Annotated in this window: 52 protein-coding genes (2 of these 52 running past the window's edge); 30 read left to right on the plus strand and 22 right to left on the minus strand. The window is 45.1% G+C overall.

The genetic code is table 11. The features are described 5' to 3' along the window. From ettA to AC2A4J_RS14495, 4 genes are all read right to left on the minus strand, one after another. A protein-coding gene (gene ettA / locus AC2A4J_RS14480; RefSeq protein ID WP_484176530.1) for an energy-dependent translational throttle protein EttA crosses the window boundary here: on the minus strand, positions 1–950 show its 5' portion. 712 nt of this gene lie to the left of the window's left edge; only the first 950 of its 1,662 coding nucleotides appear in the window; the start codon lies at positions 948–950; its stop codon lies off the left edge, out of view. 229 nt (positions 951–1,179) lie between these two features. Beyond that, the gene (locus AC2A4J_RS14485; RefSeq protein WP_484176531.1) at positions 1,180–2,676 is read right to left on the minus strand and encodes a methyl-accepting chemotaxis protein; all 1,497 of its coding nucleotides are present in this window, start codon (positions 2,674–2,676) and stop codon (positions 1,180–1,182) included. A 54-nt stretch (positions 2,677–2,730) separates the two neighbouring features. Further along, positions 2,731–3,447 (minus strand): hypothetical protein, encoded by a 717-nt coding sequence (locus AC2A4J_RS14490; protein WP_484176532.1) that lies wholly within the window; start codon positions 3,445–3,447, stop codon positions 2,731–2,733. Between the two features lie 261 nt (positions 3,448–3,708). Beyond that, on the minus strand, positions 3,709–4,620 hold the full coding sequence (locus tag AC2A4J_RS14495) for a DMT family transporter (protein ID WP_484176533.1): 912 nt from the start codon (positions 4,618–4,620) through the stop codon (positions 3,709–3,711). A 160-nt stretch (positions 4,621–4,780) separates the two neighbouring features. Between AC2A4J_RS14495 and nrdR the strand changes: the two genes are divergently transcribed. The 7 genes from nrdR to AC2A4J_RS14530 all read left to right on the plus strand — a co-directional run bounded on the left by nrdR (position 4,781) and on the right by AC2A4J_RS14530 (position 10,741). Further along, the gene (nrdR, locus tag AC2A4J_RS14500) at positions 4,781–5,278 is read left to right on the plus strand and encodes a transcriptional regulator NrdR (RefSeq protein ID WP_484176534.1); all 498 of its coding nucleotides are present in this window, start codon (positions 4,781–4,783) and stop codon (positions 5,276–5,278) included. An 11-nt stretch (positions 5,279–5,289) separates the two neighbouring features. Beyond that, complete coding sequence (ribD, locus tag AC2A4J_RS14505; RefSeq protein ID WP_484176535.1) at positions 5,290–6,444, plus strand: bifunctional diaminohydroxyphosphoribosylaminopyrimidine deaminase/5-amino-6-(5-phosphoribosylamino)uracil reductase RibD; 1,155 nt, start codon at positions 5,290–5,292, stop codon at positions 6,442–6,444. Positions 6,445–6,721: 277 nt separating this feature from the next. Further along, positions 6,722–7,246, plus strand: a complete 525-nt coding sequence (gene nusB / locus AC2A4J_RS14510; RefSeq protein ID WP_484176536.1) for a transcription antitermination factor NusB — start codon at positions 6,722–6,724, stop codon at positions 7,244–7,246. A 320-nt stretch (positions 7,247–7,566) separates the two neighbouring features. Further along, the gene (locus tag AC2A4J_RS14515; RefSeq protein ID WP_255826765.1) at positions 7,567–8,637 is read left to right on the plus strand and encodes a CNNM domain-containing protein; all 1,071 of its coding nucleotides are present in this window, start codon (positions 7,567–7,569) and stop codon (positions 8,635–8,637) included. Between the two features lie 102 nt (positions 8,638–8,739). Continuing rightward, a complete protein-coding gene (locus AC2A4J_RS14520) occupies positions 8,740–9,036 on the plus strand; it encodes a DUF6172 family protein (protein ID WP_255826763.1) in 297 nt (98 codons plus the stop codon). 213 nt (positions 9,037–9,249) lie between these two features. Next, positions 9,250–10,200: a thiamine-phosphate kinase gene (thiL, locus tag AC2A4J_RS14525; protein WP_484176537.1), complete on the plus strand. Its 951-nt coding sequence runs from the start codon at positions 9,250–9,252 to the stop codon at positions 10,198–10,200. A gap of 58 nt (positions 10,201–10,258) precedes the next feature. Next, entirely contained in the window at positions 10,259–10,741 is a 483-nt protein-coding gene (locus AC2A4J_RS14530) for a phosphatidylglycerophosphatase A family protein (RefSeq protein ID WP_255826759.1), read from the plus strand. Positions 10,742–10,874: 133 nt separating this feature from the next. On the opposite strand, the gene hydA is transcribed toward AC2A4J_RS14530, so the two are convergent. The 3 genes from hydA to AC2A4J_RS14545 all read right to left on the minus strand — a co-directional run bounded on the left by hydA (position 10,875) and on the right by AC2A4J_RS14545 (position 15,188). After that, entirely contained in the window at positions 10,875–12,317 is a 1,443-nt protein-coding gene (gene hydA, locus AC2A4J_RS14535; protein WP_484176538.1) for a dihydropyrimidinase, read from the minus strand. 60 nt (positions 12,318–12,377) lie between these two features. After that, positions 12,378–13,862 (minus strand): NCS1 family nucleobase:cation symporter-1, encoded by a 1,485-nt coding sequence (locus tag AC2A4J_RS14540; protein ID WP_484176539.1) that lies wholly within the window; start codon positions 13,860–13,862, stop codon positions 12,378–12,380. 84 nt (positions 13,863–13,946) lie between these two features. Beyond that, positions 13,947–15,188, minus strand: a complete 1,242-nt coding sequence (locus AC2A4J_RS14545; RefSeq protein ID WP_484176540.1) for an allantoate amidohydrolase — start codon at positions 15,186–15,188, stop codon at positions 13,947–13,949. 251 nt (positions 15,189–15,439) lie between these two features. Between AC2A4J_RS14545 and AC2A4J_RS14550 the strand changes: the two genes are divergently transcribed. From AC2A4J_RS14550 to AC2A4J_RS14585, 8 genes are all read left to right on the plus strand, one after another. Next, positions 15,440–16,087 carry a TetR family transcriptional regulator C-terminal domain-containing protein gene (locus AC2A4J_RS14550; protein WP_255826751.1) on the plus strand — a complete coding sequence of 216 codons (648 nt, stop codon included), beginning with the start codon at positions 15,440–15,442 and terminating at the stop codon, positions 16,085–16,087. Between the two features lie 271 nt (positions 16,088–16,358). Next, positions 16,359–17,489, plus strand: coding sequence for a 7,8-didemethyl-8-hydroxy-5-deazariboflavin synthase CofG (gene cofG / locus AC2A4J_RS14555; protein WP_484176541.1), 1,131 nt, complete (start codon positions 16,359–16,361; stop codon positions 17,487–17,489). Beyond that, a complete protein-coding gene (cofH, locus tag AC2A4J_RS14560; protein WP_484176542.1) occupies positions 17,486–18,691 on the plus strand; it encodes a 5-amino-6-(D-ribitylamino)uracil--L-tyrosine 4-hydroxyphenyl transferase CofH in 1,206 nt (401 codons plus the stop codon). Before cofG ends, cofH begins: the two co-directional genes overlap by 4 nt. Further along, positions 18,691–19,650: a 2-phospho-L-lactate transferase gene (gene cofD / locus AC2A4J_RS14565; protein WP_484176543.1), complete on the plus strand. Its 960-nt coding sequence runs from the start codon at positions 18,691–18,693 to the stop codon at positions 19,648–19,650. The genes cofH and cofD overlap by 1 nt, the downstream gene beginning before the upstream one ends. Next, positions 19,650–20,366, plus strand: coding sequence for a 2-phospho-L-lactate guanylyltransferase (gene cofC / locus AC2A4J_RS14570; protein WP_484176544.1), 717 nt, complete (start codon positions 19,650–19,652; stop codon positions 20,364–20,366). Before cofD ends, cofC begins: the two co-directional genes overlap by 1 nt. Continuing rightward, entirely contained in the window at positions 20,359–21,132 is a 774-nt protein-coding gene (cofE, locus tag AC2A4J_RS14575; RefSeq protein WP_484176545.1) for a coenzyme F420-0:L-glutamate ligase, read from the plus strand. Before cofC ends, cofE begins: the two co-directional genes overlap by 8 nt. Continuing rightward, positions 21,129–21,824, plus strand: coding sequence for an NADPH-dependent F420 reductase (npdG, locus tag AC2A4J_RS14580; RefSeq protein WP_484176546.1), 696 nt, complete (start codon positions 21,129–21,131; stop codon positions 21,822–21,824). The genes cofE and npdG overlap by 4 nt, the downstream gene beginning before the upstream one ends. 184 nt (positions 21,825–22,008) lie before the next feature. Next, the gene (locus tag AC2A4J_RS14585; protein WP_484176547.1) at positions 22,009–23,013 is read left to right on the plus strand and encodes a TIGR03842 family LLM class F420-dependent oxidoreductase; all 1,005 of its coding nucleotides are present in this window, start codon (positions 22,009–22,011) and stop codon (positions 23,011–23,013) included. 155 nt (positions 23,014–23,168) lie between these two features. On the opposite strand, the gene AC2A4J_RS14590 is transcribed toward AC2A4J_RS14585, so the two are convergent. Both AC2A4J_RS14590 and AC2A4J_RS14595 read right to left on the minus strand, forming a co-directional pair. After that, positions 23,169–23,975: an amino acid ABC transporter permease gene (locus AC2A4J_RS14590; protein WP_484176548.1), complete on the minus strand. Its 807-nt coding sequence runs from the start codon at positions 23,973–23,975 to the stop codon at positions 23,169–23,171. Positions 23,976–24,080: 105 nt separating this feature from the next. Continuing rightward, complete coding sequence (locus AC2A4J_RS14595) at positions 24,081–24,869, minus strand: transporter substrate-binding domain-containing protein (protein ID WP_484176549.1); 789 nt, start codon at positions 24,867–24,869, stop codon at positions 24,081–24,083. A 178-nt stretch (positions 24,870–25,047) separates the two neighbouring features. On the opposite strand from AC2A4J_RS14595, the gene AC2A4J_RS14600 reads away from it, so the two are divergent. The 8 genes from AC2A4J_RS14600 (at position 25,048) to AC2A4J_RS14635 (ending at position 34,500) form a co-directional block, all read left to right on the plus strand. Then, the gene (locus tag AC2A4J_RS14600) at positions 25,048–25,893 is read left to right on the plus strand and encodes a hypothetical protein (protein WP_484176550.1); all 846 of its coding nucleotides are present in this window, start codon (positions 25,048–25,050) and stop codon (positions 25,891–25,893) included. Between the two features lie 31 nt (positions 25,894–25,924). Beyond that, complete coding sequence (locus tag AC2A4J_RS14605; protein WP_484176551.1) at positions 25,925–26,443, plus strand: GNAT family N-acetyltransferase; 519 nt, start codon at positions 25,925–25,927, stop codon at positions 26,441–26,443. Between the two features lie 22 nt (positions 26,444–26,465). Beyond that, positions 26,466–27,017 carry a DJ-1 family glyoxalase III gene (locus tag AC2A4J_RS14610; protein WP_484176552.1) on the plus strand — a complete coding sequence of 184 codons (552 nt, stop codon included), beginning with the start codon at positions 26,466–26,468 and terminating at the stop codon, positions 27,015–27,017. Between the two features lie 262 nt (positions 27,018–27,279). Next, positions 27,280–28,410, plus strand: a complete 1,131-nt coding sequence (carA, locus tag AC2A4J_RS14615) for a glutamine-hydrolyzing carbamoyl-phosphate synthase small subunit (protein ID WP_484176553.1) — start codon at positions 27,280–27,282, stop codon at positions 28,408–28,410. Positions 28,411–28,433: 23 nt separating this feature from the next. Next, entirely contained in the window at positions 28,434–31,649 is a 3,216-nt protein-coding gene (gene carB / locus AC2A4J_RS14620) for a carbamoyl-phosphate synthase large subunit (protein WP_255826722.1), read from the plus strand. Beyond that, positions 31,649–32,125 (plus strand): transcription elongation factor GreA, encoded by a 477-nt coding sequence (gene greA, locus AC2A4J_RS14625; protein ID WP_255826720.1) that lies wholly within the window; start codon positions 31,649–31,651, stop codon positions 32,123–32,125. Before carB ends, greA begins: the two co-directional genes overlap by 1 nt. 121 nt (positions 32,126–32,246) lie before the next feature. Then, complete coding sequence (gene lplA, locus AC2A4J_RS14630) at positions 32,247–33,260, plus strand: lipoate--protein ligase (protein WP_484176554.1); 1,014 nt, start codon at positions 32,247–32,249, stop codon at positions 33,258–33,260. 103 nt (positions 33,261–33,363) lie between these two features. After that, entirely contained in the window at positions 33,364–34,500 is a 1,137-nt protein-coding gene (locus AC2A4J_RS14635) for a Fic family protein (RefSeq protein WP_484176555.1), read from the plus strand. Between the two features lie 23 nt (positions 34,501–34,523). Here AC2A4J_RS14635 and AC2A4J_RS14640 read toward each other — a convergent pair whose 3' ends face one another. The 10 genes from AC2A4J_RS14640 to dksA form a co-directional block, all read right to left on the minus strand. Next, positions 34,524–34,946, minus strand: coding sequence for a hypothetical protein (locus AC2A4J_RS14640; RefSeq protein ID WP_484176556.1), 423 nt, complete (start codon positions 34,944–34,946; stop codon positions 34,524–34,526). Then, entirely contained in the window at positions 34,930–35,793 is an 864-nt protein-coding gene (locus AC2A4J_RS14645; RefSeq protein ID WP_484176557.1) for a hypothetical protein, read from the minus strand. Before AC2A4J_RS14645 ends, AC2A4J_RS14640 begins: the two co-directional genes overlap by 17 nt. 340 nt (positions 35,794–36,133) lie before the next feature. After that, entirely contained in the window at positions 36,134–37,780 is a 1,647-nt protein-coding gene (gene pgi / locus AC2A4J_RS14650; protein ID WP_484176558.1) for a glucose-6-phosphate isomerase, read from the minus strand. Between the two features lie 27 nt (positions 37,781–37,807). Then, positions 37,808–38,659 carry a pantoate--beta-alanine ligase gene (gene panC / locus AC2A4J_RS14655; protein ID WP_114413659.1) on the minus strand — a complete coding sequence of 284 codons (852 nt, stop codon included), beginning with the start codon at positions 38,657–38,659 and terminating at the stop codon, positions 37,808–37,810. Next, complete coding sequence (gene panB / locus AC2A4J_RS14660; protein ID WP_114413660.1) at positions 38,656–39,483, minus strand: 3-methyl-2-oxobutanoate hydroxymethyltransferase; 828 nt, start codon at positions 39,481–39,483, stop codon at positions 38,656–38,658. Before panB ends, panC begins: the two co-directional genes overlap by 4 nt. A 3-nt stretch (positions 39,484–39,486) precedes the next feature. Then, positions 39,487–39,969 (minus strand): 2-amino-4-hydroxy-6-hydroxymethyldihydropteridine diphosphokinase, encoded by a 483-nt coding sequence (folK, locus tag AC2A4J_RS14665; RefSeq protein WP_255829314.1) that lies wholly within the window; start codon positions 39,967–39,969, stop codon positions 39,487–39,489. Between the two features lie 14 nt (positions 39,970–39,983). Continuing rightward, entirely contained in the window at positions 39,984–41,441 is a 1,458-nt protein-coding gene (gene pcnB / locus AC2A4J_RS14670; RefSeq protein WP_484176559.1) for a polynucleotide adenylyltransferase PcnB, read from the minus strand. Between the two features lie 559 nt (positions 41,442–42,000). Further along, positions 42,001–43,389: a sigma-54-dependent transcriptional regulator gene (locus AC2A4J_RS14675; RefSeq protein WP_484176560.1), complete on the minus strand. Its 1,389-nt coding sequence runs from the start codon at positions 43,387–43,389 to the stop codon at positions 42,001–42,003. Positions 43,390–43,514: 125 nt separating this feature from the next. Continuing rightward, the gene (gene gluQRS, locus AC2A4J_RS14680) at positions 43,515–44,414 is read right to left on the minus strand and encodes a tRNA glutamyl-Q(34) synthetase GluQRS (RefSeq protein ID WP_484176561.1); all 900 of its coding nucleotides are present in this window, start codon (positions 44,412–44,414) and stop codon (positions 43,515–43,517) included. Positions 44,415–44,447: 33 nt separating this feature from the next. Beyond that, the gene (gene dksA, locus AC2A4J_RS14685) at positions 44,448–44,882 is read right to left on the minus strand and encodes an RNA polymerase-binding protein DksA (protein WP_012071672.1); all 435 of its coding nucleotides are present in this window, start codon (positions 44,880–44,882) and stop codon (positions 44,448–44,450) included. Positions 44,883–45,050: 168 nt separating this feature from the next. On the opposite strand from dksA, the gene AC2A4J_RS14690 reads away from it, so the two are divergent. Beyond that, positions 45,051–46,226 carry an aminotransferase class I/II-fold pyridoxal phosphate-dependent enzyme gene (locus AC2A4J_RS14690; RefSeq protein WP_484176562.1) on the plus strand — a complete coding sequence of 392 codons (1,176 nt, stop codon included), beginning with the start codon at positions 45,051–45,053 and terminating at the stop codon, positions 46,224–46,226. Positions 46,227–46,268: 42 nt separating this feature from the next. Here AC2A4J_RS14690 and lptG read toward each other — a convergent pair whose 3' ends face one another. Together lptG and lptF are read right to left on the minus strand one after the other, a co-directional pair. After that, on the minus strand, positions 46,269–47,330 hold the full coding sequence (gene lptG, locus AC2A4J_RS14695) for an LPS export ABC transporter permease LptG (protein WP_255826696.1): 1,062 nt from the start codon (positions 47,328–47,330) through the stop codon (positions 46,269–46,271). Between the two features lie 5 nt (positions 47,331–47,335). Next, positions 47,336–48,451, minus strand: coding sequence for an LPS export ABC transporter permease LptF (gene lptF, locus AC2A4J_RS14700; RefSeq protein ID WP_255826694.1), 1,116 nt, complete (start codon positions 48,449–48,451; stop codon positions 47,336–47,338). A gap of 265 nt (positions 48,452–48,716) precedes the next feature. Here lptF and AC2A4J_RS14705 point away from each other — a divergent pair, with 265 nt between their 5' ends. From AC2A4J_RS14705 to AC2A4J_RS14720, 4 genes are all read left to right on the plus strand, one after another. Then, positions 48,717–50,177: a leucyl aminopeptidase gene (locus AC2A4J_RS14705; RefSeq protein ID WP_484176563.1), complete on the plus strand. Its 1,461-nt coding sequence runs from the start codon at positions 48,717–48,719 to the stop codon at positions 50,175–50,177. Positions 50,178–50,442: 265 nt separating this feature from the next. After that, positions 50,443–50,865: a hypothetical protein gene (locus tag AC2A4J_RS14710; protein ID WP_255826690.1), complete on the plus strand. Its 423-nt coding sequence runs from the start codon at positions 50,443–50,445 to the stop codon at positions 50,863–50,865. Between the two features lie 131 nt (positions 50,866–50,996). Further along, positions 50,997–53,780 (plus strand): valine--tRNA ligase, encoded by a 2,784-nt coding sequence (locus tag AC2A4J_RS14715; RefSeq protein WP_484176564.1) that lies wholly within the window; start codon positions 50,997–50,999, stop codon positions 53,778–53,780. Positions 53,781–53,870: 90 nt separating this feature from the next. Continuing rightward, positions 53,871–54,128, plus strand: a complete 258-nt coding sequence (locus AC2A4J_RS14720) for a cold-shock protein (RefSeq protein ID WP_484176565.1) — start codon at positions 53,871–53,873, stop codon at positions 54,126–54,128. A gap of 1 nt (position 54,129) precedes the next feature. Here the strand turns inward: AC2A4J_RS14720 and AC2A4J_RS14725 are convergent, their stop codons facing one another. Next, positions 54,130–54,552, minus strand: coding sequence for a CBS domain-containing protein (locus AC2A4J_RS14725; protein ID WP_255826684.1), 423 nt, complete (start codon positions 54,550–54,552; stop codon positions 54,130–54,132). 127 nt (positions 54,553–54,679) lie between these two features. On the opposite strand from AC2A4J_RS14725, the gene tadA reads away from it, so the two are divergent. Then, positions 54,680–55,168 carry a tRNA adenosine(34) deaminase TadA gene (gene tadA / locus AC2A4J_RS14730; protein WP_484176566.1) on the plus strand — a complete coding sequence of 163 codons (489 nt, stop codon included), beginning with the start codon at positions 54,680–54,682 and terminating at the stop codon, positions 55,166–55,168. 117 nt (positions 55,169–55,285) lie between these two features. Further along, positions 55,286–57,671, plus strand: the 5' portion of a protein-coding gene (purL, locus tag AC2A4J_RS14735; protein ID WP_255826680.1) for a phosphoribosylformylglycinamidine synthase. It continues 1,514 nt past the right edge of the window; only the first 2,386 of its 3,900 coding nucleotides appear in the window; the start codon lies at positions 55,286–55,288; the stop codon falls past the right edge of the window.

Raw genomic sequence — 57,671 nt, forward strand, 5'->3', positions numbered from 1 at the left:
GGTCCTGGTGGAATGTACAACTCGTTGGTTTCGTTACGATCTTGGAACTCTTGCGAGTTCATTTCTTCGAATCGAGCCAAACGGGCTTTGGATTTAGACTGACGACCTTTAGCGTTTTGACGAACCCACTCAAGCTCAGATTTAATGGCTTTTTGGTGAGAAGCTTGTTGCTTCGCTTCGGTTTGTAGACGCGCGTCTTTTTGTTCCAACCAAGAAGAGTAGTTACCTTCGTATGGAATACCGTGGCCACGGTCAAGTTCTAGAATCCAGCCGGCAGCGTTATCTAGGAAGTAACGGTCATGGGTAATCGCCACAACAGTGCCTGGGTAATCTTTCAAGAAGCGCTCTAGCCAAGCAACGGATTCCGCATCCAAATGGTTTGTTGGCTCGTCTAGTAGGATCATGTCTGGTTTATTAAGCAATAGACGACATAGAGCAACACGACGACGCTCACCACCAGAAAGATGTTCTACTTTCGCATCCCAATGAGGCAGACGTAGCGCATCAGCTGCGACTTCAAGGGCGCGCTCTAGGTTGTGGCCTTCTTTTGCTTCGATCAAGGCTTCAAGTTGGCCTTGTTCTTTTGCTAGCGCATCAAAGTCCGCATCGGGTTCAGCGTATTCAGCGTAAACCGCATCCAAACGCGCCATCGCTTCAATCACATCAGCGAACGCTTCTTCAACAATGCCGCGCACGTTTTTTTCTGGATCAAGATGAGGTTCTTGCTCCAAATAGCCGATTTTGATGCCCGGCATTGGACGTGCTTCACCATTATGCTCGGTATCAACACCCGCCATAATGCGAAGTAGAGTCGATTTACCAGAACCGTTAAGACCCAATACACCGATCTTAGCGCCAGGGAAGAATGAAAGAGAAATGTCTTTAAGAATCTCGCGTTTTGGGGGAACAACTTTCCCAACGCGGTTCATGCTGTATACAAACTGAGCCATAAAGAGTCAACTTATCCTATGATTGGAGATCCATGCACTATTCATGTCGTGCATAAATTTCGTTAAAACGCTCCACGGGGTTGCCAAAAGAACTCTAGCAAGTCGATGGAGAGCCAAATGCAATTAGTGGGGTAAGGATAGCACAGGGGATGATTGGGAAAAATACAGATGCGAGTAAGAACCGCTATTTATCGTGGCGGTTCTTACTGTGTTTTTTTACTAAGATGCGTTAAAGCTTAAAGTTAGATAAATCTCTGTTAATGCTGGAGCTAAGAGAGTCGAGCTGATCGCTCAGCTGTTCGATACTTGCTGCATTGTCGGTAATCACAACAGTGGCATTATTAATGATCAGCACTTTGTCGCTAACTTCGGATGCAACAGAACTTTGCTCTTCTGTGGCGGTTGCTACTTGGGCGTTCATATCATTGATGACGACAATGTCTTTAATAATATTGTCGAGTGCTGTGATGGCACCACCAGATTCATCAATGGTTTTTTGTAGCGTTGCGCTGGTGGATTGCATTAGTTTACTAGCGCCTTCAGAAGCGGACTGCAAATTGTTAATAATGCCTTCAATTTCAGTGGTTGAATCTTGAGTTCGTTGCGCTAATGAACGCACTTCATCGGCGACGACCGCGAAGCCGCGACCTTGTTCACCAGCACGTGCAGCTTCTATCGCGGCGTTTAGTGCCAGTAAGTTGGTTTGTTCTGCCACGCCTTTGATCACATCCAATACGGTGTTAATTTGCGCACTTTGGTCTTTCAATTCAATGATTTTGTCAGACGTTGAATTAATTTCTTGGCCTAAGTTGTGAATATCATTGATGGTATTTTTGACAATGGTGTTGCCTTTGATAGCCAGCTTGTTGCAGCGCTGGGTTTTATCGGCCGTTTCGTTTGCGTTTCTAGCGACTTCTTGAGTGGCTGACGACATTTCGTTGAGTGCAGTAGCAACTTGTTCAATCTCTAACAACTGTTGCTCCGTGGACTTAGTGTTTTCATTGGCATTGGACTTTATGCTTTGAGAGCAATTTGATAGCTCGTTATTTGAATTAACAATTTTTTGTACCAAGGTATGAAGATTGGAAATGAAAGTATCAAACCCATGGGCAAGCACACCCACTTCATCTTTACTCTGAATGTTTAGACGTCTTGTTAAGTCACCGCCACCTTGTGCGATTTCAGCCATGGCGCTAGCAACCACTTTGATTGGGTTTACGACATAGCGTGTTAAAACGAACCAGTTGGTTACTTGTAGTACCAGCAACAAAATTACACCTATTAACAAAAACATAATTTGTATGGATGAAAGCAATTCTGCATTACTGTCCATTCGGTAGGTCACTTCAAGATGACCAATGACGCTTTTGTCACTCCAAACGATATCTATTGTATCGACACGTAAGTCCTTGGAGTCTGCTTTGGTGCTTTGATCATCTTTCGCTGTACCGAGTAGCTTATCTCTTTGATCATACGCTTTGATGCTGTCAACAAAAGGGAGATTCATAAATGAAGACATGATGCGTTCAATCAGACCCGAATCGTAAGAAAATATCGGTTCTTGCAGCGCAATAGATAAGGTGTTGTTTAACCCTTTTATTTGTTTGTTTAATGCTTCCTCAAAATGATTTTTTGCCAACATATAACTGCTGGAAAAAATAATCACCATCACGAGAAGTGAGGCAGTAGAAAGGAAAAGCATGGATTTTTGTTTGATTGAATTCATTTCTATCTCGTATCGTTGCTTTGGGAGTAAGGAATATGTCGTTAAATTGTTGGTTTAAAGGTTGTCTAAATCTAACCAAAATTCTTTGCGATCAAAGGGTGTATCTGGATGCATTGTGGCATTTTTGATACGAATTACTGTGCGCTGCTTTAAGTTGGCTTGCTCTAACACATCTTTAATCATCGGGTGGTTGAAGAAGAGTTTGTCATAGCTGCCATCAGCGATAGCCATTTCAAAGCCTTTGTAAATTTTGTCGTGCAGCGATTTATTGGACTTTTCGACATAGAAATATTGCGCGAATGGATAAATCAGCATGAGATGTTTTTCAATGGCTAAGTTCAGCTCTGGACGAGATTTTACTTCTACCCAAGGTTCATGAAGCGCTCTGGGGAAGTAGTCGAAACGGCCGCCTTCTAGCATCAAAAATAAGTTAGGGTATTTCATCGTAGTGACCGTCGGGATGTCGGCTAATTTCATTACCTTTGTGTCACCCCAAAGTTTGCCTAAGCCAGCATCGAGTTTCTTTAAATCTTCTAAAGAATGTATTTGGTTGAATTTTTCCTGATCACTGGCGCGAATAATAAAGATTCTGTGTCCGAGTAGTCCTTTCAATGCCGGAATTCGGATTGGGAGCATTTTATCTTCGTAAGTAGAGGTGGAGCCTCCCCACATTATATCGAGTTTTTTTGATTCGACGGCGCCAATGGCTCGAGCTGTGTTTAGCTCTTGTTCGTTTTGAGCAAAGGTGGTGTCAGGGTCAACCTTACTCATAACGAGCTTTAAGACACTGAACATGAGCTCTTCTTTTTCACCTACCACTTTGTTAATTCTGAAGGGTTCAGCGCTTATTGAATGAAGGGAATGAAGCATCAGAGCTATCACTCCGATATATCTCAATATAATCACGTGATCTTATTTCCTTATTATTTTTTACATAAAATTACACTTTGTTTAATCTTATGTCTTATAGCTTTTCTATTACAAGCTAAATTTCATTTTAATTATGAAAGAGATAAAAAGGAGAAGAGAGCTTTAGTTACTGACTAAAATGAGAAGAGCCGCACCAGTGACAACAAAAGTCGCCCCGATCCAGGCGCCAAATGCAGGGCGTTGGCCGGTGGTGATCCACAAGCCCGGTAAAATTAGTACGGGAACAACGGCTGATAGCGTAGTGACAATACCGACATTAGCGTTACCGACGCCCCAAACTAAGACGCTCATACCGATTACCATACCAATGGTGGCGAGAGTAGCGATGCCCATGAAATCAACACGAGTTAGTTGACCAAATGGAATCGCGTCAGCAGGTTGTTTGTGTCGATAGTACAAACCATATGCAAGAGCAAGAGCGAAAGCCGCTGTGCCAACACGCAATGCGGAGACGGCAATCGGATCGGCACCATCAATTAAAGCGGGTTTGCTAAGCAAGGCACCACTGGCCTGACCAAGCGCTGCGCCAAGAGCAAGCAAAATTCCAATGCTTAATTTGCCTTTAGTTTGCTCCCAAGCGTGAAGACTGACTCTACGGCCAAATAGAATAGCGATCACTACACCCATAAGCACTAAACCGCAGGCAAAGAGTTGATTAAAAGAAAGGTTTTCCCCTAAAAATAGCCAACCCAATAGAATCGACATGGGTGCATTGGTAGCGAACAGAACCCCTGTGCGTCGAGGCCCGAGACGATGCACCGCGGTAAACAACATGGTATCGCCAATGAAAATCCCCAACAGCCCAGACAGCATGACGATCTCAGCGTGTTGCCACAAAGTTGCATTGAAGCGTTGAGTGATTAAGCAAATGGCTAACAGAATCGAACTGGCAATCACAATACGAAAGGTATTAAAACGCATGGTACCAAAGCGTTGGATCAAGTTTGGCGCCATCAGGCTCGAAATAGTCCAACACAAGGCGGCAATTAAGCCCGATAATTCTGCGAACGGCATATAAATCCTTATAAAATCATTCACTCTTATATAGAAGAATGATGCAAGCGCACACAGTCGCTTTGTAGCTATATTATGGCGGGGTTGGTATGATTTCACCCATCACGCGATGGCCTAGTCTAAGGCATTCTTACACCAAATTAGCGATATTGGAAGCACTATGCGATGCCCTTTTTGTGGAACTCAAGATACTAAAGTAGTGGATTCTCGATTGGTTTCTGAAGGCGCACAAGTGCGTCGCCGTCGTACCTGTAGTCATTGCCAAGAGCGTTTTACCACCTTTGAAGTGGCTGAATTGCAAATGCCAAAACTGATCAAAAGTGATGGCAGTCGAGAGGCATTCGATGAAGACAAGTTACGCAACGGGATAATTAAAGCCATTGAAAAACGTCCTGTTAGCATTGAAGCGGTAGAAACTGCGATCACCCGAATTAAAGAAAAAATGCAAGCGACTGGTGAGCGAGAATTACCGTCTCGTTGGACTGGTGAAGCGGTAATGGAAGAATTGAAGCGTCTTGATCAAGTGGCCTATGTGCGTTTTGCTTCTGTTTATCGAAGCTTCAAAGACATTAGCGAATTCCGTGAGGAAATCGATCGTTTAGAAGGTCACAGCTCTTCTGTTAACGAATCAAAACCAAACGCCCAAGAATTGAAATAAGAAGACAAAGCATGACAGTTTATAATCACGAATACTGGATGGCGAAAGCCATTCAATTGGCGAAAAAAGGCCGCTATACCACTCATCCCAACCCACGTGTTGGCTGTGTGTTAGTTAAAGATCAGCAAATCATTGGGCAAGGCTTTCATGTAAAAGCCGGAGAAGGCCATGCGGAAGTCAATGCCTTGGCGGATGCGAACCAAGACGCTGTTGGCGCAACGGCTTATGTCACCTTGGAACCTTGCAGTCACCAAGGCAAAACGCCGCCTTGTGCCGACGCCTTAATTAAAGCGGGCGTTGCGCGTGTTGTTTACGGCATGCAAGATCCGAATCCTGAAGTGTCTGGCAATGGTCTGGCGAAAATCAAAAAAGCCGGTATCGAAGTAATTGGGCCAGTTTTAGAAGCGGAATGCGAAGCGCTTAACCCTGGTTTTATTAAGCGTATGCGAGAAGGTCTTCCTTATGTGCGAGTGAAGCTTGCCATGAGCATGGATGGCCGCACAGCAATGGAATCTGGCGAGAGTCAGTGGATTACTGATTCCGCTGCGCGTCTTGATGTACAGCGTTTGCGTGCGCAAAGTGATGCTATTGTGACGGGGATTGGCTCTGTGTTGGCAGACAATCCAAGCATGACAGTGCGTATCGACAATGATGACCAAGAAGCCGATCCGAAAAGCGTGCGTCAGCCCATTCGTGTGGTGATGGATACGGCGTTGTCGATTCTTCCAGAAGCCAAAATCCTTTACCCTGGCAATCAAGCGTGGGTGTTTTCGGTAGAAGAAGAGGTGGAAGCAGAGCATTTAGAAGTGCTCACTAAAAAAGGCGTGACGGTGCGTTTTGCACCACGTGGTGAAGATGGCCGACTCGATTTATTGGACGCGATGGAGCAACTTGCTGATGCAGGCATCAACGAAGTCTTGTTAGAAGCGGGTGCGGAATTGGCTGGTGGCTTTTTGGAAGCCGGTTTGATCGACGAAATTGTTGTCTACATGGCGCCGAAACTATTGGGCTCAAGCGCACGTCCGTTATTTAAATTGCCTCTAGAAGCGATGGACGAAGCGGTTGATCTCACCCTTAAATCGGTTCGCCAAGTAGGGCAAGATGTACGTTTGGTTTATTTGCCAAAATACCTAGATGAAGATTTCGAAGGCGATTTTGACGAATAGTCAAAAGCTGAGTCATTGCTTTTTCAGGCTTTTTTTCAGAAAAGCCTGAAAATTGTTTTTTCTTACCAATATTTCGCCAACTTTGCCGAGAAACCTAGAATAAATGTTGCTATAATCGCCGCCCAAGACAACCCATATATTCGTACCTTTGGTCGATATGACTCAGCTGCTGTCTAAAGGCAGTAGCTAATATAGCTCTTTAACAACCAAGGGTACTTTCAAACAGACCAAAGCGTCAGCCCATAAGGCGGCGTAGTCTGGACAATTGAGGCAAAAAATGAGCGAAGTGGAAACAGCAAACGACCAAACTCCAGCACCAAAACGTAAAGAGAAAAAACCTTCACGTTCGCAATTGCGCAGTGCTTCTCGTCGTTTGGCATTACAAGCGGTCTATCAATGGCAGATGAACCAATCTGCAGTGAGCGAGATCGAAACTCAATTCGTGATGAACCAAGATCAAGAAATGGATTCTTGTGACAAAGTCTACTTCCGCGAATTACTACAAGGTGTAACAGCTAGCGCCAAAAAATTGGACACTTTGTTTGAAGAACTATTAGACCGCCCATTAAGCGAACTAGACCCAATCGAATTGGCCGTTATGCGCATTGGTGCATTTGAATTGTCTCAGCGTTTAGACGTGCCATACCGAGTTGCGATCAACGAAAGCGTAGAGCTAGCAAAAGGCTTCGGCGCGACGGAAAGCCACAAATACGTAAACGGCATTCTAGACAAACTTGCACAGCGCGTGCGCCGCGAAGAAATCGCCGCTCGTCGAGATGCGAATAAAGAGTCGAAGAAGTAATCGATAGACGATTATTTAAACGCTTTTGAAAGAATTTCTGAAAGCGTAATTAAAAGACAGCTAAGAGCCCCGTTATTACTTGTTAATAACGGGGCTTTTTTATGCGCCATGGTTTTTACTGGCTCATACCCCTGAATACTCAATTCAATTAAAACGTGTGAGATAAGCAGCAACTCTAAATATTGTCTGTGTACGTTTTTGTCGGGTCTTATCGACTGAACGATGGCATAAGATTTTGCAGTATGTGTTGAACTTAATACTGTGACTAAAGACTAATTTTATGTGTGAAGATAATTTAATGACGAGTACAAGGATATAAAATGAGCTCAGATGCCGTTTTGTTGATGGTGTATATAGTTTCTGCAATAGGTTTTTCATTTCTCTGTTCTGTGGCGGAAGCGGTGCTATTAAGTATTACGCCTTCTTATATTGAAGGGCAGAAAGAAAAAGCACCAAAATACGCTGCGCGTTTGAAGCGACTAAAGCAAGACAATATTGACCAATCTCTTGCGGCTATTTTGACACTTAATACTATTGCACATACAGCTGGGGCGATTGGCGCAGGTGCAAAAGCTACTGCAGTATTTGGCAGCGCGTGGTTTGGTTTTTTTTCGGCATGCATGACCATGGCTATTTTATTTTTATCGGAAATTGTACCAAAAACCATCGGTGCTATTTATTGGCCAAAACTGGTTGTACCGACAATGTACTTTGTGCAGGGTCTTATCGTCATTCTGTACCCTATTGTATGGATTTCAGAAAAGCTGACTAAGCTGATAGCACACGGAAAAGAGATACAGCATTTTAACCGAGATGAATTTATTGCTATGGCAGAGCTTGGCAAAGAGGGCGGGCATATTAATGATAGAGAATCTCGAATCCTCGGCAATTTGTTTCGCTATGGTTCTGTGAAAGTGATGGATGTGATGACGCCTCGTATCGTTGCGTTTGTACTTTCAGAAGAAAAAACAGTGTCGGAAGTGTTTGAGCTTATTAAGAACAAGCCATTTTCACGTTTACCTGTGTATAAGTCAGGCTTTGACGATATTACCGGCTTTGTTCTTAGAGATGATATCTTATTAAGTAAAGCATCGGATCGACATGGCGAAACACTTAAGTCTTTAAGGCGTGATATTACAGCTGTTCCTGAAAAGGTGTCATTACCCATGCTATTGGATAGTTTTCTGAATGAGCGCCAGCATATTGCTTTGGTTGTCGACGAGTATGGCAGATCGAAAGGAATTGTGACTCTTGAAGATTTGGTTGAGACTTTACTTGGTGTGGAAATTATGGACGAAATGGACAGTGTTGAAAACATGCGAGTATTGGCGCGTAAAATGTGGGCGGTGCGGGCTAAAGCGCTTGGTATCGATGTTGAACGGATAGAATAGTAGAGCGCAGTTATTTATTGATAGCTGGATTATTCTTAACCCGTTATCATAGGGTATCAAGGTGGTTGTTACGCTGCCTTATCCAATATTTTTAGGATCATAATGAAAAAGAACTTTGTATTGTCTCACCCCAAAAAACCATATCAGCGCATTATTGAAGAAGCGAAAAATGAGGTTAAGCAATACATCAAAGCAGAGCGTAAAAAAGCCTTGCCTGATGGTGCGGATTTTTGGGGATTTAACTGCAAATTTGGTCAAACGGCTGATAAGGCAAGAGCTATTCATGAAGGTGATATCAATACCAACATTAGCTCGGCACAAAGCCAGCATTGGAAGACTTTTTATCTAGAAGTCATTCCAACGCCTAAACAGCGTGCTAAGCGTTCAGAAGACGAATAAAACGGCGAGTTTTTAGCCAAGGATTGACGATAAAAAAGGCAGATCTGCGTAAGTGGTCTGCCTTTTTTTGTTTCTAGCGATGGTGATATCTTTCCTATTCGCTTCTGACATCTTGCTGACAATACGGTATCCTCTTGGTCATTAAACTGGCTTGTCTTGATCGCTAGGCGAATGTCTTGGTTGAGCCATTAATTAGGATAAAAGGATCTTCTGTTGAAAGAATTCGAGTTGATACAAAACATCTTTCAAGCGTCTGTGATGGCAAGCACGCAGGGACGTGGAGATCTTTTGTTGGGCATTGGTGATGATTGTGCTCAGGTGCAAGTGCCGCAAGGTCAGAGCTTGGTGTTTTCTATGGATACCTTGGTCGAAGGTCGACATTTTCCTTTCGATGCGGATCCTGTGGATATTGGTTATCGTGCGGTGGCAAGCTGCGTCAGTGACTTGGCCGCGATGGGCGCGAAACCGGCGTTTTTCACTTTGGGACTAACGCTTCCTGAATCTGATCCGCAATGGTTAGCAGGCTTGGCGCAAGGTATGGCAGAACTGGCTGAGCCGATCGGTTTGGCCTTGGTTGGCGGCGATACTACCAAAGGGCCGCTAACCATTACGCTGCAAGTGCATGGTTATGTAGAGCCAGACATGGCGGTAAAACGCAGTGGGGCAAAAGTCGGTGATGATATTTACGTCACTGGATTACTTGGCGATGCCGCAGCAGCGGTGCCGATTGTCACGGGTGAGTTGCAAGTATCGAGTGAGCGTTTTGATTATTTCTATGACCGCTTCTGGAGGCCAAAGCCAAGGCTGATAGCAGGCATGGCACTGAAGCGTGTAGTGCATGCGATGATGGATATTTCCGATGGTCTTGCTCAAGATATCCAGCATATACTTAAAGCCTCTGGCGTTGGAGCGAATATCGATGCTAATCGTGTGCCGGTTTCCTCTGAGTTAAGTCGTTGGCAGCCTGAAACAGCGGTGGCTTTGGCGTTAACGGGTGGCGATGATTACGAATTGTGTTTCACCGCACCAAAAGCACAAGCTGCTGAAATATCGTTGATTACTCAAACACTTAGCTTGCCTTGTACCAAGGTGGGGGAAATTGTCGAGAATGGTTTTGCGATTCAAAACTATGATGGCGAAGTAACAGGTTGGCAACATTTTTAGGGGCCGTTACAGCGCCTACAAAATCTTTTAGTTTTTAATTTAAATAGGTAATGGTTTCATGGTGAATTCAGCCCCAGCGTCGGTATGGCGTAATCCGATACATTTTTTGGCGTTTGGCCTTGGTTCTGGTGCCGCGCCAAAAGCGCCGGGAACCTTTGGCACATTGGCCGCAGTGCCTTTGTTTATCTGGTTCCTACAAGATTTAACCGCAACCTCGTACTTCATTGTGCTGGTAGTGACATCGCTGGTGGGAATTTACCTTTGTGGTAAAACCTCGAAAGACATGGGCGTGCACGACCATGCTGGCATCGTCTGGGACGAATTCGTAGGTTTCTGGATCACTATGTGGCTTGCGCCAGCGGGGTGGTTTTACATCGTGCTTGGCTTTGTGTTGTTTCGCTTATTCGATATTTTGAAACCTTGGCCTATCTCATGGGTGGATAAAAACGTCCACGGCGGCTTCGGCATCATGCTAGATGATATTCTGGCGGGGATTATGTCTTTTGTCGTCCTGCAGGCTTTGATCGAATTTGTTTTTTAGCTCTTGAACTGCCGCTCATCACCCCCTCCCAGCCTCCCCCTTAAAGACACAAGGGGGAGGAGCAGACCTGAACTGTTCCTTCCCCTTATTACTTCCAAGGGGAAGGCTAGGATGGGGTTGTTTTTGCTTATCTTTAACGCACAACTGCTTTGGGTTTGTTCAGTTCTTTGCGTTTTCTTAGGGCTTCGTAATAAGGCGCGTAAGCTGGACGATCTATGTATTTTCCATCGCCAGATTTGGTAAGTATTACATTGTCATGCCACGCGAGTTTGCCATTACAAATAGTCGTTTCAGGTACGCCATGGATTTCCATGCCTTCAAATATACTGTGCTCGATTTTCGAATGATGGGTTTTCGCGGAAATCGTTTTAATTGCGGCAGGGTTCCAAATCACCAAGTCAGCATCAGCCCCAACACGAATGCAGCCTTTGTTTGGATACATGTTGAAGATTTTGGCTGTGTTAGTCGAGGTTAAGGCGACAAATTCATTCATGGTGATTTTGCCTTCGTTGACGCCTTTTTCCCATAACACCATCATGCGTTCTTCTACGCCCGCTGTGCCATTAGGAATTTGTGCAAAATTGTCTTTGCCCATGGCTTTTTGTTCCGCACAGAAAGCGCAATGGTCGGTGGCGGTGGTTTGCAATGTTCCCGCTTGTACACCCTTCCAAAGCGCGTCTTGGTGGTGTTTGGGTCTAAACGGAGGACTCATTACATGCGCTGCGGCCGTTGCCCAATCTGGGTTCTGATAAACGCTTTCATCCACGGTAAGATGTCCCGCCAGCACTTCGCCAAATACGGTTTGACCGTGATCTTTTGCGTAGCGAATGGCGTCGACCGCTTCTTCGGTGGAAACATGTACAAGGTAAATTGGCGCGCCAAGAGTGTTGGCAATGCTAATGGCTCTGTTAGCCGCTTCGCCTTCCACAGAAGAAGGACGAGACAGCGGATGGGCTTCTGGCCCCGTCATGCCTTCCGAAATGAGTTTGTTTTGTAAGTGATAAACCAGCTCACCATTTTCGGCGTGAACAGTGGGAATAGCGCCAAGCTCCAAGCATTTGGTGAAGCTCGACACCAAAATGTCATCGGTTGCCATGATGGCATTTTTGTAAGCCATGAAGTGTTTGAAGCTGTTTACGCCATGATCGCGTACCAGAATATTCATTTCTTCTGCGACGGTATCGTCCCACCAGGTAATCGCCACATGAAAGGTGTAGTTTGAATGGGCTTTTTTCGCCCAGTCGCGCCATTGGTGGTAGGCATCTAATAACGACTGCTGAGGGTTGGGAATCACAAAATCGATAATGGTCGTGGTACCACCCGCTAGAGCCGCAATAGTACCAGAAGCAAAGTCATCTTTTGCTACGGTTCCCATGAAAGGCAATTGCATGTGAGTATGTGGGTCAATGCCGCCGGGCATGATGAGCTTGCCTGTGGCATCGATGGTTTCAATATCGTTTGGGAGGGCGCTAATGTCGCCGATCTCGACGATTTTATTGTCTTTGCAAAGAATGTCTGCTTTGAAGGTTTCTTCATGGGTGACTATGGTTCCACCTTTAATAAATAGACTACTCATGTGTCGTCCTTTTCTGTTGTGAATATAGGCGGCACCAATCGGCGCCGCGGTGAGAATTATTTAGGATTGCAGTGCGTCAGCTTGAGTCGCAGAAGTGGTTTGCATATTGGCAAGTACGAAGTAAACGATGGCACCAGTGAATGCGCCAGTGAACCAGCCGTAGTTATAGAACCAGCCAAGCGCAGGCATATTTAGCGCGATTAAGGTAATGACAACCGGCACAGCAAAGGCGATGAGTCCCGCATTGTTAAAGGCTGGATAAAGGCTATTTGGTTTATAAAGTGCGACCAAATCTAAATGCTGACGTTTGATTAAGAAGTAATCGACAATCATGATGCCAGCAATCGGACCAAGTAGACTTGAATAACCCAGTAGCCAGTTTGAGTACATACCTTCTACGCTGACATCGGATTCCAATAGACCTAATTTTTTGAGTAGTTCCCAACCCATCAGCAAAATACCAATCAAGCCTGTGAGCAAAGCGCCACGAGTATGATTAATCAGCTTTGGTGCAATGTTTTGAAAGTCATTGGTAGGGGAAACCACGTTAGCAGCGGTGTTGGTAGACAGTGTCGCAATAACGATCAATATCATGGCTACGGCTACCCAAAATGGGCTATCGATTTTACCAATCAACGAAATCGGATCTGAAATGGTTTCACCCACCAGCGTTGTCGATGCTGCGGTGAGTACCACGCCCAAAGCGGCGAAGAAGAACATGGTGACTGGTAAACCAACGATTTGACCAATAACCTGATCTTTTTGCGATTTTGCATAGCGGCTGAAGTCAGGAATATTCAAGGATAAGGTTGCCCAAAAACCAACCATGGCAGTTAGACCACCAAGAAAGTAACCCATAAATCCAGCGTCTTCAGGACGACTCGCTGGTGTTGCTAAAATTTCGGTGAAAGATACCTTACCGCCTGCCCAAAACATCAGGCCAATGGCAACGATTAGTAACAAGGGGGCGGATAAGGTTTCCATCCATTTAATCGACTCTGCACCACGGATCACCACGTACATGTTCAGCGCCCAGAAAATGAAGAAGCCAATCACCTCGCCGACGCCACCCAAACTTGCCCAACCATCAGACACGGCAGACAAGAATAAATGAATTGCCAAACCACCGAACATGGTTTGAATACCGAACCAACCACAGGCCACCAAGGCGCGGATTAAACAGGGGATGTTAGAGCCAATCATGCCAAAGGATGAACGTAATAACACAGGAAAAGGGATACCGAACTTAGTGCCAGGGTAGGCGTTTAGTGTTAGTGGCACCAGCAAGATAATGTTAGCGATAAGAATGGTGAATAACGCCTCCATTACCGACAGCCCAAAATAAGCCGTTAATACACCACCTAAAGTATAAGTTGGCACACAAATCGACATACCCACCCATAACGCGGCGATATTCCATTTGCTCCATGTGCGGTCTTTTACGTTGGTTGGCGCTAAATCGTCGTTATACGCTGAACTTTGCTGGAGATCGCTGTCGACCTCCAGCTCATAAAACTCACCTTGTTTAACAGACTTGCTGGTCATTGTTGCCACCTCTTCTATTTTTTGATTATGGGGTTGTTTTCATTCAATGGTTCTTTGCTTTCTTCATTTATTAGCCATCATTAGTTATTGATGTTCTTTGGCGATGCGGTCACTGGCTTCGAGCATGGCGTGCAGTAGTACGTTGGCGCCAGCGGCACATTCTTCTGGCGAACTGTATTCAGCTTCGTTATGACTGATGCCATTCAAACAAGGCGTAAAAATCATCCCTGTTGGCACCAGATCCGCCATGTAGCAAGCGTCGTGTCCCGCGCCCGCGTAAATGTCCATATGGCTGTAACCGAGCTTTTCTGTGGCGGCTTTTACGTCGTCGGAAGCGTTAAACTCAACAGGTGCGAAATACCAGAAAGGATCAAGATTGACTTCTAGTTCATGCTCTAAGGCGATTTCCTTGCAAAACGCCACGAGTTCTTCGTGCATGGTGAGCAAAACATCAGGGTTTGGATTACGCAGGTCAGCGCTGAATTTCACATTACCTGGAATGGTGTTGCGGGAGTTTGGCCAAACTTGCATAAAGCCCACTGTACCCAAGCCATTTTCGTGACGATGCGCGATGGCGTTCATTTCGGTGACAATGGCAGAAGCCGCTAACATAGCGTCCTTGCGAAGATGCATTGGTGTGGTGCCTGAATGAGAAGGGCGACCCACTACCTCGATGTTGTACCAGCGAATACCTTGGCCTAGTCGGACTATGCCGATGGCTTTTTTCTCGTCTTCAAGAATAGGCCCTTGTTCGATGTGCGCTTCGAAAAATGCGCCCATGTGTCGGCTACCCAGCTCCATGTCACCTAAATAACCAATGCGTTCCAACTCGTCGCCAAGGCGAATGCCATTGACGTCGGTTTTATTCAATTCTGTTTGCAGATCGAAGCGGCCAACATAGGTGCCAGACCCTTGCATCGCAGGTTGAAAGCGTGAGCCTTCTTCGTTGGTCCAAACAGAAAATTCCATTGCGGTAGGTGTTTCAATGTTGTTTTCATGAAGTGTGCGTAATACTTCAACACCAGAAAGAACGCCAAACACACCATCGAACTTGCCGCCAGTAGGTTGAGTATCAAGGTGACTGCCTGTTCCGACAGCGGGTAAATCATTGTTTGTGCCTGAGCGGCGAGCAAAGATATTGCCGATCTTATCTACCTCAACGGAACAGCCGCAGGCTTCACACCAAGCAACAAACAGGTCGCGGGCTTGCTTGTCTAAGTCTGTTCCTGCAAGACGGTTGCAGCCGCCTTTTTCAGTACCGCCAATGTCACCCATTTCCATTAAAGTGTCCCAAAGGCGTTGTTCGTTGATATGAAGGTCTTGCATTACTAACTCCTACTTCTGCTTCCAATACCTTTACCAAAAGGTAAAAAATGACGATAAAAAAATATCAGACAACTTGTCTTTCCGGTCAGCAATAAGTAGGCCAAGTTTTAATCAAGTTTGCTGATAAAAACTCGTTTGAGTTATCCGAGTGTGTTATTTTAAAATTTAAAAATAAGATAATATTTAATAAAAACAGCGTCTTATAGTACTCATTGGCGATATGAACTTTTTTATGGAAGGCGGATCAGGTTTTGACCGATAACAAAATAAAACGTACTAAGCAGTCGATTAATCGAGAAGAATTAGAGTCTCGGATATTGCGTTGTGCCGAGGTGGTGTTTGCTGAAAAAGGCTATAACGGTTCGTCGATGGAAGCTATTGCCGCCGCCGCCAGTATTTCCAAGCAAAACCTGATTTATTACTTTGCTAACAAAGAGTTACTGTATCAACGAGTGTTAAAAGAAATGCTCGATATTTGGATAGAAAAGCTTTCTTTTCTAGAAACTCAAGGCGAGACTCCCGAAGCGGTTATTCGTCGTTATGTACGTGAAAAAATGCAGCTCTCTCGGCTCTATCCGAATGGATCTAAAGTCTTTGCACATGAAATTATAAGCGGTGCGCCCGTCTTAAAAGAGTACCTAATTAGTCATTTAAAACCTCAGTTCGATCGTGATGTCGAATTAGTTAAGTTATGGATAAGTAAGGGATTAGTTGACGATATAGACCCTGAACATTTGTTTTTTACTATCTGGGCTGCCACCCAAACTTATGCAGATTTCTCGGTGCAAATGGAAGTGCTATTAGGTAAACATCGTTTGGATGAAGCCGACTTTGAACGAGCAGAATCAGCGGTGACGGATTTTGTTGTGCGCGCTCTTGGTGCCAAAAAAAATAATTAAAAATAATTCCGACTGATTTTCTTCCTTTATTCACGCTAGGGTGTCTGCTTTTTGTACAGTTAAAATGTGCAAAAAAACGCCACATTTCATCATCTTAACCTTTTGGTTAACTTTTCACTTAACTGAACTTTAGGGCGCTAGCCCTTTATCGGTGCGTGTTTTGCACTAATAAAAACAATTTACTCTACGCAAAATGATTGCTATTAATTTTTATACCAAATGGTAAAAAAGTTAATTTAATCTCATTTAATTATTAAAGCGTGGAGTGACTATGATCTCTGATTCTGAAGCCATATCTTATGAGTTTGCGACTGGGCCAGACTTATACTCACTCTGCCAAGAAGCCGCTACAGCGCGTGATAATGCGTGGGGTAAACAGCTGACTTACTCAAAGAAAGTATTTATCCCACTGACGAATATGTGTCGCGACACCTGCGGTTATTGCACCTTTGTACAATCGCCCGATTCACCTCACGCTAATTACATGACGCCAGAGCAAGTGCTAAACACCGCGCACGAAGGTGCAGCGTTAGATTGCAAAGAAGCCTTGTTCAGTTTGGGCGAGCGACCAGAAGAACGTCATCAGAAAGCTCGCGAGATGTTGTCCAATCTTGGTTACGTCAGTACCTTAGATTATCTGCATGACCAATGTGAAAGTGTCTTAACGCACACCAGTTTATTACCTCACGTCAATGCAGGTGCTTTGTCTTTCGATGAGCTGAAACGCCTAAAGCCGGTTGCCGCTAGCATGGGCATGATGTTGGAAAACGTCTCCAACGATTTACTCAAAAAAGGCCAAGCCCATCATGCTTGCCCAGATAAAACCCCAAAACGTCGACTCGACACCATAGAGCAAGCAGGTCGCCTTGATATCGCCTTTACTACGGGGATTTTGATTGGCATAGGTGAAAGCTGGACAGATCGAGTGAACAGCCTTATTGCCATACGTGATCGTCATCTTGCTTATGGGCACATTCAAGAAGTCATCATTCAGAACTTTCGTGCCAAAGCAGGCACCGCCATGGCTGGTTATCAAGAACCGAATTTAGACGACATGAAACGCACCATCGCTATTGCCCGTTTGATCTTACCTGATGACATCAGCATACAAGCACCGCCCAATTTGGAAGTTGAATACGGTAGTTACATCAATGCTGGCATCAACGATTGGGGCGGCATCTCGCCTTTGACCAAAGACTTTATTAATCCAGAAAGAGCCTGGCCGCAGATCAGCAGTGTCGCTCAAGCTTGTGAAGGACTGGGTTATTCGCTGGCAGAACGCTTGACCATTTATGACCGTTTCCAGCAGCAGGACAATAAATACCTAACCCCTAATTTAACCCAACGAGTCGCGTCGCTGGTTAGCCGTGCTGCTCAAGTAAATGGAGGAGTCATCGCATGAACCTATTTCCGTTAATGCCAAACAATGCCCAAGTGAGCGACACCGTTCGAACAATTTTAGAAAGATCATTGCAAGGTGAAGAGCTGAATGTTGACGATGCTTGTGTACTGTTTGCCACGCAAGGCGCAGAAGCCCAAGCGGTACTCGATACGGCTGACAGAGTCCGTGAAAAGCGTGTCGGTAATGTGGGCACCTTTGTGGTTACTCGCAATATCAACTTTACCAATGTGTGTTACATGGGCTGCCGATTTTGTAATTTCGCCAAAGAAAAAGGCGACAAAGAAGCGGAATTCCTAACGGTCGAACAAGTCGCAGATCGAGCCGAAGAAGCGTGGAATCGAGGCGCGACAGAAGTCTGTATTCAAGGTGGATTGCATCCAGACATAGGCGCTGATTATTACCGTAACCTCATAATCGCCGTGAAAAAGCGTGTGCCAGAGATTCATATTCACGCCTTTTCTCCGTTTGAAATTTGGTATGGCTGCAAAAAAGGTCGCCTTGAGCCAGAAGCCTTTTTGACCGAGTTAAAGAACCTTGGTTTGGGTTCTATGCCGGGCACAGCGGCAGAGATTCTAGATACCGAAGTACGTAAACAATTGACCAAAAATAAACTCACTACAGAAGAGTGGGTGCGCATTATCAAAGCCGCCCATTATGTTGGCGTGCCAACAACCTCGACCATTATGTACGGTCATGTGGATCAGCCAATTCATTGGGCAAATCACCTCAAATTATTGCGCGATATTCAAAAAGAAACCGGCGGATTTACCGAGTTTGTTCCCTTAGGTTTTATCCATTACGAAACCCGTTTATACAAGGACAACCCAGACAAGGTTCGCCCTGGCCCAACCCAAGACGAGCATTTTAAAATGCACGCCATTGCTCGCCTGATGCTGCAAGGTCATATCGATAACATCCAAGCCTCATGGGTGAAAATGGGCCCTGATGTGGCTGCCAGAATGCTACGTTCAGGTGCCAATGATTTGGGCGGCACTTTGATGAATGAAAGTATTTCTCGCGCGGCTGGGGCGACACATGGGCAAGAAGTTTTCCCAGAAGACATGGTTGCTAATATTCATGCAGCAGGTTTGCATGCAGTACAGCGCAGCACCAAATATGACATCGTAAAAGACTATCCAATAGCCGCCACTAGCATCAAAGCGCCATTAACGAACCGCATTGCGATTCAAGGAGTGGCTTAATGACCAGCTTAAATATCACCTTGTTGGCGGGTGGCGTAGGGGGTGCGAAAGCCGCCGAAGGTTTGGCAAAAAGCCAATACGCCAGCTCGACCAAGATCATTGGCAACATTGCTGACGACGATGAGTTTCATGGTCTTTGGGTCTCGCCAGATATCGATACGCTGATTTATTCCTTAGGCGATCAGATCGACCGCCAGCAAGGTTGGGGACGTAAAAACGAAACTCACCAAGTACTCACTGAGCTAAAAGCCTTAGGGCAAGACACTTGGATGACCCTGGGGGATTTGGATCTCGCCACGCATATTTACCGAACGAATTTAAAGCACCAAGGCGTCAGCGCCAGTGAGATTACCGAACGTTTGGCGAAGCGTCATGACGTTAGCGTGCCAATTTTGTTGCCGACTAACGATGTGGTGCAAACCCGAGTGAAGACACCTCAAGGCTGGTTGTCTTTCCAAGAGTTTTTTGTACGCGAGCATTGTCAGTCCGACGTGCTAGATATTGAATATCAAGGCATCGCAAACGCCAAGCCGACTCCTGAAGCCTTAGAGCAAATTGCTAACAGTGATCTGATTATCATCGCGCCGAGCAATCCTATCGTCAGTATTGGTGCCATTCTCGCTGTGCCGGAAATTCAGCAAGCGGTGGAAAAAAGCGGTGCTTATATCATTGCTATTTCGCCATTAATTGGCGGAAAAACGGTAAAAGGCCCTGCGGATAAAATGCTCGAAAGTGCAGGGAAAAGCATCGATTCAAAAGGCATCTATGACTGTTATAGCTCCTTTTTGCATGGCATGGTGATTGACAATGTGGATCAGCAAGACGCCGCATGGTTGCAAGGGCAAGGCCTTGATGTACTGGTCACACCAACCCTCATAAAAACGCCTGAAGAGAAAACCGCTTTGCTTACTCAAGTGGTCGAGTTCGCCTTGTCTTATAAAAAGCAGAGGGCGGCCTAATGACATATCATTCAGCTATGTATTCGCCAAGTATTTATCACTTAATCGATAAGCTTTGCGTAGTGATTCCGATGAAATCGCCCAAGCGTTCCAAACAAAGATTGGTTGGCAGCTTGTCAGACTCAGCCCGTGAAAAGCTGTCTTTGACCTTGTTTGAAAACACTTTGGCGTTTTTTCAACGACATTTCCCCATGCTGGATATGCTGGTGGTGAGCGAGTCCCTTGAAGTGCTTTCTCTTGCTCAATCCTATGAAGCCAATACCTTGTTTGATGATGGAGAGAAGGGCCTAAACAGTGCGTTAGATTTTGCCTGCGATTGGGTCAAACAGACGGGCTACGACAGCATGCTGATTGTGCCGAGTGATATTGCCATACTCGATCCTGCGGAGTTTGTCGCTCTAATGTCTGCAGCAGGAGACACAAACGTCATTATTGCGGTCGCCAAAGACGGCGGCACCAATGCGTTATTAACATCGCCTCCAGATGCGATTCACTTTGAATATGGTTGTGATTCGGCGTCTGCTCATAAGGCCAATGCTGTGAATAATCGTTTGGCCTGCCGTAGTTTGCATTTAGCGAATCTCGCGTTGGATATTGATCACAGCGAAGACCTGCAAGTAGCGGTGATTCGTCAACCTGAACGCTTCAAAGCATGGCGCGACAGTGGATCGCTATTCATAAATAAATCGCACATTAAGGAGCGTCACTATGCCTGACTCTATGAGCATGTTTCGTCTGATGGGCTTACCGAACTTTCGGGAAGGTGATGATTTAGCGCAAAAAATTATTGATACCTTAACTACGCAAAATCAAACGCTGGTAACTGGCGACATTCTGGTGATCGCGCAAAAAGTGGTGTCGAAAAGCGAAGGTGCATTTGCTTATCTAGATGACATCACGCCCAGCGAAGAGGCCATTGAGCTGGCAAAAACCGTTAATAAAGACCCGCGCAAAGTCGAAGTCATTTTGTCCCAATCGACACGCATTGTGCGTGCGATGAAGCGACCAGATCAAGAAGAAGGCGTGCTGATTGCCGAGCATAAAAATGGTTACATCTGCGCCAATGCGGCGGTGGATGAATCCAATGCTGACCATCCCGGCCAACTAATTTTACTTCCCGAAGACCCAGACAAAAGTACGCGATTACTGTGTCACAAATTAGAAGCCCATTTTGGCTGTGATTTAGGTGTGATTATCAGTGATACCTTTGGTCGCCCGTGGCGATTGGGTCAAACCAACGTAGCGATTGGCTTGGCGAATGTGCCGGGCGTGATGCACATGTTGGGTGAGTTAGATGCGTATGGACGACCTTTGAGTGTTACTGCGCCCGCTTTTGCCGATGAAGTCGCGGCGGCTTCTGGGTTGTTAATGGAGAAAAGTGCGAAATCGCCAGTGATTATTTTTCGTGGCCTCTCTTGGCCCAAAACCGACAGTTCGAGCCGAGACCTAATTCGCGCTCATAACGAGGATCTTTTTAGATGAAAAACGAAGTAAGCAATAAAGTCGCCATCATTGGCGGAACCGGCCCGCAAGGGAAAGGACTGGCCCTGCGTTTGGCGCTGGCTGGTGTCAGTGTGGTGTTGGGTTCTCGTGATCCTGCCAAGGCAGAAGAAACCGCACAGCAACTTATTGCCACATTGGCGGAGCAGGATTATCAGGCAGACATTACGGGCCTGTCGATGAAAGACGCCACCAAAGCCGCAGACGATCTAGTCATTTTGTCTGTGCCTTACAGTGGGCATGACGACACCCTAATGATGTTGGCACCATTGCTGGTTGGTAAAACCTTGGTCGATATCGTCGTGCCATTGGCACCAGGTAATCCAAAAGCCGTGGTGATGCCAGAGGCAGGCTCGGTAACGGAATCGGCGCAGTTATTATTGGGCGACGACATTCCTGTGGTTGGCGCATTGCATAACGTCTCTGCGGTGACCTTGAATGATTTATCGCGTGGCATCAACTGCGACATCTTGGTGTGCGGCAATGACCTTGGTGCGAAAAAACGCGTCATGGATTTGATCGAAAAAATGGGCACCAAAGCCTACAACGCAGGCTTGGCAGAAAGCGCTCGTTGCGTTGAAGCGCTAACGCCGATTCTGATTCGATTGAATATTTCAAAAGAGGTGCCGTTTTCCCATGCGGGGGTACGTATCTGCCCACCAGATGGACACTAGTTTATGGCTACTGCGCTCACCAATACTTTGTTAAAAACAGACTCAAAATGCTCATTTATAACTTATAGACTCCGCTTTTTCGTCTGTTTTTGCCTCGTCTTGGTTTTGCTCGTAACGCCCTAAAAGTGCCATCTAGCTGTTAATGAAAAATTTATTAAAAACATAATCACAAGAGGAACACATTATGGAATTCGGTATTACGTTTAAAGGCTTCGTCAGCCCAGATCGCGCGCGAAATCTTGTTCGTCAGGCGGAAGCCGCTGGTTTCACTTATTGCTGGTTTTACGATTCTCACATTCTTTGGCGTGAGTCGTTTGTCGCTATGGCAATGTGCATGGAGCACACCAAAACCATGCGTTTTGGTCCTTGTGTGACCAACCCGAATATTCGTGATTGGTCTTTGTCAGCCAGCTTGTATGCGAGTTTGGCGCATCAAAGTAATGGTCGTTTCGACATTGGTCTTGGTCGTGGCGATTCGTCTATGCGAGTAATGGGTAAAAAGCCAGCGACCTTGGCGCGCCTAGCGGAATTTACCACCAAGGTAAAAGCCATGGTGCGCGGTGACGAAGTGGAATACGGTGAATGCCCAGAGCCCGTAAAATTACCTTGGGCAACAGGTTACGAGCTACCTGTTTGGATTGGCGCTTATGGCCCGAAAGCCTTGGCGACGGCGGGCGAAGTAGGCGATGGTTTGATTTTGCAAATTGGAGATCCTGACTTGGTGAAATGGTTTAAAGATCAATCTCTTGCAGCGGGTGAAGCCGCAGGGCGTGATATGTCTAACTTTAAAGTCCAAGCCGCCGCGCCTGCTTACTTCGGTGATATGGATTATTGCATCGAGCACACTAAATGGTTCCCAGCCATGGTAGGTAACCACGTTGCAGATATCGTGGAAAAATACGGTAGTGAGTCAGGTTTAGTGCCAAAAAGCTTAACGGATTACATCGAAAAACGTCGTGGTTACGATTATTCAAAACATGGCCAAAGCGACAACCCATTCTTGGATTTCATTACCGAAGACATAGTGAAAAGCTTCTGTGTATTGGGTACACCAGAAGATCATATTGCTAAGATTAAAGACCTAGAAGCAGCGGGAACCACGCAGTTTAACATCTACCTAGACAGCGGCGACGAAGAAGAAATCATCGCCAAATATGGGAAAGAAATTATTCCAGTGTTTAATGGCTAAGCTGCTGTTGTAATCATAGAGCGAATAACATTCCTTCTCGAAACTATCTCCTCCCTCGTCGGAATGTTATTCGCTCATGATGTTCGGGATTATTGGTGAAGCATCTCTGTTCCTTCCCCTTTTGTCTTCCAAGGCTAGGATGGGGTTATCTTTAGTCAATGATGATCATTTCGTCTTAAATGCGCTTCAAAGGCGCGTATCATCAGCGATAAGCTGAGTGTGAGTATGAGGTACATGAAGGCGACGACGTTGTAGGTTTCGAAGAATTGGAAGGTGGAGGAGCTGAAGACTTTGCCAAGTTGGGTGATGTCTTGGACGCCTAATACCGAGACGAGTGCAGAGTCTTTGATCATGGCGACGAGGTCGTTGCCAAGGGGCGGTAAGATTTTGCGCATGGCTTGGGGCAAGGTGATAAGGCGGAAGCGGTGCCAGTTTGATAAGCCTAATGCTTTTGCGGCTTCTATTTGTCCTTTGCCTACTTCTTGAATGCCTGCGCGGAAGACTTCAGCAATAAAGGCGCTGTAGCTGATGGCTAGGGCGATAATGGCGCGCCACAGTAGGGAGAAATCTCTTGTGCGGGCTTTTTCTATCCAGCCCGCTTCGATCGGTATTTGTAACACCCAGTTGTAGAGTTTTACCATTTCCGGTGCGCCGACAAAGGCAATGTAAAACAGTAGAACGAGCACTGGAATACCGCGGAAGATTTCTACATAAAAACGGGCAAATTCACGAAGAAGGCGATAACGCGAAAATCCTGCCAGTGCGATTAATAACCCAAGAAAACTTGCTAGTATAAAAGCGGTGAAGGTTACGCCGATTGTGGTCAGTAACCCTTCGCTTAGTGCGCCTGCGATGCGTTGGTAGCTTTGGTCGGAAATCATGTTCCATAACAAAACCAGAGCGATAATGATGATGGTGACGAGCCACCACGGCGTGCGTTCTAGGGATTTCTTAAAGGGCATAATCAATTCATATTAGGACCATTCCTTGGTCATCTTCAATTAATAACGGAAGGCCTTGAGTAGACGTTCCGTTACTGTGTGGTTGTTTCTATTTACCGGAATTTTTTACTGGTTATAGTCGAAGAACCATTTTTTATTCAGCGCTTCTAAGGTGCCGTCTTGTTTCATGCTTTTGATTGCCGCATTGATCGGTTTAACAAGATCAGAACCTGGTGCCAAAATGAATCCAAAATCTTCAGACCCCAACGGGCCACCAACAATTTTAAATGCGCCAGGATTCGCTCCGATGTAACCGCGAGCTGAGGCTGCATCCATTAATACGCTGTCCACATCGCCAGATTTAAGTGCTTGGACTGACGCGCCAAAAGTGTCCAACAAGGTGATGCGAGGGTTGTTTTCATCACCATCAAGCACGTCGTATACCGCGACATAGAAATTAGTCGTGCCCGCTTGTGCGCCAAATTGTAGATCTGTGTTGGCGGCAAAGGATTCTGCATCGTTAAAACGATCTTCATCGGCGCGCACTAACATGAATTGCTGAGAGGTCATGTAAGGAATGGTGAAGTCGATTTGCGCGGCACGTTCTTCATTAATGGTGATGCCGTCCATGCCGACGTCGTATTGGCCTTGTTTGACGGCTTGAATCATGGTGTCCCAGCTGCTTAGGTGCCATTCAATTTTGGCGTTTAGGCGTTTGCCAATTTCGTTCATGGCATCGTATTCCCAACCAATGCCTTCGCCTGTTGCTGGGTCGACAAAGTTAAGCGGTGTGTAGGCATTTTCGGTGACAGCTAAAATAGTGCGACCTTTAAGGTCTGGCAAGCTGTCGGCGAAGCTGAGGCTGCTGATAGAAACCGCAGCGATAACCATCAAACGAGATAACAAAGACATCATGTTTTCATACCTTTTGGGAGTGTTAGCAAAATTGGTTGCGATTATACACAGCCATAGTGCAAAGATCTCTAGCAAGCTTTAGGCCATCAAGTGGCATCTCTTGGCGTAAGCGAGTATATTTGCTTACCCATATTCAATTCGATGAATGTGTACTTTTACGACTGTGATTAAGGTTATTATGTCCCGCGAATTACCACCTCAACAGGCTTTTCAAACTCATTGCTTAGCGCAAATGGGCGTGGTGTCTTGGCTGTCTGTTGATAAAAGTGGGTCTGTTTCGGGCAATGTTACTGGGACTGTGTTTATGCCGCCCCAGCCTTGGCCGATTGATATGGCGGCTTCGTCAGCGCATTCCTTTGCGGACTCTTATGATGATCCGTCTGCAGCTGGGTTTAAGTCTGCCGAGCCTGCGCCGGTTCCAATGCCTAAATTATCACCAGAAGAAAAAGAGCCTTTGGTTCATAACCTTCGTGAGCAGTTAAATGCAGGGCCGGAAATTATTGTTGAAGATTTGCAGCCAATCGAAGAGTTGGCTGTCGATATTGTGGTTGAGCCAGATCCAACACTGAACACCCAAATTACGCGACTGAATATTCACGCTTATGCTTTGTCGAACAAACTCTTGATTCTAAGTGATGTCCCGCAGGTGTTTTCTCAAGCGGAAGACATTGAGCGTTTGGCATTAAAAATGGGACAAGCCTTGTTAAAACAGCCGATTGATGAATGGCAGGGCAGTGCATTTACTTGGCCGGGCCAGTTGCGCAATCCGTACTTTTTGAATCGTACTGATTGGCTGTTTGGCGCGTTAGAGAGCTATGTGGGTCGTCTGGTAAAAGGCTTCCCTGAAACACCATGGTTAGTGCTTGCTGGCGCGCAAATTACTCAGTTGGTGGAAGATTTACCGCCTGAAAGTCTATTAAAGCAATACCCTACCGCGCACATTGTTAGCTTGTCTGAGTTGCATCGTATTCCTGAACTGCGCAAAGATGCGTGGCAAGCGATGCAAGCAAGCTTTTTCCGTTAATCTCTTTGCCTTTAATGAGGCGTGAAATTTTATGATTCCTTCCGTTTCTTTCCGTCTGGCGACCGAGTCAGATTTGTTTTCTATTGTTCAACTCGATGCCTTGTCTAACCCTCATCCTTGGGGCGAAAGTTTGATCACTGACGCCTTAAAAACACGCAAAAATTGGGTGGTTGAGTTAGGTGATGCAACGCAAAAATCCATTGTTGGTTGGTTAACGGCATCGGTGGTGCTTGATCAATCCGAATTAGAATTAATTGTGATTGATTCCTCTGTCCGTAGACAGGGGCTAGCCAGACAGTTGATGATGGTTTGGTCAGAAGCGGTCGTGCAGTTAGATGTCAGCGAGCTGTTATTGGAGGTGCGCGAGTCGAATCTAGGGGCTATTTCCTTGTATGAGTCTTTGGGGTTCGAACTGGTCGGTCGCCGCAAAAATTATTATCAAATAGAAAGAAAAGGACAAACCGAACAAGGTCAAGAAGCGGCCTGTTTGTTTACACTGAAAATAGAAAGGTCTTTAAACGAAGCTGTCGTAGAGACCTTAATGAATTAATGTATTTGAAAGAGGTGAAAGTATGAGCAAGGTATTAGTTCCTATTGCTAACGGCAATGAAGATATTGAAGCCATTACGATTATCGATGTGTTACGGCGCGGTGGTGTAGAAGTTACTGTGGCGAGTATTCATGATTCGAAGCAAATTGTTATGGCTCACGGTATTAAACTAGAAGCCGATGTTTTATTAACCGATGTCGCGGATCAGATTTTTGATGCGGTTGTGCTGGCTGGTGGAATGCCCGGTGCGGAGCATTTGCGTGATTGTGAATTGCTGATCGACATGCTGGAAAAACATGATATTGAAGATGCTTTATTAGCGGCTATCTGTGCATCACCGGCTGTGGTATTTGGTACGCATGGTTTTGTGGTGGACAAACAAGCCACTTGTTATCCAGGGTTTGAAGATGGATTGACGGGGGCTGAATATATTGCCAATGAACCTGTTGTGATGGATGGTAATATTTTGACTGGCAGCGGGCCTGCTGCTGCTATGGTCTTTTCATTAACTGTATTAGGTAACTTGAAAGGTTATGATGCGGCCAAAAATGCCGCTGATGGATTGTTGTGTTAAGAGGTTATTTTACGTCTTGCTTATTCTTGACTAAGAAGTCAAGAAAAAATGCGTGCAAATTCCGTGTTTTTGCCAGATTTGGCGGCAATTCGGTGGACGCAAAAGTCGTATCAGAGTAGAATTAGGCAGATTTTTTGAACGCGAGATTCATTGGTTATCCATCAATGGATGAACGGCAAAAACGCAATTTCTTAAAAGCGAGATGAGCCACCGGTTTATCTCGCTTTTTTGCAACCTGATAGTCTCTAAATGGGAGGTTCCTTTGGCAACATCAGCGATTCTGGCTCTGGAAGACGGCACGATTTTTAAAGGGGTGTCGATCGGAGCAGATGGCTCCTCAACTGCCGAGGTGGTTTTCAACACCTCGATGACTGGTTATCAAGAAATTCTTACCGATCCTTCCTATGCTCGACAAATGGTCACCTTGACCTATCCCCACATCGGGAATACTGGCGTTAACTCTGAAGATGAAGAATCCGATAAAGTGTGGTGTGAAGGCTTGATCATTCGTGATCTTCCTTTGGTTGCTAGCAGCTGGCGCTCTCAAGAATCTCTAGATTCTTACTTGAAACGCAAAGGCGTGGTTGGTATTGCCGACATCGATACTCGTAAATTGACTCGTATCCTTCGTGAAAAAGGCGCGCAAGCAGGTTGTATCATGGCGGGTGAAAACCTAGATGAAGCCGCTGCCGTTGCTGCTGCCAAAGCATTTCCAGGCTTAAAAGGCATGGATCTAGCGAAAGAAGTCACCGTTGAAAAAGCGTACGAGTGGACTGAGTCTACTTGGGATCTTGTCAACGGTCATACTACGCCAGAATCTTTTGACTTCCACGTAGTTGCTTATGACTACGGTGTGAAACGCAACATTCTACGCATGTTGGTTGAGCGTGGCTGCCGTATCACGGTTGTGCCAGCAAAAACGCCAGCAAGTGAAGTTTTGGCGCTGAATCCAGATGGCGTATTCCTTTCCAATGGACCTGGTGACCCAGAGCCATGTGACTACGCGATTCAAGCCATTAAAGAGATCCTAGAAACCGAGATTCCTGTCTTTGGTATTTGTCTTGGCCATCAGCTTTTGGCGTTGGCTTCTGGTGCGAAAACCAAGAAAATGAAGTTTGGTCACCATGGTGCAAACCATCCGGTACAAGCAATTGAAAAAGGCACAGTGATGATCACCAGCCAAAACCACGGTTTTGCGGTAGACGAAGACACTTTGCCAGCTAACCTTGTGATGACTCACAAATCTTTGTTCGATGGCTCTTTGCAAGGCATCGCACGTACAGATAAGAGTGCATTCAGCTTCCAAGGTCACCCTGAAGCGAGCCCGGGGCCACACGATGTTGCGCCGCTGTTCGATCAGTTTATTGAAAACATCAAAGCCACTAAAGCCTAAAAGTAGGAGCGGAGCGAAATATTATGCCAAAACGTACTGACATAAAAAGCGTCTTAATTTTAGGTGCTGGCCCGATTGTTATCGGTCAGGCTTGTGAGTTTGACTATTCTGGTGCGCAAGCGTGTAAAGCACTTCGTGAAGAAGGGTTCCGCGTTATTCTGGTGAATTCAAACCCAGCGACCATTATGACAGATCCATCAATGGCGGATGCGACCTACATCGAGCCAGTTGAATGGAAAACTGTTGAGAAAATTATCGAGAAAGAACGTCCAGACGCGGTTTTACCGACGATGGGTGGTCAAACGGCATTGAACTGTGCATTGGATCTTGAACGTCACGGTGTGCTAGAAAAATACAATGTTGAAATGATCGGTGCGACAGCTGACGCCATTGATAAAGCGGAAGATCGTAGCCGTTTTGATCTAGCGATGCGTGCCATTGGCCTTGAATGTCCGCGTGCGGGTATTGCCCACAACATGGAAGAAGCGCTTAAAGTTCAAGCTGAAGTTGGCTTCCCTTGTATTATTCGTCCTTCTTTCACCATGGGCGGCACCGGTGGCGGTATCGCATACAACATGGAAGAGTTCGACGAAATCTGTACTCGTGGTTTGGATTTGTCTCCAACCAATGAATTGCTAATCGATGAATCTTTGATCGGTTGGAAAGAGTATGAGATGGAAGTTGTCCGCGACAAAAAAGACAACTGCATCATCGTTTGTGCAATTGAAAACTTCGACGCAATGGGTGTTCACACAGGTGACTCTATTACCGTTGCGCCAGCACAAACCTTGACTGACAAAGAATATCAAATCATGCGTAACGCCTCTTTGGCAGTATTGCGTGAGATCGGCGTAGAAACCGGTGGTTCTAACGTACAGTTTGGTATGGATCCACAAACAGGTCGTCTTGTGGTTATTGAGATGAACCCTCGTGTATCTCGTTCGTCTGCCTTGGCATCGAAAGCAACGGGTTTCCCAATTGCGAAAATCGCTGCGAAATTGGCGATTGGTTACACCCTTGATGAGTTGCAAAACGACATCACTGGCGGCCAAACGCCAGCGAGCTTCGAGCCAGCAATCGACTACGTTGTGACTAAGATTCCTCGTTTCACTTTCGAGAAATTCCCAACTGCTAATGATCGTCTAACGACGCAAATGAAATCTGTTGGTGAAGTCATGGCGATTGGCCGTACTTTCCAAGAGTCTTTGCAAAAGGCGCTTCGCGGTCTAGAAACTGGCTCCGATGGCTTTAACCCTCAGCTAGATTTCTCTGAAGAAAACAGCAAAGAGAAATTGGCTTACGAGCTTCAATCTCCAGGTTCTGATCGTATTTGGTACATTGGTGATGCTTTCCGTTCTGGCATGACGGTTGACGAAGTATACGCTGCAACAGGCGTTGATCATTGGTTCTTGGTACAAATCGAAGATTTGATCAAAGAAGAATTGGCGTTGGCAGACAAAGGTCTGATCGACATGACTTACGACGTAATTCGTCGTTTGAAGCGTAAAGGTTTCTCTGACGCGCGTCTTGCTAGCTTGTTAAGTGTGACTGAGAAGTCTATGCGTGAACGTCGTTATTTGATGGATGTTCACCCAGTTTACAAACGTGTAGATACTTGTTCTGCTGAGTTTGCGACTGATACAGCTTACATGTACTCAACGTACGAAGATGAATGTGAAGCAGCCCCAACGGATCGCGATAAAATCATCATCCTTGGTGGTGGTCCAAACCGTATCGGTCAAGGTATTGAATTTGATTACTGCTGTGTACACGCAGCACTAGGTCTACGTGAAGACGGTTACGAAACCATCATGGTGAACTGTAACCCTGAAACCGTATCGACTGATTACGATACATCTGATCGTTTGTATTTCGAGCCAGTAACGCTTGAAGACGTGTTGGAAATCGTACGTAAAGAAAAACCAAAAGGCGTTATTGTCCAGTTTGGTGGTCAAACACCACTGAAAATTGCTCGTGCTTTGCAAAACGAAGGCGTGCCAATCATTGGTACAACGCCAGAGTCTATTGACCGTGCAGAAGATCGTGAGCGTTTCCAAAGCATGATCCAGCGTTTGGGTTACAAGCAGCCTCATAACGCGACAGTGCGCAGTATTGAACAAGCGGCAGCGAAAGCCGCCGTCATCGGTTATCCACTTGTTGTTCGCCCTTCTTATGTATTGGGCGGCCGAGCGATGGAAATCGTGTACAACGAAAAAGAATTGATGCGTTACATGACCAGTGCTGTGAAAGTGTCTAATGACAGCCCTGTATTGCTAGACCACTTCTTGAATGCCGCGATTGAGATCGATATCGACTGTATCAGCGATGGTAATCAAGTGGTTATCGGCGGCATCATGCAGCATATCGAACAAGCGGGCGTTCACTCTGGTGACTCTGCGTGTTCTTTGCCTCCCTATTCTTTGTCAAAAGAAGTGCAAGACGACATTCGTGAAATGATCACTAACATGGCGCTAGAGCTTGGCGTTGTTGGTTTGATGAATACTCAGCTTGCCGTTCAGGATGGTGAAATTTACGTGATCGAGGTGAACCCTCGTGCATCACGTACTGTGCCTTTCGTGTCTAAGTGTATCGGTCGTTCTTTGGCGCAAGTGGCTGCCTTGGTTATGGCGGGTAAAACACTGGAAGAGCTTGGTTTCACCAAAGAAATCATCCCTTCTTACTACAGCGTGAAAGAAGCCGTTTTCCCATTCAACAAGTTCCAAGGCGTCGATCCGATTCTTGGGCCTGAAATGAAGTCTACAGGCGAAGTCATGGGTGTAGGTGATACCTTCGCAGAAGCCTTTGGTAAAGCGGTTCTTGGTGGTGGTACTGAACTGCCAACATCGGGCCGTGCTTTTATCAGTGTTCGTGATATGGACAAAGAAGGCGCTGTAGATGTAGCTCGTCGCTTGGCAGAACTAGGTTTCGATCTTGTCGGCACCGAAGGCACAGCGAAATATCTAACGGAACGTGGCGTTGAAGTTCGTAAAGTGAACAAGGTGAATGAAGGTCGTCCGCATATCGTTGATATGATGAAAAATGGCGAAATTGATTACATCATCAACACCACGTCAGGTACGCAAGCGATTGCAGATTCTTCTGTTATTCGTCGTACAGCTTTACAGCGTAAGGTTTGTTACACTACGACATTGGCTGGAGCTGAAGCAACGAGTATGGCGATTAGCCTAACAGGTGAAACGAAAGTTAGAAGACTGCAAGATTTGCACTTGGGGAAATAATGAAAAAAGTACCAATGACAGTAGAGGGTGAAGCTCGTCTTAGAGAAGAGCTTAATCACTTGAAAACTGTCGTCCGTCCTCGCGTGATTGCGGATATCGCAACCGCGCGTGAGCATGGCGACTTAAAAGAAAACGCAGAATATCACGCCGCTCGTGAAGAGCAGGGATTCGCTGAAGGTCGTATTAAAGAGATCGAAGGCAAACTTGCAGATTCACAAGTGATTGACGTGAAAACGCTGCCAGCATCTGGCAAAGTTATTTTTGGCACAACAGTGACACTTTTCAATGTTGATACCGAAGAGACGGTTACTTACAAAATTGTTGGTGACGACGAATCCGATGTGAAAGAGAAAAAAATCTCTTACGCTTCACCTATCGCGAAAGCAATCATAGGGAAAGAAGAAGGCGACGAAGTTGTCGTTAAAATCCCTAGTGGTGAAGCAACCTACGAAGTTGAGAAAGTCGAATACATCTGATGTGTTAGATCTTCTCTTAAAAACCACGGTGTGAAAGCGCCGTGGTTTTTTTATGTCTGAGAAAACGTTATAAAGATAGCTGATTTTTAAGCTTACTCCTTTTGTGACAAGAGAAATTGCCATGGCAAGCCGAATTTTGATCTCCCATTCTAATAATCCTCACTTTAACCTCGCGGTGGAAGATTGTATTTTCCGCTCCATGTCAGCAGACCAGCGCGTGTTGTTTCTATGGCGTAATGCCGACACGGTAGTGATTGGTCGCTCTCAAAATCCTTGGAAAGAATGCAATATTAATAAGATGGAGCAAGATAGTATTCATCTTGCTCGTCGCCAAAGTGGCGGCGGAGCAGTGTTCCATGACTTGGGTAATACTAACTTCACTTTTATGGCTGGAAAGCCAGAGTACAACAAAGAAGTGTCGACTGAGATCGTTCTGCAAGGCTTGAAGAGGCTTGGTATTGAAGGCTACGCCAATGGTCGAAATGACTTAGTGGTGGGGGAAGGCGAAGAAATGCGTAAATTCTCCGGCTCTGCTTATAAAGAAACCAAAGACCGAGGTTTTCACCATGGCACCTTATTACTGCATGCAGACTTAAGCCGTTTAGCCAATTACCTAAATCCAGATGTGAAAAAGCTCCAATCAAAAGGCATTACTTCTGTTCGATCTCGTGTGACCAACCTTGATTCACTTTATCCACAAATTAACCACCCATTGGTGTGTGACGCCATTGTGGCGTCTTTCTGTGAATACTTTGATGAAACTCCAACCATTGAAGAAATTTCCCCTGAAGCCTTACCTGACCTGCCTGGCTTCCTTGAGAAGTTTGAACAACAACAAAGCTGGGATTGGAACTTTGGCAAATCGCCGCAATTTACCCACACGCTAGACGAGCGATTCAAATGGGGCGGCGTAGAGATTCACCTTGACCTGAATAACGCGAAAATTACCGCCGCGCAAACCTTCACCGACAGCTTGTTCCCCGATCCAATCGAACAACTTGCAGAAAAACTCGTTGGCGTCACCTACCGACCAGATGCCATTGCAGATTGTGTCGACTTGGTTATTGAAAGCTATCCCGACCATAGAGCGGATTTAGAAGAGATGAAAGCGTGGTTGGTTAAGGCGGTTGCTTAGGTTAAAACCTGCGTATATAGATCCGTGAGCCGAATAAACGATTTATTCGGCTCACAATATAATGTTATTCTGAGCCGAATAATTCACTTAATCGGCTCATATTATGAAATACAGCTGGCAACATCCTGATTGGCCAAACTTTACCTTTGACGAAACTCAATGCCGAGACGCTTTGTATCAGTATGTGCTAGAGGCTGGTCGTTTGTCCGGCGGAATGAGTCAGCTTGAAAATACTTTGCAGTACGATGCCTATATCGACCTCATGGTTAGCGAAGCCATCAACACCAGCCAGATAGAAGGCGAGCGTTTGGATCGAGAAGACGTGCGCTCCTCTATTAAGAACTTTTTAGGCTTGAGTAATCCACCAACGCGAGTCGCCGATCCACGGGCAGAGGGTATGGCCGCCTTGATGGTCGACGTGCGTAATAGCTTCGCTGGCGAACTCACAAAAGCCACTTTGTTTCATTGGCATCAATTAGTCCTTCCGCAGCAAGAAATTAGCCTATTGCCTCGTAACCTCAAAGTTGGTCAATGGCGAGATTCCGCAGAACCTATGCAAATTGTCTCAGGCCCAATTGGCTATGAGAAAGTGCATTACGAAGCGCCGCCAGCGCATCAAATCGATACAGAAATAAACCGATTTCTAGATTGGTTTAACTGCTCGAACCCATTAAAAGCAGAGAGAGATATCGTTCTCTCTGGTCCTGTTCGCTCAGCGATTGCGCACTTGTGGTTTGAAACCATCCACCCATTTGATGATGGCAACGGTCGAGTAGGGCGAGCGATTGCCGAAATGGCATTGGCTCAAGACCTCAACCGACCGCCATTACTTAGCTTGTCGACGATAATCGAGAAAGACAAAAACGCCTATTACGATGGACTAAACAAAGCCAGCCAACTCAATTTAGATATTACCGACTGGGTAAAATGGTTTGTTGACTCGGTTCTGTTGGCGCAGCAAGAAGCTGCTCAGAAAGTTGACTTTGTATTGAAGAAAGCCAAATTCTGGGAAAAACATCAACACACCGAACTGAACGAACGCCAAAAGAAAGTACTTAACAAACTCTTTAATGCAGGATCCGACGGCTTCGAAGGTGGACTCAGTGCCAAAAAATACATGGGCATCACCAGCAGCTCCAAAGCCACCGCAACCCGAGACCTCAGCGACTTAGTCGATAAAAATTGTTTATATCGCCTAGAAGGCGGCGGCAGGAACGCGAGGTATGGGGTGAAGCTTTGATTTAGTAATTTTTCAATTTTGCTTTATGTATTATTTTTTTGAAGTAGTTTTGTTGCGAAACCATCTTTAAAATGAAAGTAACTTGCCATAATAAATATAAATATTTGTGTATATCCAAGTAGCATAGAGGGTTTAGCTAGCATGCCGAAGTAAGCTGTTATTGAAATTACAACCAATAGAAAGCGCTTTGCTGTATACCAGCCAAAAAATTGCTCACTTGTTTTTGCTTTCGTACTTGCAACGGCCTTAGACACCTTAGATGTTATTTGGCCGAATATTAAACATGCAGCAAGAGACCATTCGGGAGACATAACAATTTCCTGCCATGTGGCGATATATAACTTTACTGAAATTAGAAGTAAAAAAGGAATGGCAATGAATAAATATTCGGCTTTCAATTCGGCAAAAGTAGCCCTTTTTTCTCTTGAACTAAGTGTCAAGCTCATACTGAAGTCCACTATTACGTTTAATGTCGCTAATGTTAATTATTTTTGCGTTTCTGATTTGAGGCTGTCCTTTCCCTTTAGGTGGAGTGTAAATGTCTAAGCTTATACTTGCTTCAATAAGGTCTTTAGGGCCTATGGGAGGAATTAATCCCTCTTGATATCTATCTAACCATTCCTTGTGAGTGATTCTGCCACTGAATCGTTTTTCTAGGGCTAAGCTTCGAAATGACCATACGGAATTACCTTCGTTTACTGAAACTGTCACATAAAGTTTGTCATCAAACTCTTTATTTTCTGTATGTCCTTGAAACATTTCTTTTGGTTTTCCGCTAAAGCGCCATGAAGTATTAAATTTAAAGGCTGTTCTATTGTCTGTGTTACTACTAATGGTGATAGATTCATCTGGTTTTATTTTTTGATTTGCTGTTGAAAATTTATCTAAAACAAAAGCTAAGTTTTGCCTATCAATATGTGGGTCGGCTATTAGGGTGGGTAAATTATTAGATAAAGATGTTTCTAAAGTAGCTGCTAGCAACTCAACTTGTTCCTCTGTTTCGGTCACTTCAACATCTGTTAGTTCTTTGAATAAGTTATTTCCTGAGTTATAAAATGCTGCTTCTAGCTTTTCGTCAATTTTTCCGCGTATTGCTGATAACTTGCTAAGAATTGAACTTTTTTCAACATCATTTAGTTGAAAATCAAAGTCAGCTTTTATGCCAATAGAGTTGCTTAATAATTGGCCTAAGTCACGATAGGCATTTATATATAGTGCCATTGCTTCAAAGACTTCAGCTGGATTCTGTCGACATTTTATATAATCTAGTTTTATTGATAATTCCGGTATCACATACAATTCCTTTTGGTGGTTGGGATTTTAAGTTAAGGGATAACTTTTAGATAAGCATTTAATCGTATTTTGTAAAGATACACTTTAGCTATATGCCATCAAAAAGCCAAGCGGCGTTTCGATGAGGTAGGCGATAGTTTCGAGAGAGAAACGTCGCTTGGCTTGGTGTCATGTACAAAAGTCGGTTTTGGGTTGAAGCTGCAATCTACATGAAAGCTTCGCTTTCTTCGGCACATTACGCTGCGCTTATGATGCCCTACGATTGGTTTATTGGCTCTAAGATAAACAAAAACACCAGCCGAGGCTGGTGTTTTTAATGAAATGACAGAAAGTTTAGCTGTTAAGCCTGAGCTTTCTTGAACGCTTTGATCAGTGCTTGGGTTGAAGCATCCAGTGCACTGTTGTCGCTGTCGCTAACAAGGCGGTTGTAGATGTCTGTACCCAATACTTTGCCCAGTTCTACGCCCCATTGGTCGAATGAGTTGATGCCCCAGATGGTGCCTTGTACAAATGTACGGTGCTCGTAGAGGGCGATCAAGGCACCCACGGTGGCTGGTGTCATTTTATCGGTCAATAAGGTGTTGCTTGGGCGGTTGCCCTTGATCACTTTATGCGGTGCAATTTTAGCGACTTGCTCGGCGGTTGCGCCGGCATCGCGAAGTTCTTGCTCTGCTTGCTCAAGGGTTTTACCGACCATCAAGGCTTGCGACTGGCTTAAGCAGTTAGCAAACAATTGTGTATGGTGTTCGCCAATGGGGTTGTGAGACGCCAATGGTGCGATAAAATCCACAGGCACTAGGCGTGTGCCTTGATGTAATAACTGGTGATAAGCGTGTTGGCCGTTGGTGCCAGCACCGCCCCAAATGATTGGGCCTGTGTCGGTTTCTACGCCGTCGCCATTCAATAGATTTGCTTTACCATTACTTTCCATATCAAGCTGCTGGATGTGAGCAGGCATGGCACGTAGGTAATGGTCGTAAGGAATCAAAGCGTGAGTTTGTGCGTTGTGGAAGTTGATATACCACACGCCAAGGGCGCCCATGATTACCGGTAGGTTTTCTTCAAATGGAGCGGTACGGAAGTGCTCGTCCATTTGGTGAGCGCCATCGAGCAAGGCGTAGAAGTTGTCCATGCCAACGGCGATGGCAACAGGTAAGCCAATGGCAGACCAAAGTGAGTAGCGCCCGCCAACCCAATCCCACATTGGGAAGATGTTCTCTTTCGCCATGCCAAAATCAACGGCTTTTTTCACGTTGGAGCTAACGGCTGCGAAATGTTTGCTGACGTTCTCTTGTGTGCCGCCGTTGCTTAGGAACCAGTCACGCGCAGCGTTAGCGTTAGACAAAGTTTCTAAGGTGCCGAAGGTTTTAGACGAAATAACAAATACGGTAGTTTCTGGGTTCAATTGCTTCAGTTTGCCGGTGATGTCTGAACCATCAATGTTGGCAACGAAGTGAACTTTAATATTGTCTTTTTTGTATGGCGTTAGTGCTTCAGCAACGACTTTTGGCCCAAGGTAAGAGCCGCCGATGCCGATCGATACGACGTCTGTAATGGTTTTGTCGCTGTAGCCTTTCCATTCGCCGCTGTGTAATTGCGCGACAAACTGTTCCATCTGCTTGAGAGTTGCGCGTACTTCTGCCAAGACGTTAACGCCATCGACCATTAATGATTCTTGTGCTTGGCTAGCGCGTAGGGCGATGTGCAATACAGAGCGGTCTTCGGTGTTGTTAATATGTGCACCGCTGAACATGCCTTTGATGGCGCTTTCAAGTCCCGCTTCTTTTGCTAGGTCTGTTAGTAGAGAAATCGTTTTTTCATTGGCGCGGTTTTTTGCGTAATCTAATGTCCAGCCAGCTGCTTGAGTGGTGTATTTTTCAGCACGGCTTGGGTCCGCTTCAAACAAAGACTTCATGCTGACAGCAGCCATTTCTTGCTTGTGCTCTGCTAGTTTCTGCCAAGTAGTTAATTCGGTGGGTGAGCCCATTACAATCTCCCTAGATCTCAAAGTGAATTAAGCAAGTTCTACACGTAAGTTATCAATTAAGCGTGCTTTGCCTAGATATGCCGCCGTCAATATGACGAGGCGCTTCTCTTCTTCTGATGGTGTTTGTAAGCTTTCTTGTGCGCGGATTTCGAAATAATCACGACGGAAACCAGCCGCTTCAAGCTTCTTTTGAGCTTGTTCGCAGATGTCCTCGTGACTCGCACTGTTTTTAATTAGCGCATCTTTCGCCCATAACAAAGTTTGATAAATTGTTGGTGCGATACGTCTTTCTTCTTCTGTTAGGTAACCATTACGCGAACTCATGGCTAGGCCATCTTCGTTACGTGCTGTGTCTACTCCGATGATGCGTACGTTAGAGCTTAGATCTCGCACCATGTCTTCAATAACTTTAAGTTGTTGAAAGTCTTTGTTACCAAATATGGCACAGTCTGGCTGAACAATATTAAATAATTTTGTCACGACAGTGGAAACACCAACAAAATGGCCTGGGCGAGACGCTCCACAAAGAATGTCAGAAATGCCGACGACTTCAATTTGCGTTTGGCTGCGTTTACCATCTGGGTACATTTCCAGTGCATCTGGTGCAAACAGGTAATGACAGCCATTGGCCTCAAGGACTCGTTTGTCTTCTTCCAAGGTTTTTGGGTAACGCTCTAAGTCGCTTTGATCCGAAAATTGCATTGGGTTGATGAAGATAGATGACACAATGACGTCGCCTTCTTCTTTTGCTTTTCGAATTAGTGACATATGGCCATCATGTAGGTTGCCCATGGTTGGGACAAACACAATATTTTTGTCTTTCAAGCGTTCTATTTTCAGTGCTGTTCGAAGCTCAGCGACGGTGTGGAATGTTTTCATGATTTGAATCCGTGCTCAGCCCCAGGGAATGTCATGTCTTTTACTTCTTTGACGTAGGCTTCAAAGGCTTCTGTCACATTGCGGCCATCGGTTAAGAAGTTTTTGACGAATTTTGGTGTGTGACCTAGGTTGATGCCGAGCATATCGTGCATTACCAATACTTGGCCATCTGTGTGATGACCAGCACCTATGCCAATGGTGGGCACTGGAACGGCTTCTGTCAGTGTTTTGCCGAGTTCGGTTGGGATGCACTCGTATAGAAGAATGTCGGCGCCAGCAGCGACAAGATCCAGCGACTCCTGCAGTAGTAAATCGGCCGCATCTTGGCTTTTGCCTTGTACTTTGTAGCCACCAAATTTATGTACGGACTGAGGGGTTAGGCCTAAATGCGCACAAACAGGAATGCCACGCTGGCTGAGTAGTTTTACGGTGTCTGCTAACCAGCTTCCGCCTTCTAATTTGACCATGTTTGCGCCGGCTTGCATTAACTTTGCTGCGTTATCGAGCGCTTGTTCTGGTTTGCTGTAACTCATGAAAGACATGTCTGTGAGGATAAAAGCGTTGGTGTTGCCTCGTTTTACCGCTGCGGTGTGATAGCACATGTCTTCGATTGTTACGGGTAATGTGCTGTCTTGGCCTTGTATGACCATGCCCAAAGAATCACCGACCAAAATCGTTTCAACGCCTGCGACGTTCATGACATTGGTGAAAGAGGCGTCATAACTTGTTAAACAGGTGATTTTTTCTTTTTCCGCTTTCATTTTTTTGAGAGTGGATAAGGTAACAGGTTTGGTGAGTTTTCTTTGTGAGTTATCTGAGTACATAGTTTATTCTTCTTTGATAAAAACCAAATCGCTGGTATCAAGTTGGTGTAGCTGCTCTGTAACGGTTTTGCCATTTTCTAAGAGCATATCGGGAGCTAGGTCGCTAAGCGGCTTTATCACAAACCCTCGTTCTAGCATAAAGGGATGTGGCACGTTTAGTCTTGGTAATTGTATTCTTTCTTGTCCGTACAATAACAGATCTAGATCTAGGGTGCGCGGTCCCCAATGACGTTCTCTGACTCGACGTTGTGACTGTTCAATACTTTGTAATAGATCAAGTAGGGCGAGCGGGGGAAGATCGGTGTTAAATGAGGCGACGGCGTTAATGTAGTCCGGTTGATCTTGTGGGCCAACGGGCTTGCTGCCGTAAATAGAAGAAACACGAAGATTTTTTAGATCGTCGTGTTTCTTTAGGGTTTCAATGGCGCGATCAAGTTGTGCCACTGGATTTTCAAGATTACTGCCGAGGCCAATATAAGCGTGTATCAAGGCGCATCCTCTTACTCGTCAAAAGTTTCGCTTTGTGGTTTAGCTGTTTCGGATGTGTTGCCATTGCTCTTTCTACGACGACGAGGGCGGCGCTTTTTAGGGCCATCCTTGTCTTTCGTGAATGAATCGATACTTTTGATCAGGTCTCTTTGTTGGCTTTCTGTGCCGTGCTGGAATTTCTCCCACCAATCGCCCAATCCATCTAAGTCAGTACCGCTTAGTTCTCGAATCAACAAGAAGTCGAAACCCGCACGGAAGCGAGGATGTTCAAGTAGTAGAAACGCTCGTTTGCCGTAGCGCTTTGGTAGTCGGTACTGCATGTCCCAGATTTCACGCATTGGCGTGGAGAATCGGCGCGGGATAGCGGTGGATGCGACTTGGTTGTCTAGTACCATGTTAGCGGCTTGGTGCAAAGCTGGTGTTGCTGGCATGCCCTGCGCTTGAAATTCTTCATGACGAAGTGCAACGCTAGGCCAAAGCAGTACAGCATACAAGAAATATGGTGCAGTGGTTTTTCCGCTTTGGATGCGGTCGTCGGTGTTTTTTAGGCCTTGCAGAATGAAGGCTTCAGGGTCGATGTCGTGACGCTTCCAACCACTTTGCAATAAGGCTTCAGCATCTGGAAATAAGTAGCGGAACAAACCGTATTGGCGAAGTAAATGAAAAGTATCAATGCCATTGCCACTGCCAAGCAGTTTTAATACTTCTTCAAATAGGCGTGCAGGTGGAATGTGATCCAGAAGATGTGCCATTTCTTTGATTGGTGCCGCTGTTTCTGCTTCCAATTCGAACCCTAACTTACCGGCAAAGCGAATAGCACGCAGCATGCGAACAGGGTCTTCTTGATAGCGCTGACGAGCATCACCAATGATACGAATCTGTTTATTTTCAATGTCTTTCAGGCCGCCGCAGTAATCGTGAATACTGAAGTCCTGAACATTGTAATATAAAGCGTTAAAAGTGAAGTCTCGGCGTTCTGCGTCTTCTTCAATGTTGCCATAGACGTTATCGCGCAAGACGATGCCATGGGCAGATCGTGCGGAGTCTTTGCCTTTCAAAGAAGTGTTCTGCGAATTGTCATCATTGCTGTCGTCTTGAGCGGAATTGGCTCTAAATGTTGAGACTTCGATGATTTCGCGCCCAAACGTTACATGGACCAATTTGAATCGGCGGCCAATCAGTCTTGAGTTTGAGAATATGGTGTGAACTTCTTCGGGAGTCGCGTTGGTAACAACGTCAAAATCTTTTGGCTCAATGCCAATAAGATGGTCTCGAACGCAGCCACCAACAAGAAAGGCGTCGAAGCCCGCTTTATTTAAGCGATACAATACTTTGACGGCATTTGGGCTTAAGTCTTGTCGAGATAAGCTGTGATCGCTGCGAGGGATGATAATAGGGTAAGTCTGTGCCTTTGGAGAGGCAAACAGTGAGGTAGCTTTACGTACCAGAGATTTTAATCCTGTAAGCATTAGACAACAAATTTTAAAGTTAACGAAAAGGTCATTCTACACGTGATGAACTAAAGTTACACGGATAATGGTATTGTTTGAGCAAAATGGGTATGTCGATATAGAAGAGATAACTGAAGCGATTGAATATTTACTAATCAGTAAATAAAATAATCGCTTTGGATACATGAAGATACTAGTTCCGAAAACAAAGTGGGTGCTGCTTCTGCAGTTCTACTCAGGTTTTATTTTTATTTTTGCATTGTTTTCATTGCCCGAAGGCTTGTATATCTAAAAAGATCAATTATCCAAAGCGATTTTCCATCCATAGCCTCAAATTTTTATTTTTATTTGAAGAGGCTACAGTGTTCCTATTTTTATTGTTGTTTTTAAGAACTTACATACGACGATTAACTTATTTTTATTCTTGGTCAATCTTCTTATCGTTGTGGTGTATATAAGGCATTTGTTGTGCCAAAAACAATAAAGTGCTGATTTTGTTGGGTTTTGGCATATTTTTGTACACTTTCTTTACAATTTCTCGTTTGTTTTTTGGGTATTTTGGTATCAAGTGTTACTTTTATGTTGTTACCTTTTTGGGTATTGCCAGTTTTTGTCGTCTTTCCCATAAACTTTTTCTTGATATGCCCAAGGAATGTGCAAGTTGTGTTTCTGTCATCTTGTGTTGGTGCGTAAGGACAAAATGTTTGAAGTAATCATCCAGTGTCGTGCCTGCCATTAAGTCGTTGTCTGTCGACTGTGGCATGTTCGTAGAATGTAAGCTTTGTTGTTGGCTGGAAAGCTTTAAGTTGGCTGCTTCGACTCTTTCAGGCGGGCTAAGAATGACGGCTCTTTCTATTGCGTTTTCGAGCTCTCGCACGTTTCCTGGCCAATTGTGTGCCCTGATAGCTTTGTCGAATGTTTGGTTGTATTTGTAGATCGGCTTGTTGTGCTTCTGGCAGGCTTTCTCAAGAAGAATTTTTGCCAACATGGAGATGTCATCACCCCTATCTCTTAGTGGCGGTAGAAGTAGCTCCATTACATAAAGGCGATAGTATAAATCCTCCCGGAACAGTCCGTTCTTGACCATATCTATTAGATTTCTGTGGGTGGCGGTGATGAGTCGGATGTTTACTTTGGTTGACTGTGTTGCGCCAACTTTGCGTATTTCTCCTTCTTGTAAGACTCGCAGTAGCCTTGCTTGAGCTTCTAGTGGCAGTTCGCCTATTTCATCTAAGAAGAGTGTGCCTTTGTCTGCGGCGTAAATAAGACCATCGTGAGAGGAGTTTGCACCTGTAAATGCTCCCTTTTCATGACCAAATAACTCTGATTCTATTAGGTTTTCTGGAATGGCGGCACAGTTTACGCTGATAATTGGGTGGTTATGGCGCTGGCTTAGGTTATGAAGCGCTTTGGCGACCAGTTCTTTACCTGTCCCTGATTCACCACGTATTAGGACGGTGACATGGGTACCTGCAATTTTACGCATATCACTGAAGAGTTCTTGCATTGGTGGGCACTGGCCAATAATGCCGCTTCCAGCGGAGCCTAAAACAATGCTTTCCTCCGCGGAGTTAGGGGGGGGTTGAGCTATGGATTCTGTTGTTTGTGTTGATTGTTCTTTTTTTTCTAGGGCATTGACGACATGTTTTAGTAGGCTTTCAGAGTCTGTTGGTAGGGGAAGGTAGTAAAGTGCACCTTGTGCCATGCTGCTAACGCCTGTGCTTAGGCTGGCTTTTGCGTCAAGTACAATGCGATGTGGTGTGCTAGGCAGTTCTAAATGACCTTCGGCTAATTGATTGATAGCCTCTTGATCAATGAGTAGGAGGTGAAATTCAGATAGTTCATAGTATCGGTTGGCTTGTTCTAGCGTGTTGCTGGTGTTTACTTGAAAGCCATATCGAGACAGCCATTTTTCTGATTCTTTTAGTGGTGAGCTGTCTGGGCAAATGATCATAATGCTGTGCATGAATTGTCACCTCTTGTAACTAGTGTAACGATTATACACATGCAGGCTGGTTGGTCGAGACTATAGATATCTAAATCAGTGTGAATGTTATTGCTTTGGTGTCGGATGGGTCGCTGCAGCTGTATTCAGATGAAGTGCAGGTCCTGTTTTTCTAGGGGAAGGTCTTTTATTCCTTTTAATTTGCTTGGATCCCAGGCTTCAATTGCTAGGGATATTGCTTCTGCTATAGAAGAAGGGCCCGTTAGGTCAATTTTTAGATAGTGGAGTGCACGCAATAGGGTGGGGAGGTGACCGTTTTCAATGGCTCTTGCGTGATTTTGTTTGCTGATTTTGTCGCCAGAATGGTTGATTATAAGTGGGATGTGGCAAATGCTCGGCGGTGTCCAGCCAAATAAATTATAGAGGTGTAGTTGTTGAGCCGTGGTTTCTATTAGATCAGCCCCTCTCACCAAATGGCTGATGTTTTGTAAGTGATCGTCAACCACGACAGCAAGTTGGTAAGAGAAGAAGCCGTCTTTTCGTTTTAAAACTGGGCAGTTGTTTTTGAGATCTTCAGAGAGCTGCAGGGAACCTTGAATATCATCTTGGCATAGATAAACCGCTGAGCTGGCTTTTAGTCGCCATGAATGAGGTTTACTAGTTGTGCTCTGGCATTCCTGAGGGTGGTTGCCATTATGCTGAGCAAGGGACTGGCGAGTGCAATTACAGGGGAATACGATTTGTTGTCTTTTTAATTCAGACAGCTTTTGCTCGTAAATTTCACTGTGCTGGCTTTGAACGCGAATTGGTTCGTCAGAAAAAAGCTGGTAACTTCTAAGGGTTTCGGTGATTTGCTCGGAAAAGCTAGGCTTGCAGCGTGTTCCATCCACATCTTCAATGCGAATGATCCAGCTGCCTTGCTGTTTTTTTGCGTCCAAATAGCTCGCTAATGCGCTGACTAGCGAGCCAAAATGGAGAGGACCGGTTGGCGAAGGTGCAAAGCGGCCACGATAGACAGTCGAAACGGGGTCGTCGTGGTTAGACATTGTGTTTAAGTACTGTTCTTAAATGCACAGTGCTTAGCCGCCGATTTGTCTCTCTTTGATTTCAGCTAGAGTTTTGCAGTCAATGCACATGGTCGCTGTTGGGCGAGCTTCTAAGCGGCGAATGCCGATTTCGATGCCACACTCTTCGCAAAAGCCATAATCGTCAGCATCAATTAGCTCGATTGTCTGAGAGATTTTTTTAACCAGTTTACGCTCACGATCGCGCGCGCGAAGCTCTAGGCTAAATTCTTCTTCTTGGCTAGCACGGTCATTTGGATCTGCATAGTTCACGGCCTCTTCTTTAAGGTGGTGAACGGTGCGATCAACCTCTTCCATAAGATTTTGCTTCCAGTTGAGTAGAATGCTTTTAAAGTGCGCCAACTGGTTTTCGTTCATGTATTCTTCGCCATCCTTAGCAACATAAGGAGTGAAGTCTTTCATTAATGATTCAGGGTTCATATTTGGCATACGCATTGCCTCACTTCGCAGGTTTCCATTGTGGTAGCCTGTAACCGATAAAATTAGGTGATTTATTTTCGGGCGGAAACTTACCAGATAATGTGGCTGTTAACCACATTTTTTGCGCAAAATGTCGCGATATTTTTGAAACAGGTAGATAAAGGTGGATAAAACGGGATGGAAAAACACAAGTTGGCAGCAAGAGTAGGGCAAATTTCACCCTTTCAGGTGATGGAGGTGTTGGCTCGTGCCAAGCAGTTGCAAGCTCAAGGTGAGGATGTGATTCACCTTGAAGTTGGGGAGCCTGATTTTGTTGCGGTGGATGCGGTTGCAGATGCTGGTGTTGAGGCGATTCAACAAGGTAAAACGGGTTACACTTCGGCAACCGGCTTGCCTGAATTGAAGCACGCAATTAGTGATTACTATCTTAGTCGTTATCAAGTTTCCGTTTCGCCAGAACGTATTATTGTTACACCCGGAGCTTCTGGGGCATTGTTGTTAATGGCGTCGTTGATGGTTAACTCTGGTGATGATGTTTTGATGCCAGATCCGTGTTATCCATGTAATCGCCATTTTTTGATTCAAGCGGGCGCGAAAGCGACGCTGGTTGAAACAAAACCTGAAGAAGGTTTTGAAATGGACTTGGGTTCTTTGGCTAATCACTGGAGTGAAAGCACCTCTGGTCTTTGGCTTGCTTCACCTTCTAACCCTACTGGAGCGGTGCTCAATAAATCCTATATTGCGCAAGCGTGGGAGAAGGTGAGTGAGCTTGGTGGTCATTTGTTGGTGGATGAAATCTATCAAGGCTTGGTTTACGAAGGCGATGATTTTTCGGCTTTGTCGATTGCTGATGATATTTTTGTAGTGAATAGCTTCTCGAAATATTTTGCTATGACTGGTTGGCGATTAGGTTGGTTGGTCGTGCCCGAGTGGGCTGTCGAGGGTGCGACAAAGCTAGCGCAAAACTTGTTTATTGCCGCGCCGAGTGTTTCTCAATATGCGGCAGTGCGTGCATTCTCGCCAGATGTATTGGCTGAGTGCGAAGCGCGTCGACAAACATTAGATGCTCGTCGCTTGGTTTTGCTAGAAGGTTTGAAGGCTATCGGCTTGCCTGTTGTTGCGCCGGCGCATGGGGCTTTTTACATATATGTGGATGTATCAAATGTGACACAAGATGCAATGGCGTGGTGTTTAGCGTTACTTGAGCAGGAAAAAGTAGCGCTTACTCCCGGAGCAGATTTCGGCATTAAAGACGCGCATAAATATGTGCGCTTTGCTTACACTTGTGATGAGCTTAGATTGCAAGAGGCGCTAGCGAGAATTGCTCGATTCATGGCTTCTTCGTTGAAGTGAAATAAAGTAAGGCTCTTTTTGTTAAGAATATAAACGCAGAGCCTAGCCTCTGCGTTTTACCAATATGATGCCCGCCAGTAAGCAAATAGCAATAGGAATGCTGACGCCAATAACCGGAGGGAAATCTATTGCGACACTCATTCTGCCAAACAAGTTGAGCGCGTTTTGGAACGCTAGGCCGATGATAACACCAGTAAATATTCGACCACCCATAGTGGAAGACCGTAATGGCCCAAATACACTAGATAGAGCAACCAGTACTAACGCTAATGAGGCGATGGGTCGTAGTGCTGTAATCCAGAATTCTAGCTCGTATTGTGATCCATCAAGCTTTTGTTGTTTCAGGTAAGCTTGATAGCTTTGCAGTTGGCTTAACGATAAAGAGTCAGGCTCTTGCGAAGCGAGGAATAAGTGTTCAGGTTTTATGCTGATGCTCCATTCGGCTTGCGGCATGCTTTTGGTCTCGATATGGTCTGCAGCAAATATGGTTTCTTTTACATTATTGAGTTGCCAAACAGAATCTTTAATGTGCTCGGCACTGGTCGCTGTTTTTATGTGTTTTAATTTCTGACCGTCAGGCGAAAAAATTTGTAAGTTATAGAGCTTTCCTGTGTCGTCGGCTGCATCGATATAAACAAAGCTATTATCTGCTTTTAGCCACACACCGCCAGTCAGTGAAAACGTGCCGCTTTCTTGTCCTTTGAATTTTTCTATCAAATTGGCTTTCTGCTCTGCAGCGGGGGCGACAAACTCCGAAATACCCATTCCTATTAAAGAAACGAGTAATATTGGCTGGCATGCAGCAAAGCCAATGCGCCAAATAGGCATGCCAGCGGCGCGCATAACGGTTAATTCCGATGTGGCCGCAAGTGTGCCCAATCCTGTTAGTGTGCCAATCAGTGAAGCGACAGGGATGTATTCTGCGAATTTTCCCGGTAGGCGAAATAGGATAACTTGCAACAAAGATTGGATGGTGTAGCTGTCATTTACTTTCTTGATTTGCTCTATAAGAGTGAGGGCGAAATCCAATCCGAGCAGAACGACAGCGACGATCAAAAAGGCCCATAAAACGCTATTGCCAATGTATCTGTCTATTTTAGTCATTTCTGTTACTCACTTGTGTTCGCAGTATGGGAAGGTCTAGCCTTACGGCGCTCAAATATTTGATTGTACTGTGCAAAAAGTACCGCAGCGATGAATATGAATATACCGTGTATCCACCATAAACCAAACTGGATCGGGAGTTTGCCTTTTTCGAGCGATGTTCGCCCCCAAATTAGAAGGGCAATGTAGAAAATCATCAAAAGAATTGCCGGTAGCATTTTGAAAAATCGGCCTTGCCTTGGATTTACTTGGCTTAACGATAGGCCGATCATGGCAAGTATCGGAATGATGATGACCAATGAAATGCGCCATTGGAGCTCGACTTTGTCCAGCAAGGAGTTGCTGTTAAGTAAGCTTAGCGTTGTTTTGGTGTAGGCGTCGTCAATGACTTTGTTGGTTTTGTCTTCCATGCGTACAGCGTAGGTGTCAAATTGGGTTATTCGATAATTTGCTGTACCTGGCTTGCCTTCGTAGCGTGTGCCGTCTTTGAAAACTAGATAGTTTCTGTCTCCTTGTGCGCTGACTCGTATTTGCTCTGCATTGGCTGCAAAGGTCAAAATGGGAACGCTACTGTTCTTCTTGCTTGTTACGTCGGACAGGAATATTTGATTCATCCAACCCTCGTTAGAGAAGCTGTCTATATAAGTAGTGCGCTGGCCGCTGCCTTCAAAACGCCCAGGTTTTAAAAGGTCGAAAGCAGACAGTTGGTCTTGCGCCTGCGAGGTTTCGGCCGCTTTGTATTCACTGTATGGGGCAAGCCAAAAGTTGATAGAAGCACTAACTGAGCTGATAATTAAGGCAATACCTAATGTGTAGCCAGCAAGTTTGATCTTGCTGATGCCGCTTGAAAACAGTACAGACATTTCGTTTTCTATATAAAGGCGCCCAAAGGAAAGTAGTAAAGCTAAGAAAAAGGCTAATGGTAGAATCATCTGTACGAAGCTAGGAATATGGTAGCCGAGAATTAAAAATAAAGATTCGAAGGTCATTTTTCCATCGGCAATACGACCTAAGTAGCTGGAAATTCGACCGCTTAAAATTACGAGCAGCAAAATTAGCGTGACGCCAGCTGTTGACACCAGCACTTCTTTCGCTAAGTATTTAAATAGTCTCAAAGTCACCTCTGGATGGATTCTGCTTTTTAAGCGTAGAGTTGATTACACATCTAAAGCCCCCATTATCTCGTGGTAAGAAGTATATTATCCAGTTTTTTTTAAAAGTGAGGATTTCGCACGACGATTGAGCTTGTGAATACCGTGTTAAAAATTGACTCTAGGTGCTCTTTTCATTAATAAAGTGGCATTTCTTCCAGTCTTTTGGTGTGTTTTTCTATTGCTCGCAGTTTAGTGTAAATATCTCTAAGTTATTTTTATTGAGGGTTTTTTCATGAATATGGCGTTATTTGATCGCTTGTCTACTGTTCAAGCAGATTTGCTTGTTGCCTTTGTTCCTAGTGAGGGCGACCTCCCTGAATCCACATCTTGGGTGGATGAAAATGCCAACGGACAAGTATCTCAGTTGCGTGAAACTGGTGTATTTAAAGGTGGCGTTGCGCAGACTTTATTGCTGCCAGCGGTGTCTCAAGATTTTGCTCAAGCCGTTTTGTTGGTTGGTATTGGTAAAGACGCTGAATTGAGCGACATGCAAGCTCGTAAAGTGATTGCTGCTGTAGCGGCTCAAATTAAAGGTTTGCCATTTGCATCGGTTGCTGTCGCAAGTGCTGGCCTAGTATTGAAAAACCGTTCTCAAGCAGATGTGCTTGCTTTAGTTGCTCAATGGCTAAATGAAGGTTTTTATAATTTCCTTGGCTTCAAAAAAGATGACGCTGAGAAGGCGACAAAAGTCACCGCTTTGTTGTTAGAGGGTACAGACGAAGCTGCTTTGGCGATTGGTACGGCAACGGCAAAAGGTTCTGCCTTTGCTCGTCAGTTAGGGAACCTTCCTGGTAATGTTTGTACGCCAAGTTACTTAGCATCCCAAGCTCAGCAGCTAGGTGAAGAATACAGTATCGGTGTTGAGTTACTAGACGAAAGCAAAATGGATGAACTCGGCATGCACTGCTTGTTGTCCGTAGGTCATGGTAGTGATCAGCCAAGTTATTTAATCGTGATGAACTATCGCGGTGGTGAAGAAGGTGACGCGCCTCATGTTCTTTTAGGTAAGGGTATTACCTTCGATACAGGTGGTATTTCCTTGAAGCCTGGTCCGAAAATGGACGAGATGAAATACGACATGTGTGGTGCAGCCAGTGTTTTTGGCACTATGAAAGCAATTTGTGAGTTAAAACCAAAACTGAACTTCACGGCCGTCATTGCAGCAGCCGAGAATATGCCAAGTGCTCGTGCGACTAAGCCAGGCGATATTGTGAAGACTATGTCTGGCCAAACGGTAGAAATTTTGAATACTGATGCTGAAGGTCGTTTGGTGCTTTGTGATGCATTGACTTACATTGAGCGCTTCAAGCCAAAATCGGTTGTGGATATCGCGACATTGACTGGTGCTTGTGTGGTTGCCTTGGGAAGCGTTAATTCTGGTATGTACGCGAACAATGACGGTCTAGCGTCTGAGTTGAAAACAGCGAGCCAAGTATCAGCTGATAAAATTTGGCAAATGCCTCTTGATGAAGAATATCAGCAGCAGCTTGATAGTAACTTTGCAGACATTGGTAATATCGGTGGTCCAGAAGCTGGTTCTGTAACGGCGGCTTGCTTCTTGTCTCGTTTTACGGGCTCATATCCTTGGGCGCATTTGGATATTGCTGGTACCGCATGGTCAGGTGGTGCAACGAAAGGTGCAAGTGGTCGTCCAGTCGCTTTGTTGACGCGTTATTTGCTTGGTAAAGCGTAACTAACTCGTTTTCTTACTAGCGCATAGTCTTTATTAAAAGCAGCAATCATTAGTGGTTGCTGCTTTTTTTATGCTGATTTTTATTGGAAAGCTTAGTCTGATCAAGGTGTTATTTTGTTTTGGGCTAGGTTGGGTTCATTAACTTCATTTGGAGAGGGTGGACTTTTGCGTTTTTCAATGCGAAAGTTGAGGGCTTCAAATGATGAATGAAGTGAATAAATTCGCTTCATTCTTGTATCCTGCTTTCTTAATATTGGTTTTTCTTATGTCAGATTTAGCCACTCAGTATGACGATGGTGTTTTTGAGCCAGATGAAGAAACCTTGATATCCGCATTGCGGAATCAAGATGATATTCCTATTTTGATGGACATCGTCGCTGAGAGAGAGTCTCTCTCTTCTAGTCAAGAAGCGCATTTGGAAGAATCTTTTAATGAGAATACCCCGGATGCTAATCACCAAGACCAAGATGCTCTTGGTGACAGCGCTTCCTTGGAAGCCTCTCAGAATGATTCTAAGGATCCGTCATTAGATGGCGTCGTTACGCTGGATGATGTGGTTACTGAATCTGCGTTATCGCAAGATTTGATCGCAAAAACCATTGCTGACGTACTTGAAAAACGTTTGCCAGAGCTGGTATCAGAAGTTATGCAAGCGTTGCAGGCGGCTGAGACGGCTCAAAAAGAGTAATGCAAATTAATAGCTGTCTAATGTGTTAGCAGACGGCTTAATTACCCACGTGTTATTCTTTATCTTGTTATGACACGTTATAATTCCTCAACTTACAATTGATCGCTACATAAGAGCCTTAAGACATCATAATGGAAAAGACCTACCAACCTCAGAGTATTGAACAGCCTATTTATAAACGTTGGGAAGAGGGTGGATATTTTTCCCCTCAAGGCAACGGTTCTCCATTCTCTATCATGATTCCACCACCAAACGTTACCGGCAGTTTGCACATGGGGCATGCGTTTCAGCATACCTTGATGGATGCGATGATTCGCCGTGAACGAATGAAAGGTAGCCGTACACTATGGCAGCCAGGTTGTGACCATGCTGGTATTGCAACTCAAATGGTGGTTGAGCGCCAATTAGCCGCTCAGAATGTGACTCGTCATGAGCTAGGCCGTGAAAAGTTTCTTGAAAAAGTTTGGGAGTGGAAAGGCCAGTCTGGCGGCACTATTTCTGACCAGATGCGCGTGTTAGGTGACTCTGTCGCTTGGGATAAAGAGCGCTTTACAATGGACCCTGGTATGTCTGCGGCGGTTCAGGAAGTGTTTGTTCGCCTATTTGACGAAGGTATCATTTATCGTGGTCAGCGTCTTGTAAACTGGGACCCTGTTTTACACACGGCTATTTCTGATCTTGAAGTGGTTTCTGAAGAAGAAAATGGCTTCATGTGGTACTTCCGTTACCCACTTGCTGATGGTGTAAAAACCGCGGAAGGTAAGGATTACATTGTTGTTGCGACCACACGCCCAGAAACTATGTTTGGTGATGCTGCCGTTGCTGTTGCGTTGGATGACGAGCGTTTTACAGACCTAGTTGGCAAATTTGTTGAACTGCCATTGGTTGGTCGTCGTATTCCAATTGTTGCTGATGAATACGTAGATAAAGAATTTGGCACGGGTTGTGTGAAAATTACGCCAGCTCATGACTTCAATGACTATGAAGTTGGCAAACGCCACGATATGCCATTGATCAACATATTGACCGACGATGCAGCGATCAACGACGTAGCCCCCGAGAAATATCATGGCATGGATCGTTTTGATGCTCGTAAAGCTGTAGTAGCCGATTTTGATGCGCTTGGTTTGCTTGAGAAAGTTGTCGACCATAAGCTAAAAGTACCACGTGGTGAGCGTGGTAATACGGTGATTGAACCTTACTTGACACAGCAGTGGTATGTGGCGGTTGAGTCATTGGCTAAGCCTGCGATTGAAGCGGTTGAAAATGGCGATATCCAGTTTGTTCCTAAGCAATGGGAAAATACCTACTTTGCTTGGATGCGCGATCTTAATGATTGGTGTATCTCTCGTCAGCTTTGGTGGGGACATCAAATTCCAGCTTGGTATGATGCGGATGGAAAGCATTATGTTGGTAAAAATGAAGATGAGGTTCGCGCTAAATATAGCCTCTCGGCAGATGTTGAGCTAACTCAAGATGAAGACGTGCTAGACACTTGGTTCTCTTCAGCACTTTGGACGTTTGCAACACAAGGTTGGCCAGAAGAAACACAAGATTTTGCTGAATTTAGTGAATCAGATGTGTTGGTAACAGGCTTTGATATTATTTTCTTCTGGGTTGCCAGAATGATCATGATGACCTTGAAATTTACCGATAAAGTCCCTTTCAAAACCGTTTACATTACTGGTCTTATTCGTGATGAACGCGGCGATAAAATGTCGAAATCCAAAGGTAATGTTATCGATCCATTGGATTTGATTAATGGTATTGATATCGAGTCCTTGGTGGCGAAACGTACTTACGGCATGATGCAACCTCGCTTAGCGGAAAAAGTCGAAAAGAATACACGCGAAACCTATCCTGAAGGGATTCAAGCTTACGGTACTGATGCTTTGCGTTTTACGCTTTGTTCATTGGCGTCCGGTGGGCGTGATATTAAGTTCGACCTGAACCGTCTTGAAGGTTACCGTAATTTCTGTAATAAGATTTGGAATGCAACGCGTTATGTCTTGATGAATACAGAAGATCAAGACTGTGGTCAAAGTGGTGCTGAAGTTGAATTGTCGCTTGCTGATAAGTGGATTATTTCCCGTTTGCAGCATGCAGAAGATGCCGTCAACCGTGCTTTCGAGACGCATCGTTTTGATTTGGCTTCTCAGGCCTTGTATGAATTTATGTGGCACGAATATTGTGATTGGTATTTGGAGTTGTCTAAGCCTGTTCTTTGGGACGAAAACGCTACGCCTGAACAATTGATGGGGACTCGTCGTACTTTAGTGCGTGTGTTGGAAGCTTTTCTGCGTCTTGCTCACCCGATGATGCCATTCTTAACAGAAGAAATTTGGCAGCGTGTTGCGCCACTAGCGGGTGTTGAAGGTGACACTGTGATGCTGGGTGAATACCCAATGGCTAATGATGCGAAAAAAGATGCGCAAGCAGAAGCCGATGTAGAATGGCTGAAAGGTGTTATCGAAGGTATTCGTAATATCCGTGGTGAAATGAATATTTCTCCTTCTAAGCCGCTGACTATTTTGTTCCGTAATGGTTCTGAGCAAGATCAAGCGCGTTTAGATGCGAACTTAACCTTCTTGCAAACTCTGGCGAAGCTAGAATCTGTAACTTGGTTGAATGCGGGTGATGAAGCGCCAATGTCTGCTACTGCATTAGTAGGTGATATGGAAGTGCTTGTCCCAATGGCAGGCTTGATTGATAAAGAAGCAGAGCTTGCTCGTTTGCAAAAAGAAATTGATAAAGCGTCAAAAGAATTGCAGCGTATCCAGGGCAAGCTTTCTAACGACAGTTTTGTGGCGAAAGCGCCAGCAGAAGTGGTTGAGAAAGAACGCGCTAAGTGCGATGACTTGCAATTAGCGGTTAGTAAGTTAGAAGAGCAAAAGGTCAGTATTGAATCTTTGTAAATATGCATTGTAAAAACATAAGGTCAGAAGTCTTTTTGGGCCTCTGACCTTACGCTTACTTAATAAAAATAAAAAAGAGGCGAGACAGTAATGGAAAGATTAACTGGAAAAGTTAAGTGGTTTAACGACGCTAAAGGTGTGGGTTTTATTAAGCGAGAAGAAGACAGTGATGTCTTTGTTCACTACAAATCGATTATTTGTGATGGTCACAAGAGCTTAAGAAAAGGACAGTCTGTTAGTTTTGTTTTATCTACGACCGACTTTGGTTTGCAGGCTATTGAAGTGCGTTTAGAAAAAGAGGTGCAGATTGCATCCTCTGGTTCTAATCAGCAGCTTGAAAGTGCTTAGCTTACGCAGATTCTTGCAACATTTTGTGTGCGAGTTTAACAAAATCGACAGGTGTTAAAATTCCGACGAGTTTGTTGTCTTGGGTAACGGGTAGACAGCCGTATTTGTTTTCAATAAAAAATTCTGCAGCCATGTCTAAGTCTGTGTTGGGGCTGACAGTGAGTATGTCTTTGTTCATCGCGTTAGCAATAGGTGTCTGCTGTTCTTTCTTGGATATTTGCTGGGTGCCAAACTGGCTAACTAAATGAAAGGCATGACGTAAATATTCACGTTGCGTTAGCATGCCGACACATTCTCCTGCGTCGTTGATGATGGGGATGTTCCTAATGTTTTTTTCTTGCATCAATGCTTTGGCTTTCGCTAAAGAATCATTTTCTCTTAATGTTATTAAGTTAGTAATCATCAAGTCGGCCACTGTGCGCATGAATAAATCTCCATATGTCTATTTTAGCGTGTTTATTTTGACAGTAAGGTTCAGTGTAGAGCGGATTATAGATTAAAGGCAATTATGTTTTGTAAGGCAATTATAGTCGCCTTGAGGTAGATCAATAATGACAGATCAAGAATGGATGGAGTGCGCGATAGCGCTGGCTGCCAAAGCTGCATCTGAAAATGAGATTCCAGTTGGTGCGATTGTAGTGCTAGACGGTGAAATTATCGGTGAGGGTTACAATTCGCCTATTTCTCTTTGTGATCCTACCGCTCACGCTGAAATTCAGGCGATTCGAATGGCCTGCAAAGCCATGAATAACTATCGGCTACCTGGTGCGACTTTATATGTCACATTAGAGCCTTGCTCTATGTGCGCGGGCGCTATGGTTCATGCACGTATTGATAGAGTGGTTTATGCGGCGATGGAACCCAAAAGCGGTATTGTGGACAGTCAGGGGCATTTTTTTGAAGCGCCATTTCTTAATCACAAAGTGAAAGTTGAGTCTGGCGTATTGTCTGAAACAGCTTCCCTTCAGCTTACCCAATTCTTTCAATATCGCCGTGAACAAAAAAAGAAGCTCAAGGAACAGGCAAAAAAGGCCACTTAGGCAATTAATTCCATCATTTTGTGTAGAAATTTCATACTCTGCTGGCCTCTATTTGCCTCATTGATTTAAAATACCCGCACCATTTCCCCAAAACTACCAAGTGAGGCAATACTCAACATGCTAACTCTGCATGGTTCCGCAGCGCTATCGGCGTTTCGCAAGGCAAAGCTATTAGCCAATATGCAAGCATCTATTCCATCTGTCACAGATGTTGATGCTCAATTTCTCCATTTCGTGGAGTTGGTTGATAGTCAAACGCTGACTGCTGAACAGGAAACTGTTTTACAGCGCGCTTTGGCCTACGGTCCTAAATCCTCCCAAGTCAGTTCATCTGATCAAAGTGTTTTAGTGGTTCCTCGTTTAGGAACGATTTCACCTTGGTCATCGAAAGCAACCGATATCCTTCATAACTGTGGCCTTGCGGCCGTATCCCGCGTTGAACGTGGCGTGGAATACTTTATTCATAGCTCGGCGCCATTAGCGCTTGAAGAGCTAGATTTGTTGTCAGCTATGCTGCATGACCGCATGACAGAAAGCGTGCTTCCGGCATTAAGCGACGCTTCTGATATGTTCTCTCATGCAGAACCAGCACCAATGACAGCAGTCGATGTATTAGGCGGTGGCCGAGCGGCATTGGTTGAGGCAAACCAAACGCTAGGCCTTGCTCTTGCGGATGACGAAATTGATTACCTTGTTGAGTCTTTCATTGAGTTGGGTCGTAACCCAATCGATGTTGAGCTAATGATGTTTGCTCAAGCAAACTCTGAGCATTGTCGTCATAAAATCTTTAATGCGTCTTGGACGATTGATGGCGAAGAGCAAGAGCGCTCTTTGTTTAAAATGATCAAGAACACCCATGAACACAATCCACACGGTACCTTATCTGCATATAAAGATAACGCGGCCGTGATGGAAGGCCACTTTGGCGGTCGTTTCTTCCCATCCGCAGAAACGCGCGAATACGATTTTAGCCACGAACACATCGATATCTTGATGAAGGTTGAAACTCATAACCACCCAACAGCCATTTCTCCATTCTCTGGTGCGGCAACGGGTTCTGGGGGTGAGATTCGTGACGAAGGCGCGACAGGTATTGGCTCTAAACCAAAAGCAGGTTTGAGTGGTTACACGGTATCCGACCTTAAAATACCTGGTTTTGAACAGCCATGGGAAAGCTACTACGGCAAACCGTCTCGTATCGTAACGCCTTTGGATATTATGATCGAAGGGCCTATCGGTGGTGCTGCGTTTAACAATGAGTTTGGTCGTCCAAACCTATTAGGTTACTTCCGTACTTATGAACAAACAATCCAGGGTGCTTCACAAGAGGAAGTGCGTGGTTACCACAAGCCAATCATGTTGGCGGGCGGTATTGGTAATATTCGTCGTGAACACGTTGAAAAACAAGAGATCAAAGTAGGTGCTAAGTTAATCGTACTTGGTGGTCCTGCGATGTTGATCGGCCTTGGTGGCGGTGCGGCATCTTCCATGGCGTCTGCCGATGGTAACGAAGATCTCGATTTCGCTTCTGTACAACGTGGCAACCCAGAAATGGAGCGTCGTTGTCAGGAAGTGATCGACCGTTGCTGGCAAATGGGTGATAAAAACCCAATCAGCTTTATCCATGATGTGGGCGCTGGTGGTTTGTCTAACGCTTTGCCTGAATTGGTAAAAGACGGTGAGCGTGGTGGTAACTTCGATTTGCGTAAGGTTCTAAATGACGAGCCGGGTATGTCACCACTAGAAATCTGGTGTAACGAATCGCAAGAGCGTTATGTAATGGCCGTTTCTCCTGATCGTGTTGCAGAGTTTACTGCGATTTGTGAGCGAGAGCGTTGCCCTTTTGCCATTGTTGGTGAAGCAAAAGAAGAAATGCATTTGCAAGTAGCGGATGAGCATTTCGATAATAATCCTGTTGATTTGCCTATGTCTGTTCTATTTGGCAAGCCACCTAAAATGCATCGTGAAGCAAAGAAAGCCATTATTACAGGTGATGATTTCACGGCTGTTGATGTGGATCTTGCTGACGCAGCGAAGCGTGTTCTTAGCTTGCCAACGGTTGCGAGCAAAAATTTCTTAATCACCATCGGTGATCGTTCAATTACAGGTATGGTTGCTCGTGATCAAATGGTGGGTCCTTGGCAGGTGCCAGTAGCGGATGTGGCGGTAACAACGTCCTCTTTAGAAAGCTACACCGGTGAAGCCATGACCATGGGTGAACGTACGCCCGTAGCTTTGCTCGATGCGCCTGCATCTGGTCGCATGGCGGTGGGTGAAGCACTGACTAACTTGGCAGCAGCACACATTACCAAACGTAGTAGCATTAAGTTGTCTGCGAACTGGATGGCGGCGGCTGGTCACGAAGGCGAAGATGAGAAGCTTTATCAAACGGTAAAAGCAGTTGGTATGGAATTGTGTCCAGCATTGGATATTGCCATTCCAGTTGGTAAAGACTCTATGTCGATGAAAACCGTATGGAAAGAAGATGGCAAAGAAAAGGCCG

Source organism: Marinomonas sp. ATLA20 (assembly GCF_057180105.1).

Excerpts from the sequence above, each read along its gene's own strand:
- AC2A4J_RS14485 (WP_484176531.1), bottom strand. The coding sequence starts at position 2,676 with ATGAATTCAATCAAACAAAAATCCATGCTTTTCCTTTCTACTGCCTCA.
- AC2A4J_RS14490 (WP_484176532.1), bottom strand. The coding sequence starts at position 3,447 with ATGAGTAAGGTTGACCCTGACACCACCTTTGCTCAAAACGAACAAGAG.
- AC2A4J_RS14495 (WP_484176533.1), bottom strand. The coding sequence starts at position 4,620 with ATGCCGTTCGCAGAATTATCGGGCTTAATTGCCGCCTTGTGTTGGACT.
- nrdR (WP_484176534.1), top strand. The coding sequence starts at position 4,781 with ATGCGATGCCCTTTTTGTGGAACTCAAGATACTAAAGTAGTGGATTCT.
- ribD (WP_484176535.1), top strand. The coding sequence starts at position 5,290 with ATGACAGTTTATAATCACGAATACTGGATGGCGAAAGCCATTCAATTG.
- nusB (WP_484176536.1), top strand. The coding sequence starts at position 6,722 with ATGAGCGAAGTGGAAACAGCAAACGACCAAACTCCAGCACCAAAACGT.
- AC2A4J_RS14515 (WP_255826765.1), top strand. The coding sequence starts at position 7,567 with ATGAGCTCAGATGCCGTTTTGTTGATGGTGTATATAGTTTCTGCAATA.
- AC2A4J_RS14520 (WP_255826763.1), top strand. The coding sequence starts at position 8,740 with ATGAAAAAGAACTTTGTATTGTCTCACCCCAAAAAACCATATCAGCGC.
- AC2A4J_RS14530 (WP_255826759.1), top strand. The coding sequence starts at position 10,259 with ATGGTGAATTCAGCCCCAGCGTCGGTATGGCGTAATCCGATACATTTT.
- hydA (WP_484176538.1), bottom strand. The coding sequence starts at position 12,317 with ATGAGTAGTCTATTTATTAAAGGTGGAACCATAGTCACCCATGAAGAA.
- AC2A4J_RS14540 (WP_484176539.1), bottom strand. The coding sequence starts at position 13,862 with ATGACCAGCAAGTCTGTTAAACAAGGTGAGTTTTATGAGCTGGAGGTC.
- AC2A4J_RS14545 (WP_484176540.1), bottom strand. The coding sequence starts at position 15,188 with ATGCAAGACCTTCATATCAACGAACAACGCCTTTGGGACACTTTAATG.
- cofG (WP_484176541.1), top strand. The coding sequence starts at position 16,359 with ATGATCTCTGATTCTGAAGCCATATCTTATGAGTTTGCGACTGGGCCA.
- cofH (WP_484176542.1), top strand. The coding sequence starts at position 17,486 with ATGAACCTATTTCCGTTAATGCCAAACAATGCCCAAGTGAGCGACACC.
- cofD (WP_484176543.1), top strand. The coding sequence starts at position 18,691 with ATGACCAGCTTAAATATCACCTTGTTGGCGGGTGGCGTAGGGGGTGCG.
- cofC (WP_484176544.1), top strand. The coding sequence starts at position 19,650 with ATGACATATCATTCAGCTATGTATTCGCCAAGTATTTATCACTTAATC.
- cofE (WP_484176545.1), top strand. The coding sequence starts at position 20,359 with ATGCCTGACTCTATGAGCATGTTTCGTCTGATGGGCTTACCGAACTTT.
- npdG (WP_484176546.1), top strand. The coding sequence starts at position 21,129 with ATGAAAAACGAAGTAAGCAATAAAGTCGCCATCATTGGCGGAACCGGC.
- AC2A4J_RS14585 (WP_484176547.1), top strand. The coding sequence starts at position 22,009 with ATGGAATTCGGTATTACGTTTAAAGGCTTCGTCAGCCCAGATCGCGCG.
- AC2A4J_RS14590 (WP_484176548.1), bottom strand. The coding sequence starts at position 23,975 with ATGCCCTTTAAGAAATCCCTAGAACGCACGCCGTGGTGGCTCGTCACC.
- AC2A4J_RS14595 (WP_484176549.1), bottom strand. The coding sequence starts at position 24,869 with ATGATGTCTTTGTTATCTCGTTTGATGGTTATCGCTGCGGTTTCTATC.
- AC2A4J_RS14600 (WP_484176550.1), top strand. The coding sequence starts at position 25,048 with ATGTCCCGCGAATTACCACCTCAACAGGCTTTTCAAACTCATTGCTTA.
- AC2A4J_RS14605 (WP_484176551.1), top strand. The coding sequence starts at position 25,925 with ATGATTCCTTCCGTTTCTTTCCGTCTGGCGACCGAGTCAGATTTGTTT.
- AC2A4J_RS14610 (WP_484176552.1), top strand. The coding sequence starts at position 26,466 with ATGAGCAAGGTATTAGTTCCTATTGCTAACGGCAATGAAGATATTGAA.
- carB (WP_255826722.1), top strand. The coding sequence starts at position 28,434 with ATGCCAAAACGTACTGACATAAAAAGCGTCTTAATTTTAGGTGCTGGC.
- greA (WP_255826720.1), top strand. The coding sequence starts at position 31,649 with ATGAAAAAAGTACCAATGACAGTAGAGGGTGAAGCTCGTCTTAGAGAA.
- lplA (WP_484176554.1), top strand. The coding sequence starts at position 32,247 with ATGGCAAGCCGAATTTTGATCTCCCATTCTAATAATCCTCACTTTAAC.
- AC2A4J_RS14635 (WP_484176555.1), top strand. The coding sequence starts at position 33,364 with ATGAAATACAGCTGGCAACATCCTGATTGGCCAAACTTTACCTTTGAC.
- AC2A4J_RS14640 (WP_484176556.1), bottom strand. The coding sequence starts at position 34,946 with ATGAGCTTGACACTTAGTTCAAGAGAAAAAAGGGCTACTTTTGCCGAA.
- pgi (WP_484176558.1), bottom strand. The coding sequence starts at position 37,780 with ATGGGCTCACCCACCGAATTAACTACTTGGCAGAAACTAGCAGAGCAC.
- panC (WP_114413659.1), bottom strand. The coding sequence starts at position 38,659 with ATGAAAACATTCCACACCGTCGCTGAGCTTCGAACAGCACTGAAAATA.
- panB (WP_114413660.1), bottom strand. The coding sequence starts at position 39,483 with ATGTACTCAGATAACTCACAAAGAAAACTCACCAAACCTGTTACCTTA.
- pcnB (WP_484176559.1), bottom strand. The coding sequence starts at position 41,441 with ATGCTTACAGGATTAAAATCTCTGGTACGTAAAGCTACCTCACTGTTT.
- AC2A4J_RS14675 (WP_484176560.1), bottom strand. The coding sequence starts at position 43,389 with ATGCACAGCATTATGATCATTTGCCCAGACAGCTCACCACTAAAAGAA.
- gluQRS (WP_484176561.1), bottom strand. The coding sequence starts at position 44,414 with ATGTCTAACCACGACGACCCCGTTTCGACTGTCTATCGTGGCCGCTTT.
- dksA (WP_012071672.1), bottom strand. The coding sequence starts at position 44,882 with ATGCCAAATATGAACCCTGAATCATTAATGAAAGACTTCACTCCTTAT.
- AC2A4J_RS14690 (WP_484176562.1), top strand. The coding sequence starts at position 45,051 with ATGGAAAAACACAAGTTGGCAGCAAGAGTAGGGCAAATTTCACCCTTT.
- lptG (WP_255826696.1), bottom strand. The coding sequence starts at position 47,330 with ATGACTAAAATAGACAGATACATTGGCAATAGCGTTTTATGGGCCTTT.
- AC2A4J_RS14705 (WP_484176563.1), top strand. The coding sequence starts at position 48,717 with ATGAATATGGCGTTATTTGATCGCTTGTCTACTGTTCAAGCAGATTTG.
- AC2A4J_RS14710 (WP_255826690.1), top strand. The coding sequence starts at position 50,443 with ATGTCAGATTTAGCCACTCAGTATGACGATGGTGTTTTTGAGCCAGAT.
- AC2A4J_RS14715 (WP_484176564.1), top strand. The coding sequence starts at position 50,997 with ATGGAAAAGACCTACCAACCTCAGAGTATTGAACAGCCTATTTATAAA.
- AC2A4J_RS14720 (WP_484176565.1), top strand. The coding sequence starts at position 53,871 with ATGGAAAGATTAACTGGAAAAGTTAAGTGGTTTAACGACGCTAAAGGT.
- AC2A4J_RS14725 (WP_255826684.1), bottom strand. The coding sequence starts at position 54,552 with ATGCGCACAGTGGCCGACTTGATGATTACTAACTTAATAACATTAAGA.
- tadA (WP_484176566.1), top strand. The coding sequence starts at position 54,680 with ATGACAGATCAAGAATGGATGGAGTGCGCGATAGCGCTGGCTGCCAAA.